Origin of the sequence: Peptococcus simiae (genome assembly GCF_046569735.1) — a bacterium.
GTDB classification, from domain to species: domain Bacteria; phylum Bacillota; class Peptococcia; order Peptococcales; family Peptococcaceae; genus Peptococcus; species Peptococcus simiae_A.
In genome coordinates this window covers 1-41542 of record NZ_JBKICG010000020.1, presented here as the reverse complement: position 1 = coordinate 41542, position 41542 = coordinate 1, and the positions used below count along the sequence as shown (strand labels likewise).

Genomic DNA, 41542 nt, shown 5'->3' with positions numbered 1-41542 from the left:
TAAATTAACGACACTGAAATAGGAAACCCTTGACAAGTTTAGGTAAAGATAGTAAAATTATTATTGCTTGTCGGGGCGTGGCTCAGCTTGGTAGAGTGCTGCATTGGGGTTGCAGAGGTCGCTGGTTCAAATCCAGTCGCTCCGATACATTAACAAAGCAGGTTTGCGGATTTTCCGTGAACCTGCTTTGTTGTGTTTTTTAGATTTCCCTAGCACTTTCCCTAGCACTTGCAGATAAAATGTTATTTAAAATGTTTTTTTGTTGGTCGATTAAATCTTTTGAGATGTCGATATAATAGTCGGCAGTGGTGGAAATGTCTTCGTGGCCCAACAGTTCTTTTACGATGCTGATGTCGAGGCCTTGTTCGACTAGTCGCGTGGCGAAGGTATGACGGAGGGTGTGATTCGTGATGTCTTCCGGTAGGTCTGCACGCTGAAGGATTATTTTAAGGTGTTTTAGGACGTTGGTTTGCATGAGGGGGGTTAGGTTTGAGGTTTGGAATAAAAAGGTGTTTTCTGGCCAGGGCTTACCTGCAAGCAGGTGCATCTCTTTAAGCTTAATTATTTGCCCTTGTAGGACCTTTTTCAGTGATGGGGAGAGGGGTAGGTATCTATCTTCCCAGTTCTTCGTTGTGGGGAGGTTGTAGACTGTGTAGGACCCTTTGCGAGGGAGGGTATGGGATACGTGAATAGCGTCGTGGGTTAGGTCTACATCTTGGACGCTTAGCGCTAAGGCTTCCCCAATTCTCAGGCCGGCACCTAGCATGGTCAGGTAGATAGGGGCGAAGGGGTCTGCGGGGGACAGGGCTGCCAGGAACTTTTCCTGTTCTTGGTGGGACAGGACGCGGGGGCGGGTCTTTTTTCTCTTAGGCAGTTTGCATTTATCTGCGGGATTGCTGGTTATGATGTCAAAATCTACTGCGGATTTTAACGCTTGGTTGATGATGGCGTTTATCTTTTTTATTGTGCTGGGGCTTAACTTTTTTGCCTGGTCATTATAATAAAGCTGTAATTGCATGACATCTAAGTTACCAAGGGTGGTGGTATCGAAGACGGGGAGGATGTAGTATTTTAGGTAGTCCATATAGGAGTCGTAGGTGGATGGCTTTACTTGTCCTTCTTTAAAGCGAATAAGCCAGCAATAGATCCACTCTGCTAGGGTCATCTCTTGCAATTCCACCCTTCTGGGCTTTCCGGATTTTGCAAGGGTCAGGAACATGGATTCTTCATAGGCTTCCATTTTTGCTTTAGCTCGCTTTTTTGTAGAGGCTGAAAAGGTTTTGCGGTGGCGGGCGCCATCTATCAGGTAGCGGCGTTGGGCGATAAAGCTGCCGGCCATCTTGCCGGATTTAGATTTAAAGAAACTGCCTTCTCCTAGGGGGATAAATTCATACATAAAAAGGCTCCTTTCTTTCTTGCTTGAGCACATATGTTCCCTTATGAGGTTAAAAAAAATAAGACTTATATATAAGCTCCACTGTCCAGGTGGGTATGCCGTAGTAGCTAGCGAGTTGGTCGCTTGTATAGTCGGCAAACTCGGGTGGAACTTGGTCAGGCAAGATAAGGGCAGCGGCAAAGATATCAGCTCTACGCTCGGCGTAATCATTCTTGCTGATGTAGGGGTCAATATATAGCTTATTTTGAGTTTTATCCATGAAATAGTGTCCTAGCTCATGGCATAGGATAAAGCGTGTTAAATAGGGATCCAGGCCCTTCTGGAGGACTATTGTATGGACGCGGTGAGTATGAACGTGGAGACCTGTGACGCCGCGGCTTAGGGCTGTAAACAGAATATGAATATCTTTGGCGATGCAAATGGATTCTGCATCGCCAAATTTGTTTTTCAGCTTTCTGGCAAGACTGATAGCTTGCTTAGCTGCGGCGTCGTACATAGGTCACCTACTTATGCTTGCTTGAGATTATTTGTCAAAGTTAACAGTAAAAGTAACTTTTTCACCAATAGTTGAGAAGTTTTCATCATGAGGGGCATCTGCAGTAAAAGTAACGGAATTGATTTCTTCAGCAGGGGAGTCCAAAATAAAATAAATCTGGCCATTTTTCTCAATGTTGCCGATGTAGTCTCCACCGACATCATCGCTCAATAATAAGTCAGCTTGTTTCTGTTCTTTTGTATTTGTCGTAATGGTCCCTTGATTAAGATAGATAGAATTAGTGTTTTCGGATTTGTTTTCAGATTTTAAAGCAAGGGTTATTGCTGTTACTTTATCTTTGCCGCCAAACATTTGTTTAAAATCAGGGCTTGGTTCAAGGGTCATTATTTGAGCATCTGTTAATTCGATGTCAAAAGGACCAGTGGTAATTTTATCGCCAATCCCCTTTTTTTGATGGACGATTTTGGACTTTCCAACTTCGGATTGTTCTGTTTGTCCTGTACGGTCTTTGCGATCTTTCGCTTGTGTTTCATGTTGCACGGATGAAGCCTGTTCAGTGTTTGCTGTAGATGCTTCGTTATCCGTACCATTGCCGCAACCCGTTAAACCGGTAGCCGCAATTGCTAAAAATAGTGCAATAATTTTTCTTCTCATAATAAAGCCTCCTTTTATAAACTTTGTTTTTTCAGATGACTGTATTTTAATGACAGCCCTCAGTTCCTCTGCTATACTTAGGGTAAATTAAAGCGAGGGGGTGGCAAGATGAAAACTGTTCACAATGCCTGTGTTAATTTTTCCAATTTTATAAGACCACGAGCGGTTTTGTTTTACCCCGTTATCGCTATAATACTCTTTTTTTGCCTTCATTATCTTGGCTACCTAGATATTCACTGGTACACATCAAAAAAAGAAGTTTTGTCGCTTGCCTCTATTTCTGGTGTCTTTGCGGGGTTTATGTTGACAGGCTTAGGCCTGCTTTTGACGCTCCCCGAAAACAAATTCACTGTCTATATCCATAAGTCTGGCCATCTGGCATGCGTTATCAAAGTACTATTTGTGGGATTCATTCTTTCAACGCTGTCAACAGTTCTAGGTGTATTTCACGCCTTGCCGTTGGTTCAGGTCATATTATTTGTTGCATCGTGTGCTGAAATGATTCTAGGTGCAAAAAACATCTTTTTAATAACGCGGTATGCAAATAAATCTTTATGACCTCATAGCCGAAACCAAGGCTTCCTTAATAGCCTTAATATTGTTTTGGTTTCTTAAGTATTCATCTTCCAGGTGAATACTTATTTTTTTGCGCAAATACTTCTTTATGCCGTCAATGATTAGCTGCTCCCCTTCGTCATTTTCTGTTACCAATTGAAATTTAGTGAAGTTTGATTCTAGTTCTGCAGGTGAGGAGCTCCCTTTTAACAGTTTTATCAGCTTTTCTGTAAGCTTTATAGATGATTTGACTTGAGCTGATAGTGACACCTTAATTGTTACCTTTCCATCTTGTGATAAAGAAAAGGCATCGCGAAAGTCTACTAAGTCCATTCCGATGGCGGAGGTATCTACAAACTCTAAGTTCACAGACAACACTTCTTTAATTCGATTTATATTTTCGTTAAATTCTTCATCAAGCATGGGGTAAACAGACACATTTACAACTGGCTGAAGGTCAGAGGGTGTCATCTGTTCGAGAAAATCACAAAAATTGCTTTTGAAGTTAGGGGCTTGGCTGTTGCTCAAGACAGTTGCCGTGTCATTGTGGCCATTCATGTAGAAATACGTAAATTTTTCAATAATAAGGTCTGAGCTGTCTATTTCAGTCTCATTCTCCTTCAGCCTCTGTAAAACGCCACTTGTCACATAATTGCTTCGCCCAATAATACCGAATAATTCTTTTTGAGACGTAGAGGACTGAAGGTCATAAAGCTCAACAAAAATATTATTATCGGTTTCGCTAGCGCCCAATCTAACAGAGTAATCCGTTTTACCTTTAGCTTTAGAGATGATGTTATCTATAATCACATGCATCGGATTCCCTAAGGCAGGAAAACTTTGTTCATAAAGGGTAATCTGTGGGTTTAGGTTAACAGAAATTGAATAAAACTCTACGGTTCTTCTTTTGGGCAATTCAGAAGTGGTTGCCATCATTTATCCCCCCTATATTTCTTCGGGGTGTATTTTTCTTTGGCACGTTGCTTGTTGATCTCGATGGCGGTGCGGATGCTTTGCATGAGGACTTCGCGATCTTGCTCATCAAGGGGTTCGCCGTGGAATGAGATGCCGATGTCCATCTGATTTTCCAGGTCTTTCATGAGGGCGTCTATTTCTTTTATGTCTTTGGTGCCGAGTTCATAATAAGGGCGGTGGCGGTCGTTGGTGCGGCCGAGGAGGTAGTCGGTGGATACGTCGAAGATTTCGGCGAGCTTAGTTGCAGATTTCAAGTCCGGTTCATTTCGGCCTTGCTCCCAGAAGCCATAGGCACTTGCAGTTATTCCCATCTTTCGAGCCATATCCGCTTGTGTCAGCCCTGCCTCTCTTCGAAGGCTTTTTAGGCGTTCTTTCATACCAGGCACATTATTCACCCCTTTCCATCATATTACAACACTACGTTGTGAATATAAAGAAACGAAAGCAAAAAACAACAAAAAATACAATTATCGGTTGACGAAACAACAAAATGTTGTTATTATGTATGTGTAAGTACAGATAATAGGTGAAAGGGGGCGAAAAGATGAATCATAGGCTGATACGGTTAAGAACTGAAGCGGGAAAAACACAAGCTGAGGTTGCCGGAGCCATTGGCGTTACTCAGCAAGCTTATCAAATGTACGAAGCTGAGGAACGGATGCCTTCTATACGAACGGCCGGAAAGATATCACGCTATTTTAACACGACAGTAGATGATATTTTTTTACCTCAAAAAACAACGAAATGTTGATTTTTGGGAGGGAGAAACAACTTTATGAATTGCTTTAGAGGTTTTTCCCTTAACCACATCATCTCACAAGAGGGAGGCAAAGGAAATGGACGATGGGTGCCAAAAAGGCGAGGATTGTTGTACGAAAAAGGCTTTGGAGTTGCGTATTACGTTAGCGTCTGATTTCGATATCGATATAGATGCTTGGTTGGAGCGAATTGAAAGCATAGAAAAAGAGCACAGCTGCAACTGTACTCTTTTGGAAATTATTCAGGATGAGCGGGAACGAACTCAACGAATTCAACATCTTTACCGGCCACCACAATAATTTCTTCACCAACAAATCTATAAACAATGTTGGGGTAGATAATAAGGTCTTTGAAGTCTTTTACTGTTTCAGAGGAACTAAGCGCCTTGCCTAAACGGACTTCACTAATGTTTTGAATTTTTCTTACGGTGCCGGAACGAAAATGAATAGTAGCTTGCATACATGCTCACCTCCTTTCCATTTTTATTATAGCAGAAGTAAGAAGTGAGTAATGCAAGAGGGAGGCAAAAGGAATGGACAAGCAGGGCAATAATTATTACCAATCTTGCCGATTGAATGCCGGTTTGACGCAGGCCCAGGCGGCGGAGGCAATGGACGTATCCGTATCTAGCTTAGCCAAGATTGAGACGGATACAAGATTACCATCTGATGAGCTGGTGGACCGGATGGCGGAGACTTACCGGGCCCCAATGCTGGCCTGGTGGCATCTTAAGAACCACTCTATTTTGGGCCATCATCTGCCGGATGTGGTCCCGCCACAGAGTGATTGCGATATGGCTTTACAATCAATCCTCATGGGGGATGATATTGGCCAGGCGAATGAAGTGGTCAAGTGCTTGTTAGCGGACGGGGTCATTGCTCCGGACGAGTATGAAGACCTGGTGAAGTACAACGCAATGATCAAGCGAGTGTCCGACCGGGCAACCAGCATCAATGTCTATATCGATGGACTAGAAAGGGAGGGCTTATGAGCTTATATGTAGTGCCGGATGAGACCGGCCAAGAAGCTGAATGCTCCGGAGGCCCTGATGGAAATGATAGATAAGGAGACGGAACGCTTGATTAAGATGGACGCCTGGGAATATGGCGACTGCAAGATTTGCAAGTGAGGTGAAGCGGATGAAAAAAAAAAGTGGGGATTTCTTAGCGGCTGATGTGCAATGGATTATCGTTGAGACAGACGAAGAGAACCCGACAACAATTGCTCGGATTGAAGAAGGGCCTGAGGGGGCTTTCTATCCGGAAGCTGGCTATCGGGTTCGCGTGAAGTTTAGAGATGAGGACTAATGTTCTGTGTCTTTTGGCGGGCAAGGGTCGTTGCCAAAACTATCTTTTGATCTAATTCGACCTTGTCGACTATGTGTAATTAATTCAGCTTTTTGATTTTTAGCAATATCCTTCGCATAATCGACGGCGGCTTTTTGTGTGTCGAAAAGTTTGGTAGCTCAGCGTTTCCGGCACCTTTGACTTGCCACTTATTGCCTTTAGGCGTTACATGTTGGTTTTTTCCCATAGACTCTCACCTCCTTTCAAGGTGAGTATAACAGAAAGGGAGATGACAAAATGAGTGAAGTATTACAAGAATTACAGGAAATTAAGGCCTTCCTGGCAGAATTAACAGAAGGGCCTAAGCAATATCCGGACTTCTTAACTTGTGAGGAAATGGCTGAGTATCTTGGCATGGGGATTCAATCAGCAAGAGAGCTTGGCAAGTCTCCAGGCTTCCCACGCATTCAATATGGAAGGCGAATTATGTATCCCCGGGATTTAGTCAAGCAAGAAATGGAGAAACGCAGCCGGGCTGAGTACCGGGAGAGGATGGCTAAGCTGAGAATTTAGGGAGGTGCGAAATATGAAGACCATGCCAATTAGAGTATTGGGCCGTATTTTAATGATCACCGCTTTTGTGATGTTTATGGCGGCGCTCATCAGGGTCGACCTGGGGCTTATCAGCCACGTTCAGGCGGGCATCCGGGTGACTGTCTGGCTGACGCTGACGGTCATCAGTGCATTTGTATCTGATGCGGTGGAAATTTAAGGAGGAAATAATGAGTAAAGAAATGGCCCAAGGAATTGTTGACGAGATTACAGAGCGGCTTATGCAGCCGGAGGCTTATAGGGGGATGGGTGAAGAGTTTGCCCTTATAACTACCGCAGTGGATGAGGAAGGCAATGAGGGTGTAAACACGAATGTGCGCTGTGGCCCTTTTTTCCTGATGAATGCAATCAAGTCTTTAACGATATGTTTGTATGAAGATACCCCGGATGCTGTGCTATATTTGCTGGACACACTTATCAAACAGGTGGAAACGCGGGAAGACGAAGAGGAGGTTTAAAAAAAATGAGTAAGGAAATAGCCAAAAAAGTTGCAAACGAAATCGCAGACTGGCTAGGGGAGCCGGGGATTTACGAGGGCATAGAGGAGTGCTTTATCCTGTTAACCGTTGGGACAGATGAGGACGGGGATATGGTTATAAGACACAATGTGAGTTGCGATACCAACTTCGCCATCAACGCCGTAACGTTCTTAATAGGGGTAATAAGTGACAACAATCCGGAAGCGATACCGTTTTTACTAGAGCACGTTACAAAAGATTTTTCCGATGAAAAAAGCGCCCATTGAGCGGCAACTCAAGGGCGCAGAAGAAAAATTATGCAGGTCTAGTATATCACATCTGGGAGGAAAGAAGTAATCATGAGCATAAAAATTAACTCTATCCAGCTTGAAAATGTTAAGCGGGTGAAAGCTGTACAGTTGGAACCCTCTGAAACTGGACTGACAATTATTGGTGGTAACAACCGGCAAGGGAAGACAAGCGTTTTAGATGCTATTGTCTGGGCCCTGGGTGGGAATCGCTACAAGCCAAGCGAACCACACAGGGAGGGGTCGGTAACGGATCCTTATATAAAAATTGCCCTGTCCAATGGCCTGCTGGTTGAGAGAACCGGCAAAAACGGTTCTCTTAAGGTGACTGATCCGGACGGTAATAAGGCCGGCCAACAGCTTTTAGACAGCTTCGTTGCAGAGTTGGCCTTGAATTTGCCTAAATTTATGTCTGCCAGCAATAAAGACAAGGCTGAAACACTGCTAAACATTATAGGTGTTGGCCCGCAGTTGCACGACTTGGATCGCAAGGAACAGGAGCTTTACAACAAGCGGCACAGCATTGGTCAAATTGCTGACCAGAAGAAAAAATGGGCTGCGGAGCAAGTTTACTATGAGGACGCTCCGGAAACCCTCGTCTCGGCGGGAGAACTCATCAAGCAACAGCAAGAAATCCTTTTGCGGAACCAGAAAAACAAGGAACTCCGTGACGAGAAGGTGGCCCTGGAGAACCAAGTTCAGCAGCTACAGCAAGAAACCGCCACCATTGCCCAGCAAATTAACGATTTACAAAAGAGGCATGAGGGCCTACTCGCTGAAACTGAAAGCAAGCTCCTTCAGTTGGAATCCGCAAGTAAAACAGTCGAACAATTACAGGATGAGAGCACCGCTGAACTTGAAGCCTCTATCCGGAATGTTGATGCCATCAACGTTAAGGTACGGGCTAATTTAGATAAGGTCCGCGCTGAAAATGAGGCAGAACAATATGGCAATCAGTACACTGACCTCACTGGAGAGATTGAAGCAGTACGCAAGGACCGGATGGCTCTGCTGGATGGCGCCAACCTGCCACTTGACGGCTTGTCTGTACAGGATGGCGAATTGACTTATAAGGGGGACAAGTGGGATGCCATGAGTGGGGCTGACCAGCTTATTGTGGCTACCGCCATTGTGCGCCAATTAACACCGGACTGTGGCTTTGTCCTGATGGACAAGCTCGAGCAGATGGACCGCCTCACCTTAGAACAATTCGGCAAATGGCTTGAGCAAGAGGGCCTGCAAGTTATTGCAACCCGGGTCTCTACAGGAGAAGAATGCACGATTGTTATTGAAGACGGCTACATTCTTGACCGGCAACAAGCAACCGCTCCTGCAGGCATGCCACCGGGTACAAGGATGCAACCCTCTACAGCTTGGAAGGCAGGTGAATTTTAATGTTTGAAATTACAACCGGCGTCATTAAGCGGGCTCAAAAGGTGGTCATTTACGGACCGGAAGGTATCGGCAAGACGACCCTGGCCAGTCAATTCCCCCACCCCATCTTCATCGATACCGAGGGCGGGTCAGCGCAACTGGATGTGGCCCGGCTCCCCCAACCGAGCAGCTGGCAAATGCTCCTTCAGGAAGTGGACTATATCCGCGAAAACCCCTTATGTGAAACCCTGGTTATCGATACTGCAGACTGGGCGGAAAAGCTTTGTATACAGCAAATCTGCGCCAAGCACCAGGTAGATGGTATTGAGGGCATTGGCTACGGAAAAGGATACACCTACCTGGAGGAAGAGTTTGGGCGGTTCTTAAACCGCTTAAGCGACCTCATTGAGCGTGGCATTAATGTTGTTATTACGGCCCACTCATTTATTCGCAAGTTTGAGCAGCCGGATGAGATGGGTGCTTATGATCGCTGGGAGCTTAAGCTACAGAAGAAGACGGCCCCACTCTTAAAGGAGTGGGCGGATATGCTCCTTTTTTGCAACTATGAAACAATCGTGGTCAATGTGGATAACCAAGGTGCTCGCAAGGGCAAGAATAAAGCCCAGGGTGGCAAGCGGGTTATGTATACCAGCCATACCCCCACCTGGGATGCTAAAAATAGGCATGGATTACCGCCCAAGCTGGATATGGACTATAGCCGGATTGAGCATATCTTTGCGGATACAAGTAGCCTGATGCAGGCGGCCCAAGAACCAGCAAATACCCCCAAAGGGGGAACGACGCCACCGCCTACAACCATACCGCCGCAAGGGCCAGCAGCTGTACCGGAAGCTACAGCTACCCCGCCTACTGACACCGGGCAGGCAGCACACCAGTCGCCGCCCCAGCAGCATGCGCCCGGGATAGAAATTACAGATCCTGAAATTGTTGCTGCTGCAGAAGCGCTATTCCCGCCGGAAATGGACATTAAGCATGAGGGACTACTAGACCTTATGCTTGCCAATAATGTCAGCGAAGATGAAATTCGCAAGGTGGTCAGTGCCAAAGGCTATTATCCAGCAGATACGTCCATCAATATGTATGATGACGGATTTATTGAAGCTGTGCTTATTCAAGCATGGCCGGCAGTATACCAGATGATTGAAGAGACCAGAAAGGCAGGAAAATAATGAGCTACAACAATAACTTAAACACCGGTGCAGACCTGGGCCAGGCATTAGACTGGGAAGGCTATATCGAAAAAGATGATTCTTTTATTTTGCTACCGGAAGGGATTTACACCTTCAAGGTCTTGAGCCTGGAACGGGGTTATTTTAACGGCAGCGAAAAAATGCCCCCCTGCCCCCGGGCTACCGTTCAAATCCAGGTGGTAGATCCTGCAAGCAAAACGCCTGTAGAACTCAATGAAAGCCTTTTGCTCAATACCAAGATGGAGTGGAAGCTATCTCAGTTCTTTTCTTCTATCGGTCAGAAAAAACCGGGTGAACGCATTCAGATGAACTGGTTAATTGTGCCGGGGGCAACCGGTAAGGCTGAAATCCACCAGCGTGAATACACCAATCAGAATGGCGAAAAAAGAACCACAAATGCGGTGAAAAACTTTTTACCGGCTATAGAGCCGACTCAGCAGGGGCCAGTCCAAGGGCAGGCAGCCCCGCCACAAGCTCAGGCCTACCAACAGCCGACCGGTCAAGACCAACAAGCTACAGGACCGGTGCAGCAGCAAATGACCAACTACACCCCGGGCAGTTTTTAAGCGGAGCAAGACTTAAAGGAAAGGAGGATGATTAGCATGGAGTTGCGGCCCTACCAGCAAGAGGCCCATGACGCCATCCTGGATAAGTGGGCAAGCGGTGACCGGCGGGTGCTTCTAGTACTACCGACCGGCACAGGGAAGACCATTGTTTTTTCTAAGGTGGTCGAATCCTGTGTTCGTGCCGGTCGGCGGGTGCTCATATTGGCCCACCGAGGGGAACTACTTAACCAGGCTGCTGACAAGATAAAGGCTTCCACAGGGCTTATGTGCTCTGTGGAAAAGGCTCAAGAAACCAGCCTGGATAGTTTTTACCGGGTTACGGTCGGATCAGTACAAACCCTTATGAGGGAAAGCCGGCTAAAGAAATTTGCACCAAACCACTTTGACACCATCATTATTGACGAGGCCCACCATGCAGTGTCTGACAGCTATCAGAGGATACTTGACTACTTCCCGGAAGCCCAGGTCCTGGGTGTCACAGCGACACCCGACCGGGGTGATATGCGTAACCTGGGCTCAGTATTTGACTCTTTAGCCTATGAATACAGCCTGCCAAAGGCCATTAAGGAGGGCTACCTGGTCCCTATTCAGGCCATGACCATTCCATTGCAGATTGACCTGTCTACAGTGCGCCAACAGGCCGGAGACTTCTCTGCCGGGGACGTGGGGAGCGCCCTGGACCCTTACTTGGAAGGCATTGCAGAGGAAATGGCTAAATATTGCATGGACCGCAAAACGGTGGTATTTCTCCCCCTTATTGCAACCAGTCAAAAATTTTGCAATCTACTGAAAAGCAAAGGCTTTGCTGCTGCTGAAGTGAATGGGGAGAGTGATGACCGGGAGCGGATTTTAACAGCCTTTGACCGGGGTGATTATAACGTCCTCTGCAATTCGATGCTGTTAACAGAGGGCTGGGATTGCCCTAGCGTTGATTGTGTGGTGGTCTTAAGACCAACTAAGGTACGAAGCTTATACAGCCAAATGGTAGGACGGGGGACCCGATTATATCCAGGTAAAGACCATTTGCTCCTCCTGGATTTTTTATGGCACACAGAAAACCACGAGCTGTGCCACCCTGCCCACTTAATAGCTTCTTCTCCGGAAGTGGCTGAAAAGATGACAGAAAATATTGCTGAAGCAGAAGCGCCTGTGGACCTTGAAGCCGCAGAAGAGACAGCTAGCCAGGATGTTGTCGCTGACCGGGAAGCTGCCTTGGCAGAAAAGCTAAAGGAAATGAAAAGGCGCAAGCGCAAGCTAGTAGATCCCATCCAGTTTGAAATGTCTATCCAGGCGGAGGACTTGGCCAACTACGTGCCGTCTTTCGGTTGGGAAGGCAAACCGCCTACGATGAAGCAACTCCAATCCCTGGAGAAGTTCGGGATATTCCCGGACGATGTGGACAGCGCCGGCAAGGCCAGTGTCCTGCTGGACCGGCTACATGCCCGGCGGGAGGCAGGCCTAGCTACACCCAAGCAGATAAGGCTATTGGAAAGTCGAGGCTTTCAGCATGTCGGCACTTGGACGATGGCAGATGCAACTAAGCTTATTGGCCAAATTGCCCAGGCCGGGTGGCGGGTGCCCAGGGACATCAACCCGGCAACCTACCAGCCGCAAGAAGGCTGGGTCAGGCAAGTCGTCAATGGTTAAGGGGTAGGCCATGAGAGAATACAGTACAGACCTATTAGACATACTGCCGCACGTCAATCCATCTTTACTGGATTACCAGGAGTGGGTTAGCGTGGGCATGGCCCTTAACTACGAAGGTTATAGTGCAGATGTATGGGATGAATGGTCTCGTAGAGACCCCTCCCGCTACCACAGTGGAGAGTGTCAAAGAAAATGGAGGACCTTTTACGGTGGAGGAAGCAGTCCGGTAACGGCGGCAACTGTAGTCAAGTTGGCCAAAGATCAGGGCTGGCATCCGACACCGGTAGATGATGGCCCCATTTTAGCCTTAGACTGGGATGCCTATGTCGGGGATAAAGATGACCTGAAAGTAGTAGATACCGCCTGGATTGAGGGTGAGGAGTTACAGGGGCCAAGTGCCTGGCATCCGGCTCAAGAGCTTATCCGGTATCTAGAAGCCCTATTTGATTCTACCGAAACGGTGGGCTATGTGACGGATTCTTGGGAAAAAGACGGTCGCTTTATGCCCACTAAGGGCGTTTGGTCCCGGACTGCCGGTGAATTGATAGAGGCCCTGGCCAGGTGTAATGATGACCTGGGCGCCGTGCTGGGGGATTACAAGCCACAAGTGGGGGCCTGGATTCGCTTTAACCCGCTGGATGGGAAGGGCTGTAAAAATGAAAATGTAACGGACTACCGCTTTGCCTTGGTCGAGTCTGACACGATGGACCTTGAAACACAGAATGCCATTATTAGAAAGCTGGAGCTCCCGGTCGCTTGTTTGGTTTATTCGGGCAAGAAGTCTTTGCACGCAATCGTCAGGATTGAGGCGGAAAATTACACCGAATACCGCAAGCGGGTGAACTATCTATATGACGTGTGCGAAAAAAACGGCCTAAAGATAGACACGCAAAACAGGAACCCCAGCCGGTTAAGTCGGATGCCGGGGGTCATTCGTGGAGACCGGAAGCAGTACTTAATTGACACCAACATCGGCCATAAGTCCTGGAAAGACTGGTACGAGTGGATTGAAAGTGTTAACGACAACTTGCCGGAGCCGGAAAACCTGGCAGACTTTTACCACAACCTGCCTGAATTGGCCCCACCGCTTATTGCCGGGGTCCTCAGACAGGGTCATAAGATGCTGCTGGCCGGGCCATCAAAGGCCGGCAAGTCCTTTGCCCTTATTGAGTTGTGCATCGCCATTGCAGAGGGGATCAAGTGGCTGGAGTGGCAGTGCGCCAAGGGGCGGGTGATGTATGTCAATCTGGAACTAGACAGGGCCTCATGCCTACACCGGTTCCGGGATGTATATGAGGCCATGGGGATAGCGCCAAGCCACTTGGAAGCCATAGATATATGGAACTTACGTGGGAAGTCTGTCCCTATGGACCAGCTGGCCCCTAAGCTAATCAGGCGGGCGCAGAAGAAGGACTATGCAGCGATTATCATTGACCCGATATATAAGATTATCACCGGGGATGAAAACTCCGCTGACCAAATGGCTCACTTTTGCAATCAGTTTGACAAGGTCTGCACAGAGCTGGGCAGTGCCGTCATTTACTGTCACCATCACAGCAAGGGCTACCAGGGGGGCAAGCGGTCAATGGATAGGGCCAGCGGGTCAGGGGTCTTTGCCCGTGACCCGGATGCCCTCCTGGACTTAACTGAGCTGGATGTTGAGGAGGCAACTGTTAAAGCCGTCTTTGGTGATAAGGTCCATGCGACCGCTTGGCGCATCGAGGGGACCCTTAGAGAGTTTGAACGTTTCGCCCCGGTGGACCTCTGGTTCACCTATCCGGTCCACCAAATAGACACGACGGGGGTGCTGAATGAGCTTTCGCCAGAGGGCGGCGGTGGGAGGCCCTCTCACGCCGGCAAGCCCGGGAAGAGTAAAGAGGATAGAAAGAGAGAACGCATAGAGGCCCTGGATACGGCCTATGAGGCCTTGAAATTACAGGATGTTGTCACAATAAAAGACCTGGCCGGCTATATGGGCGTATCAGATAAGACGGTGAAGAGAAGATTAAAAGAAAGCGAAAAGTATTCAATTGAATATGAAAAAGGTGAAGAGGGTTGTGTTAAAAAATTGTAGAATAGAACATATGACCCCTGGACAGACAGGACAAAGTTATTTTTGTCCAGGGTGGACAGTGGACAAAAATAACTTTGTCTAATATTTCCGCTTCTCATTTGAATAAAAAAAGTCTTTTTATTGAACAATTCAACACTCGTTTGAATAGTTGAAATGTGCTGTTATCCGTAATTGTCCAGGGTGGACAAAACGGCTACTACCCAGTAGTAACCGGGGCGGTTTGTCCTCGCGGCCACCGGGGAAAAGAGTCGTGCGTTAGCTTCCGCACGACGACTTTTTCCATCCGGGTGGCAAAGAAATTTTTTGAACAGATAAAAACCAAGTTTAGTAATTTAACGTATGAAAGTAGTGAGGGAAGTGTGTGAAAAAGTATGTAGAGGATGTTTGCAGTTCTTCCTACCGATGCATCCGCCAAGAACGACCCACCAGCAGAAGGAAATCCGCTGCTTAAAAAATAAGCCCATTGTTTATGAATCGCCGAAACTCAAGGCGGCCAGATCTAAGCTGATGGCTCACCTGGGAAAGTATGTGCCGGCAGAAAAATGGAACGGACCTATTCGGCTGCAGGTGAAGTGGTTATTCTCAGGAAAGGGACACGATGATGGGGAGTGGAAGATAACCAGGCCTGATACAGACAACCTGCAGAAGCTGTTGAAGGACTGTATGACGGACCTGGGCTTCTGGGAAGATGATGCTTTGGTTGTCTCTGAGATTGTGGAAAAGTTCTGGTCTAAGCAGCCTGGCATTTTTATCCGGGTGGAACGGCTGGAGTTGGTTGAAGGGGGATTTGCTTTATGAGTTGGACTTGTTTTGTGCATGCTGATAGCCCAAAAATGAGAAAGCTTTTTGAGGCGTTAAAACATGAATATGAAAAGTGTAATTTTTGGCCAATGTATGTTGATGAGCAGGAGTTAATGCATGTTTTACTGGAAGAGCGCAGAGAACTTCAGGAGGCTTATGATGAGTGGAGGGCTACAAAATACGCTTATGAAAGCGACGGCACAGGTACTCCGCTAAAGATAGATAAGGCTACCGATAAACGTAGACGTGAAATGCTTCGTGGCCATACGGCAAAAATTATGCTGGAGGCTATCCAGGTGATTGCTGTATTGGATAAGTGGGAGGAGCGCATATGAAGCCCAAAGGCACCAGGTGGACGCAGGAGGAAGATGTTTATTTGGTCGGCATGCTGGAGCGGGGCGGCCTTACTGTAGATGAGATTGCCGGCGACTTAAAGAGAGAGCCTTCGACGGTGTATTCGAGGGTGGCCACGTTAAAAAAGTTCTGGCGGTATGGCCATTTGCTTGACTTGTGGGATGCAGAAAGTTGAGGCGCCAATGGATGTGAAGATGTATCTTAAGCAGTATCAATTTGCAACAACGGAAGTGGAGGCCTGCTATGAGCAGATCGCCGCTCTGCGTGACGAGGCGACACGGATGAGCGCTGAGCTATCGGATATGCCAAAGGGGGGCAGCGGGCGAGATATTGATGATATTGTGGCGGAGATGGTCGACCTGCGGGCAGAGCTTATTGACCGCATCACACGAGCCAACAAGCTGCGGAAGGAAGTCTGTGATGTCATCTATAGCCTAGAGGACGATAGGCTGATATGGTTGCTACACTTGCGTTACGTTGATGGCTACAAGTGGGAGACCATTGCTCGGCGGATGGGCTACGATTTAAGGTATTTACACAAATTGCATGGAAGGGCACTAAAAGACATTAAAAGACACTATGGACATGTGTTATAGTGTATGTGTGAAAAGTTGGTCAGTTGTCTTACCTCCTTTCCTCCTTTTTAGCGCCCGCAAGGGCGCCTTTTTATTGTTAACCCCTTGATGTTATACGTAATATTATGTATAATGTTTATGAAAGGAGGGCGCCTTATGCCGATGAGCTCTAAGGAGATGATCCGGCTTTTGGAAAAGCATGGCTTCCAAGTAGTCCCAGGTGGGAAGGGAAGTCACCAGAAGTTGCGCCATCCTGACGGGCGGAGCACATTAGTGCCCGTTCACAGCAAGGAGTTGAAGAAGGGGCTTGAAAAAGCCATTCTGAAACAAGCGGGGCTGAAATAGCCCCTCCTTGCTTCCGATTTTAGAGAAAGGGGTTGGGCATATGTTTTTAGTCTATCCGGCTATCTTTTATGCTGCTGAAGAGGGGGGCTATATTGTCGAATTTCCTGACTTGGACGGCATTGTTACCCAAGGAGACAGTGAGGCGCAGGCTTTTGAAATGGCGGAGGATGCCCTAGGCACCTGGCTCTATGAGGCTTATATCGCTGGGGATGGCTATCCTAAGGCTTCAGCGGTAAAGGATGTTAAGCCTGAAGCATTGGAGGGCACTCTGCCTGTGGGTACCTTTGTTACCTTGGTAGGCCTAGATATTGATGCCTATGTGCGAAGCATGGATCATAAAACGGTCCAGCGTACGGTCTCCCTGCCAAGCTACCTCAATGAGATGGCAAAAAGCAGAAACATTAATTGCTCTCAGGTGCTGCAGGAGGCTTTGAAGCAAGAGTTGCAGTGTGTTTAATAAATCTATACTTTAAGACACCTACCCGGGTGTCTTTTTTGATGCAATGAAAGGTGGTGTCTTTGTTGGATAGAAGGTGTCGATTGAAAGCAGGGGCACGTGCCGGAATTAGAGCTGGTGGCGGTCGGCGTGAATGATCGACAGCGGCTCTTTGTGGATGAATACCTAAAGGACCTCAATGCGACGCAGGCGGCTATTCGGGCTGGGTATAGCGAAAAAACAGCCAGGAGTCAGGGCAACCGGCTGCTGACAAAAGTTGACATAAAAAGTGCTATAAAAAAGCGGCAAGAGGCCCTTCAGGATGAAAATATAGCGACCCTAAAGGACATTGCAGAGTTCCTCTCTCTGACCATGAAAGGAGAGATGGAGGAAGAAGTCGTCTTGACCCTTCGTAACCAAGATGGGTCGGACAGAGTTGTCAAGCGGATGAAGCAGGCGAGTGTTCGAGACCGAATTAAGGCGGCTGAGCAGCTGGCTAGACGACTTGAGGCGGCCGGTGTCGGTATAGAAGTTGAAGACCTGTCGGCCATTGAGGGGGATATTTATGGCGATTAAGCGCAGGAAAACCATCCCCTTCCAGTTTGGCGATAAGCATAAGGCCTATATCCGGGCTTGTAGGGACAGTACCTACAACATCGCTGAGGGGGCAGTCAGGGCGGGGAAGACGGTCGATAATGTCTTTGCCTTTGCCTACGCTTTAAAGCGGTCTGAGGACAAGCTCCACCTGGCAAGTGGGTCGACAATGGCAAACGCTAAGTTAAACGTTGGCGATGCCAACGGTTTTGGATTGGAGTACATTTTCCGGGGCCAATGCCGCTGGGGAAAGTACAAGGACAACGAAGCCCTCCTTATCAAGGGTCCGGACACCTCCAACCGGCTCCGCATCGTGGTCTTTGCCGGGGCAGCTAAGGCGGACAGTTACAAGAAAATCCGGGGGAACTCTTACGGGATGTGGATTGCCACTGAAATTAACCTCCATCATGCCAGCTTTATCCATGAAGCCTTTAACCGGACGGCGGCAGCCCACCGCCGGCAATTTTATTGGGACTTGAACCCGGACCATCCCAAGGCCCCCATTTACACAGATTACATAGACAAGTACCGAGACAAGGCCCTGGCCGGAGAGCTTGACGGCTACAATTATGAGCACTTCACCATCGATGACAATGTGACCATCAGCCGGGATAGGATTGCTGAAATAAAGGCCCAGTATGACCCGGATAGTGTTTGGTACCAGCGGGACATTCTGGGCCGCAGGATGATTGCTGAAGGCCTTATTTACCGCACTTTTGCCGATAAGCCGGAGCGGTGGCGGCTAAGTAAGGAGGAGGTCCCCGATTACTTGGAACGGATTACCATCGGGGTAGACGTTGGCGGCAATAAGTCTAAGCACGCCTTTGTGGCTACAGGGGTTGGCCTTGGCTTCAGGCGGGTGTACGCCCTGGCCTCCAGGCAGGTGAGCCCTGAGGGGACGCCGGAAGACTTTACGGCAGCCCTGGTAGACTTTTGCCACTTCGTGCAGACCCGTTATGGCCTGCCGCAGGAGGTCCGCTTTGAGTCGGCTGAGCAGGTACTGAAGCGGGGGGCGGAAAAGGCCCTCTTGGATGACCCGACGCTACATACCATTGCTGTCAAAAATAGCATAAAATCGCCCATCAATGACCGGATCAAGCTGACAGCCAGCTTGATGGCCCAGGGGCGATTTTTTTATACCGATGACGCCCGGTCCCTTGTTGAGGCCTTGACCACTTGTGTATGGGATAGCAAGTATCTGACGCAAAACGTCCGTCTGGATGACGGGACCAGTGATATTGATACTTTGGATGCCTTTGAATATAGCTTTGAAAGATTTGCCAAGGCCCTGCAGATGGCAGGCGAAAGGAGTGATTAAATGCTTTATGATGAAGTGGCCAAGCTTTACCGTGCCCCAGACCTGGAGGATATGGGGGACAATAATTGCCGGCTTTGGCAGGCCATGTACCGGGATGATTACCTGTATGCCTCTCCGGAAATCCACCATCTGAGCCTGCCGGCGGCCATTGCGACAGAGCTAGCCCGGGCAGCTATTATAGAATTTAAGAGTGAGGTAGCAGATGCCGGTGAAGAATTGGCGGCTGATTATGCGCTGGCCCTGGAGCGGTTGCCGGCCATTGTTGAGCAGGCCTGTGCCTTCGGCGGGGTCATGCTGAAGCCATACGTCAATAAGGGCGGGGTGCTGGTTGATTGTGTTGCGCCGGATCTCTTTGTGCCCCTTGGGGTTGCCGGGGATGGGACCATCAATCAGGTGGTCTTTATTGACCGGGCCAACGCCTTTGACGATAAAGGACGGCGGGTCTTTTACACCAGGCTGGAAGTGCACCAGTATGAAAGCAGCGACCGGTATACCATTAAAAATGAGGCCTTCCGGTCAGATAGCCGGGACTCTTTAGGAGACCCCTGCGCCCTAGCAGCTGTAGATGCCTGGGCAGGCATGGCGGAAGAACTGACCCTCTCCGGTGTGGCCAAGCCCTTGTACGCCTACCTGAAGTATCCTCAGGCGAATAACTTGGACCCTACAAGCCCCCTTGGGATGTCCTGCTTTTGCCGGGCAGTGGCCCTCATCCAGGATGCGGATGAGCAGTATAGCCGGATTATCTGGGAGTACACAGGCTCTGAATTGGCTATTGATGCGGATATCACCGCCCTTAAGGCCGGCAAGCAAATGCCGGCCCATGGGGACCGGCTCTTCCGCAACCTGGGGCTAGATGCCCAAGATGGCTTTTACAAGGTCTTTAGCCCGGCCATTCGGGATGAGTCTCTCTTCAAGGGGCTTAACCAAATTCTCCGCCGGATTGAATTCAACTGTGGCCTGTCTTATGGTCTCTTGAGTGATGTCAATGATATGGCTAAGACCGCTACCGAAATGAAGATTGCCAAACAGCGGTTTTACACGACGGTCAGCGCCTTGCAAGGATCCATTCGTGAGGCCCTGGAAGGGGTCATCTATGCCATGGCTATCTTGCGGGAAGAGACCCCGCCGGAAGAGGTCAGCTTTGACTTCGATGATTCCATCCTGATTGACAGTGGCGAGGAGCAACGGATTATGCTCTCAGAGGTGGCGGCAGGACTCCTGAAGCCCGAAGTCTACCTGATGCGGCGGTACGGGGTAACCGAAGACCAGGCCCGGGAAATGATGCCCCTGGCAGAGCCGGCCAATCATGAGTGGGATGGCGAAGAATAATGTTATCCCCGGAAGACATCGGCTATTGGCCGGCAGACATCCAGGCCCTCCTGCTGAACCTGGAGGAGGACATCATCCGCAGCATTGTTGAGCGCCTGGCGAAGGAAGAGATTCTTAAAGAGACGGACATTTACCGCTACTTAACCCTGGCCCCTTACGAAAAGGACTTGGCTGACCTAAACCGGCGGATTGCTGCTCAGTGCCAGAGGACAGCAGATGAGGTCGGTCGAGCCCTAGAAGAGGGGGCCATTAAAAGCTACCGGCATGATGAATGGCTCTATGCCCAAGCCGGGCAGGACCTTCCTTCCTGGGATGACAGCAGGCAGGTCCATAAGGTCCTTAAGGCGGTCCAAAGCCGGAAAAAGGAAGATGTTCTAAACATGTCCGGGACCATTGGCTTTATCACGACAGAGGGCTTTACGGACCTGGATCAGTACTACCGCAAACGGGTGAGTGATGGCATCTTTGCCACCCTTACCGGCAGCTATGACTACCAAACCATGAATAGGCGGATTATCCACGAGATGGCCGCCAGCGGCGTCCGGGTCTATGACTTTGAATCAGGGGCCACCCGGACCATTGACGGTCATGTGCGGACCCTCCTCCGGACCGGGCTTTCCCAAATTAGCCACGAGATCACCAGCTTAAACATGGATACCATGAGCGCCTGCTACGTGGAAGTCTCTGCCCACATAGGCGCCCGGCCCAGCCATGCTGACTGGCAGGGAGGCGTCTACTATTGGGCGGAGAAAGACAAGACCGGAGACGGCAACCAAGCCGGCCTACCGGACTTTATTGAGGTGACAGGGTACGGCAGCGGCCCCGGCCTTTGTGGCTGGAACTGCCGCCACTCCTTTTTCCCTTATTTCCCCGGCCTATCTGAACGGACCTATAGCAAAAAAGACCTGGAGAACATAGACCCCCCACCCTTTGAGTATGAGGGACGGACCTACACGGCCTATGAAGCCAGCCAAAGACAGCGTCAGCTGGAGCGGACCATGCGTAAAACCCGGCGGACCATTATCGGCTACCAGGCAGCCGGCGCCCCGGATGTTAAGGTCGCTGAACAGGTTATCCGCTTGCGCCGGCAAAGAGAGGCCTACAGGAGGTTTTCCCGGGCTGCCGACCTCCGGCCCAAGCTTGAGCGGACAACAGTTGGCGGGTATAATAGAAGTACAAGCAGCAAGGCTGTATGGAGCCATAGGCGGGCGCAGGAGCAGGCAGATCGTATTTATAAAAGTTCGAGCATGCATAGGCGCTTGGCACTGTATTTAAGAGATGAACCCATTCGCCAGCAAATTAAAACCAAGGCTGAATATCAAAAGATACGAGAAATTTATCAGCGTCGGCACATTATGGATGATCCTGAATATAAATCGGGAAAAAGCCCCTTTTTTAATGACTATGATGAGTTGCAAAAAATTATAAAAGATCGCAAAGGTACTGGCGAATTACTTTTTAATGAAAAAACAGGAAAATGGCTAAGTAAGGAGCTCATAGAGGATAATAGAATAAAAGCTTTATCTGGTTTGAGAGACGGAAGCCTTGGGAAAACAAATAAAGCAATCGTGCATTACAGTAAAAAGGGATACCATGCAGTGCCAACGCATAAGGATTTTAGAGACTTAAGAAGAAGGGGAGACAATGACTGAACAGGAGTTTTTTAAGCGAAATCGCGAATTAAATCTTGCCGATAGCGATATCTGGAAGATAGTTACAAAAAATGAAGAGGTTTTCCTTGGCCCTTTCAGTTGCTACACCTCTGCTGCAGATAACGACCCAAACCCCGCTGAAGTATGTCTATACGGAGAAAGCGGAGAGTGGGTTATTCCTCTTGCTGATATACTGTCGATTGAAAAGCACCATGAATAACTTCACAATCATCTACCGTATCCTAAAGACCCTTAACGCTTTTTATGATAAAGAGGCCGCTAACCTTGCCAAGGGTATAGCGGATAAAATCTTATAGCCAACCACCTGAAAGGGTGGTTTTTTCATGCCAAAATCAGCAAGGGGGTGAGGCGGATGGGACATAAGTCAATGTTTCTGAAGCTCTAGGAGGTGATCCATTATCTCCCACGCTGGGTGACGCGAAGCGACCTGGACAAGTCGTTAAAAGGTCTATTTTCTATGCCCAAAACGCTTATGGCAGAAAACTGTGACGGATATCGTCTTACAGGACGCTAACAAGGAGGTAACCAATGCCCGAAGATAAAAACACGCCTGCCGCAGAAGAGCAAGCAGACCAGGCGGCAGAAACAAAAACCGAAGTCCCCGAGGACCAGGCGCAGCAAGACGAAGAGAAGCGCTTTACCCAAGCTGAAGTAGATGCCATTGTGCAAAAGCGCCTTCAGCGAGAAAGGAGCAAGGAGAAAGACCAGCACGCAGACCAAGCTGAAGACGCAGAAACCAAACAGACGTTAGCAAGCTTGCAGGAAGATATGCGGGCCATGCAGGTGGAGAACTACGCCTTAAAGAAGGGCGTCGGCGAAAACCACATCAGCTATGTGGTCAAGCTGGCGAATACTGTAGAAGCAGACACTATCCAGGAAGCTGTTGACCAGGTGCTGAAAGACTTTCCCCATTTTACAGAAAAGCCGCCGGCAGATACCGGTATGAATGCCGTTCGGGCCAGCGTGAGCAAGAGTAAGCCTGAAAAGGCCAAGATGACCCGGGCGGAAATTGCAGCCATTAAGGACCCGGCAGCCCGCCGCAAGGCTATTGCAGAAAACATTGCCCTATATACTGATTAAAGGAGAGATATTATGGCAGCAGAAACAAACTTACAAAGCCGCAACGATTTTACAGCGGCGCAAGTATTAAACATTGACTTTGTAGAACAATTCGGCTTAAAGCTGAATAGCTTAGCAGACCTCTTAGGCTTGGAACGCAAAATGCCCATGGCCGCCGGTTCTGTTATTAAAACCTACAAGAGCACCGTCACCTTAGCCGGCGGTGAAGTGGCCCCGGGTGAGATTATCCCCCTATCTAAGGTTGAGAAAAAGCCGGACAAGAGCTATGAGCTGGCCTGGGACAAACGCCGGAAAGCGGTTCCTGCGGAACTCATTCAGGACGTGGGCTTTGACGCAGCCGTCCAGCAGACAGACGCCAAGTTTGTCCGTGAGATCCAGAAGGGCCTGCGGGACAAGCTCCTGGGCCAATTGAAAACCGGGACCGGCGCTGTGACGGCAACAGGCCTCCAGGCCACCATAGCCCAGGCTTGGGGCGGGGTAACCAAGGCCTTTGAAGAGGATGATGTCACCGTCATCGGCTTTGTATCCACAGATGATATCGCCGACTACCTAGGCACTGCCCAGGTGAGCACCCAGAGTGCCTTTGGGATGTCCTACCTGGAAAACTTCCTCAACTTCAAAGTCGTCTTCGCCCATCCGTCCATTCCCAAGGGGACCCTTTACGCCACAGCAGCCCAGAACCTAGTCCTGGCCTATGCCGCCATGAGTGGGCCCTTAGCTTCTACCTTTGACCTGACTACCGATGAAACAGGCCTCATCGGCATCACCCATGATGTGAACAAGCAGCGGCTGACCTGCGAAACAGTGGCCATGTACGGCATTGTCCTCTTTGCGGAAAACTTGAATGGGGTTGTCAAAGGGACCATTAAGGCTGCAGGCGTATAAGGAGGGGCCTATGCTGATCTATGTAACAAGTGACTTCAATGATTTTGAAAGAGGTGTACCGGTAGAAGCCGGTGCGCTTTTAGATTATGCAGACGAGAAGCGGGCCCTGGAAATTATCCAGGCCGGCTTTGCCCGGGAAATCACCATAGAAAAGGTGGAAAAGAAAAGCTCGGCAGCTAAAAAGAAAGATGATGACAAGTGATTACCCTTGCGGACTTCTTCGTTAAGTACCCGGAGCTTGATATCTCTGACGGGGAGTTTATCCAGTTTAAACGGGATGCCCTGGCTAGCCTAGATGCGGCTTGTTTTCACCGGCTACCGTCAGAAGATGACCCTTATTTTGGCCGTTTTCAAGCAACCCTGTGTGAATTGATTGCCCTACTTAAAAGGGCCGCAGATGAAAAAGCAGCGGCACCTGAGGTTGACGCAGAGACAATTGGCAGTTATTCCGTTAAGTACCACCGGTCGGACGAGTACAGCGCAGACCAGGTGAAAATCCAGGCGAGACAAATCATTAAAAGCCGCCTGGGCGATACAGGGCTGCTATACAGGGGGCGGCTATGATTCGGCCAGCCCTCTTGGTCCATACAGTGACCCGACAGCCTTATGTCGCCGATGATTTTATAGGAGACACCTGGGGGCCGGCTGAGGTTATCCGAGGGGTGAGGGTTGAACCGGCACAGCAAATACAGGTTTCCGGCCGGGCAGCCGGCGCCCCTGACCTGGCTTACAAGGCTCTATTATTTGCAGCACCTGATGCGGCGGACTGGCAGGCAAAAGATAAGGTCATCTTTAACGGAACAGAGATGACCGTGCAGGCAGTGAATGACTTCTATGCTTCCGGCGCAACCCCTCATCACGTGGAGGTCCAACTCATATGATTCGCTTTAATGTGACGATAGACTGTGATGACCTTGGTAAGGACTTGCTGCAAAAGCTTAGTTTGAATGGCGAGGCCCAACAGGTTCTTGATGCCCAAATCATGAAAGACTCCTCCCGAAAGGTCCCCTTGGATATGGGGGCCTTGCAGGGGTCCGTCCATGCCCACTCCAGCCCCGGCCGCATTGTTTGGCAGACGCCTTATGCAAAACGCTGGTACTATGAGCCGGCCCGGTTTGCAGGAGCCCCTGAACGGGGGAACCATTGGTTTGAAAGGGCCAAGGCTGAACGGTGCGAGGCCTGGGTTCAGGCAGTTGAAAGGATTTTGAAAGGATGACACATTTAGAAGTTTATCAGGGCATTAACCAGGCTCTAAAGACCCTGGACTTATATGCACCAACTAGGCTAGGTGGGCCGGATGTAGGGGCCCAGTCTATCGGCATCATCCCACTGCCGCGGCCTCCGGGACCCCGGTATAGGGATGGCGGTCGGATGGCGGGGCTGGCCTTTGACGTGCAATGCAAAAGCCCTTCACAGGCAGAAGCACTTGAGGCTTGTGAAAAAATTGCAGATGCCTTAGATAGCCAGCCTGGCCTTATTGGATGCAATACGCTGGAAATTTATGTAGAGCCCCACTTGGCTTATAGGACAGATCATGAATTTGTGTATAGCCTAATCTTTTACGCAGAATTTTTGAAAGGATGATTGATATGGCAAAGAATTTCCTACTTCAACATAACTTTGGCTTTGATATTAATAAAAAAGTAGACGCTGAAGATACCGGTAATGACTGGCTCAAGCTGGGTAGCGGGATCAAGGGCATGGAGATTGATAATAACGAGGAGTCGGAAGAGTTTTACTACTACGATGGGGGCGGCAATGCGGAGTCTGCTGTTACCGGTCAGCAAAAAAGCTTTGAGTTCGAGTGCGACAGAGACTACAATGACCCGGCCCAGAACTATATCTTCAACACCCTGGCCCACACCATTGGCCCTGAACGGGATGTTGCTATCCGGGTGACCTATCCGGATGGGACCAAGCTTATCGGTCCGGGGACGGTAACAGACATTAAAGAGCCCTCCGGTGAGGCCAATAAACGGGGGGAATGCGGCTTTACCTTGAAGTTTGCCGGTAAGCCGAAAATTACCGCTGGCAGCGCCGTGGGTGTATAAGGAGGGAATAAATAGACATGAAGACCCTTGAGATAAAAAAGAGTAGCCTTGAGTTTGAGATTGCCGGGACTTGTTACACCGTAGACTTAGCAGATGACAAAATAAAAGCCTACCTGGAGTTTCTGGAGGAGATTACTGCAGATGGTCAGGCCTTAGCCAACCGACAAGATGCTGCCGTTATGGAGGAAGGTCGGGATTTAATTATGAAGGCCTTTGACCTCTTCTTTGGCCAGGGCTGCGGTAAATCCCTTTATGACCTTTGTGGCCAATCTTCCTATGTAGCCTTAGACCTCTTGGCCCAAGTGGTCAGTGAGCTGACAGAGCACATCGGGGATACGGCATCTGCCCGGTTTAATAAATACTTAGGCAAATAGCTGTGTTTACGCTGACAGAACGACAGGCCGGCCCTGTTGTGACCGTCGCCTATAAGACCTATGACATCAGTATAGACACTTCCTTTGACACCATCTTAAGGTGTATGGAGGTCGCAGAAGATCCTTATTTTACCGCCTTGGACCGGCTCATTATGACCTACTATCTTTTAGTCCCTTCCTATGCTCAGTATGCCGGCGTTTTTGACTTAGAGGACATAGCGGCGGTCATTGCCTTGGCCTACCGGGCCATAGGCGGGGAGCAGGAGGGGGAGGCAGACGCAGAAGAAATCGTTCACTTTACTTATGATGCAGAGCGGATTTTTGCTTCATTTATGAAAGACTATGGTATCAACTTGGTAAAAGCCCAGGGGCAACTCTCCTGGGCTCATTTTATGGCCTTATTTAATGGCTTATCGGATGATACGCCGATTATGCGGGCCATCCACTATAGGACCTGTCCAGTGCCAAAAGGGCAAGACCAGGCTGAAGAGCGCAAGCGGATCTTGAAGTTAAAGCGACATTACGAACTGCCGGCCCAGCGTAAGGCAAGAGAGGCGGCTGCAGTAGAGGCCTTGTATGACTTGCGGGCGCTGGCTGAATAAAAAAGAAAGGAGGCATACATATGGCATCTGACGGGAGAGTGGTTATCGATTCCGTGCTTAACTCCGATGGGGTTAAGGCGGGGATAGCAGAAATAAAAAGCCAGCTGCAGAGTGTCAAACAAGCCGGCGGAAATATGAGCCGGGGGCTTGCCAATGCAGCGGCTGCAGGCCTTACGGTCTTAGGTACCGCAGCGACAGCCTTCGGGGCCTACAGCATCAAGGCGGGGATTGATTTTGAAAGCGCCTTTGCCGGGGTGGTAAAAACCGTGGATGCTACGGATGCAGAGTTGTCCACATTGCGAACAGGCATTATCAACATGAGTAAGGAGATGCCCCAGAGTGCCACTGAAATTGCGGCAGTTGCTGAAGCCGCCGGTCAGCTTGGCATCTCAACCCCCCACATTCTTGACTTTACCAAGACCATGGTCATGCTTGGCGAATCAACAAATATGTCCAGCGACCAGGCGGCTGTATCCCTAGCCCGGCTAGCTAATATTACCGGGATGAGTGAAGAAAACTACAGCCGACTGGGCTCATCGATTGTGGCCCTCGGGAATAACATGGCCACTACAGAGTCGGAGATTGTTGACATGAGCCTGCGCTTAGCCGGTACAGGTAAGCAGGTGGGCTTAACGGAAGCAGAAATCCTGGGCCTTTCAGCGGCCATGTCATCTGTGGGGATTAACGCTGAAGCCGGTGGGTCGGCCATGAGCCGGACCATGCAAAAGATTAACACCGCTGTGCTTTCCGGCAGTGACAAGGTCCAGGGCTTTGCCAAGGTAGCCGGGATGAGTGCAGAGGAGTTCACCGCAGCTTGGAAAGAACGCCCCGCTCAGGCAATTAATGCCTTTGTAAAGGGCCTGGATAAGGTCAAAAAAAGCGGCGGTGACGTATCTAGCACTCTGAAAGAGTTGGGTTTAAACTCCTTACAGGAAGTGGACACCCTTATGCGGCTTGCTGGGGCGTCCGAGGAGCTCACCAAGGCTTTGGATATATCTCAAAAGGCCTGGGAGGAAAACCAGGCCCTACAGAAAGAGTTCGGAGCTCGACTAAAAACCGTGCAGGCCCAACTGGATATCCTAAAGAACAAGTTTACGGCCCTGGCCATTGCTATGTTCGATAGCTTGCGCCCTGCCTTTATGGCCGGGATTAAGGCCCTTCAACTCTTGGTTGCGGCCATTGGTCACTTGCCGGCCCCCTTGTTGGCTGCTCTAACAGCCGTTATGGCCTTGGTGGGCTCTGTCCCCGCCCTGGTCACTGCTCTCAGAGCCCTAGGCCTGACAGCCATGACCAACGCCCAGGCCATGGTTGTCTTAAGGGGCGTCCTCATGGGGGTTGGCCAGGCTTTGCTGGGCTTTTTAGTATCCCCAATCGGGATAGCTGTAGTTGCCTTGGCCAGCCTGGCAAAGGGGGTATCCTTTCTGCACACCCACTGGCAAAACCTATCTGCTGTCTTGGCATCTGTGGGTAGGTATTTCCCAAGCATAGGGGCCGGTGTCCAGCAACTAACCGGTGTTTTTAGCGGCCTGGGGAATGTGGTTGCGGTATTAAAGGAAAAGTTTGCTAATATTTTGGGGCCAATTGGGCCTGCTTTTCAAGCTGCCTTACAAAGCGCAGGGGAGTTTGGAGCGGCCCTAAAAGCTCTGTTCGCTGGGATTATGTCGCCAGAAGCGATTAATGCTGATGCCCTTGTTGATGGGGTTGTACAAAGCTTTAATAAGCTGGTTCCCGCCCTGGGCAATTTACGAGGGACGCTCATCACAGCAGGGTCTCAGTTGATTGCTACCTTAGGTGAGGCCATCTCTAATGCGGGCCCACAGATAGCGGCGACGGCCAGCAACTTGATTACCCAGCTGACGACTGCCATTTCAACAGCGGCCCCTGCCCTATTGGGCGCTGCCACTACGATACTAACCGGTCTAGCCCAAGGGATTACAGCTGCAGCGCCGCAAATGACCAGCACTGCAATGACAATCATTAGCGGCCTGGGTCAAGGCTTGGCCACAGCGGCCCCCGCCCTTATTGGTGCTGCTACCACCTTAATTGTCGGCTTGCTCCAGGGGCTTACGACTGCAGCCCCCATGCTCATTACAGGAGCCACAACAGTTATCACGAGCCTAATCCAAGGGATAACTACAGCGATTCCCACCTTGGTGTCGGCAGCGACGACGATTATTCAGGCCCTGGTTAATGGACTGACCACCGCCTTGCCGATGCTCATCCCCTTGGCCATTAGTGCGATAACCACCCTGTTAGAGGCCTTAATCAGTGCCGCACCCCAGCTCATAGAAGCAGGGGTTCAGCTACTTACTGCCCTTATTGACGGTCTGGTCCAGGCCTTACCTCAGATCATTGATGCAGCCATTCAGTTGGTTCAAGCCCTGTTACAAGCCATCATTTCTAACGCCCCTCAGCTTTTAGCTGCTGGGGTTCAATTGATTACCGCCCTGATTAGCGGCGTCCTGTCTCTAACTGGGGCCTTAGTCGGTGCGGCAGGATCGCTTATTGCTGCGGCCCTGGGTACTATTTTGGGATTCTTAGGGCAGATGCTCTCTGCCGGGGTCCAGCTCATTGGCCAGCTGATTAGCGGGATTGCTTCCCGGGCCAGTCAGGTAGCTGCCAAGGTACGGTCTGCGGTCCAGGGGGCTGTTACAGCAGCAAAGAGCTTTGTCGGAAGGTTTTTGGGGATCGGTCGGGATATGATCCAAGGGCTAATTAATGGGATTATGAGCATGGCCAGTGCCGTAGCTGAAGCAGCTGCTAGTGTTGTTAAGGGCGCAATTACCGCTGCCATGTCCATGCTAAAGAGCCACTCGCCATCCAGGGTATTTATGGACCTCGGCCGTTGGACTGGCGAAGGCTTTATTATAGGTATTGATGGTCAGAAAAAGAAGGTCGCCAAGGCCGGGGGCAATATGGCGGGGGCCATGATTGACGCCACTGCTAAGGTCCTGGGCATTGCCAGCCCTTCCAAGGTGGGGCTAGGCATGGGGGCTAACGTTGGTCAAGCCATGGCAACAGGGATGGCTTCTGTTGAGCAAAAGGTTGCCGAGGATATCGCCCGTAGCACCGTGAAAATTACAGACAAGGTGTTGGCTCAGCAGGCGAAAAACAATAGGCGAATTGCCAATGAAGTAGCCCGCATCGGGAACCAGGTAAAAAAGATTACCGAGGATATCGGTAAGAAAACTATTTCAGCTCAAGAGAAGTACCATAAGGCCATGACGAAGTCCCGCGAAGACCTGGCTAAAGAAGAACAACGGATTACGGACGCCTACGAAAGGGAATTCCAGACCCGGGCAGACAAGTTAGCCGGCTGGGTAAAAACCTTTGATGAGGTGCCGAAGCGGGCGGAAGTCACTGGCACAGAGCTGTTAAAGAATTTAAAGGCCCAGAATGCTGCCTTTGAAGACTGGCAAAACGATATGGCCACCCTTACAGAGAGAGGCATCGAAGAGGGCCTCTTAAAGGAATTGCAAGAAGCCGGGCCAAAGGCCGCAGGCGAGATAAAGGCCTTGGTTTCAATGACCAAGGAGGCCTGGGCGACCTACCAAAAGGAATGGGTCAAAAAACAGGACCTAGCTAAGGTCCAGTCCTTCATTGACACTACGGATGCCCGCAAGAAAATGGCAACTGACCTGGCTGCGGCCCGGCAAAAGGCCCAAGAAGAGATGGATGGCCACACCATGGAATACATCAAGGCCCTTGATACAGTCCAGCGCGAGGCGGTCAAGAAATTAGCCGACTTATCGGCAAAAGGGGTGGACCTGGGCGCCGACTTTGTCAATGAAGTCATTAACGGCATCCGGACCCGGGTGCCTGAATTTGAAAAGACGACAGAGGGCCTAGCTGCAGCCATGAAGCGGTTAGACATTAACGACTTTAAGCCCCCCACTGCCGCAGCTTTGACGGCTTCTATTGAAGAAGCCAAGACCAAGGAGCCGGAATTCAAGACCATTGGCCAGCGGATGATGCAGGGCCTGGTCAAGGGTGTCCAAGATGGTAAGAGCAGCCTGGTAAACGCCATGACCCGGGCTGTCCAGGGGGCTATATCCGCAGCAAAAGATGAGCTAGGTATCGCCAGCCCCTCTAAGGTAATGCAAAGAGAGGTTGGCCGATGGATCCCTGCAGGCATGGCAGAGGGGATGCTGCAGGGCAGTAGTGGTGTAAGAGCGGCCGCTGAGCGAATGGCGGCGCAGGCCATGACAGGTCTTGGGCATTTGCCCGGCCCAGCTATACGGCCGGCCTTTTCCGGCGCTTATGGGGGCAGTGTGGATAAGAGCCGCCACTACAATAGCCAGGTGACGGTTGAAAACATCAATACCAGTGAGACCGCCAAGAGCATCGCTAAACTAGATGAAGAGATGGCTTGGCTGCAACGGCAAAGAGAAAGGGGGCTGGGTAGACGATGAGGCCAAGAAATGATGATGCTTATTTCATTTACAAGGGTCGGTCTTCACGAGAGTTTGGCTTACGAATTCTCAATGATATGTCCCTGCAGGTCCCTGAATATGACATAGAGTTCGTGGAAATCCCCGGTCGGGATGGAGACCTGGCCCTGGATAATAAACGGTATAAGTCAGTAGACCGGTCCTTCCGCTGCCACCTTATCCCGCCTAAGGGCCAAACCCTAGACCAGGCAGTAGTGGCCATCGCTGCCTGGCTATCTCTGCAGCCGGGCTACCACAAATTGCAGTGGTCCGGGGAGCCGGGGTACTTCTGGCAGGCCATTTACGTACAGGGCATCAATATCGTAGAGAGCCTTCGCCAATTCGGGGCCGTGGAACTGACCTTCCGTTGCCAGCCGGGAAAGTATTTAGCTATTGGAGAGCAGTGGGTGAACCTGCCGCCCGGTGAAAAAATCACCCTGCATAATCCTGGCAATCTACCGGCTTACCCCTTGTGGAAGGCCCCCGCGGAAAATGGTCAAGCGGAGCGGCGCATCTCCATTACCATTAACCGCACAGAGGGGATAACCTTCGTAGATGCCCAAGGGGACATTAGCTATGATGCTGGCAGCCATATCTTCAGCGGGAAGGCAGATGAGGTCATCTACCGACGCCTACCTTTTTTGCCGGCTGCAAGTGCCGTTGAGCTTACGGCCAGGGGAGGGCCTGTTTATATGCAGCCCAGATGGAGGGTTTTAGGATGATTCCACTTTTGTATGGTGAGGACTACTTTTACGACAACCCCGAGGCAGAGCATTTTATCACCTTCTTGGGGGAAGCAACCACTTGCCAGGTGAGCGAGAAACGCAACGACACCTTTACCATGGAAATGACCTACCCCTTGTCCGGGCAGGCCGCCCAGGAAATTATCCCCGGGCGTGTCATTGAAGCGCCGCCAGATGGGTATACGACCCGGCAACCCTTTCGGATTGTACGGACTAAGCGAACCATAAGCACAGGTCAACTGGAGGTTTACGCCGAGCACATCAGCTATGACCTCTTAGGCTGCCCCTTAAAACCCAAGGTTGACTTCACAGCCACCGGCGCTAGGGACGCCATGATTAAAATGGATAACGCCACCCTGGGGGCAAATGATTTTACCTTCCGCTCGTCAATTAACGGGACCAGGACCTTCCGTTGGCGGATAGGGGAGGTAAATAATGCCCGGGAGGCCTTAGCCGGCGTCAGGGGGAGTATCTTAGACCATTATCATGGCGAATACCTTTTTGATGGCTCTAGAATCAGTCTCTTGGCTAATAGGGGAAAGGATCGGGCTGTGGCCTTTATCTATGGCGTTAACCTACTGGATACTGAAATAGAGGTGGACTATAGCAACTATGCAACCAGCATCTACCCCTTTAGCGGCTCGGAAGATGGGGAAGGTGTTGTTACCCTGCCTGAATACTATATCGACTCTCCTCATTACACAGGGGGAATGCGGCAGATCATCAAGGTGGTCGATTTCAGCAGTGATGAAATCAGGTCAGTAGAGGCCCTGCGCAACAGGGCTAACCGGTATATCCGGGATAATAACGTTGGCCAGCCGGCCATCCGGGCCACAGTATCCGGAGCAGACCTAAAAAGGGTCTTGAACTTTTCATCAGCCGACAGCTTTCGCCTACAGCTATGTGACACAGTCCGGGTTATCATCCCTCACCAAGACATTGACCTTCAGGCGAAGATCACAGGCCTTACCTATGACGCCTTAAAGGAAGAAGTCATTAGCGTTGACCTCGGCGAGCCTGCCCCGACCTTGCGTCAAACCTTGCAAAGCTCAGTAGACGCTTTAAGCGACCGGGTAGGGACCCTGTCCGGGACCGCAGCAGGCCTGGTGGATAATACAATTAGCGCTAAGGTAAAGGATGAAGGTACCGGGAAGAATTACAGACTGATTCCGGTGATAAGAAATGGTGTATTAACCTGGGAAAAAGAAGAAATAAAATAAAGGAGGTCTTTACCTATGGCCTTAGATACTTTCCGCCGTATTGATATTATTCTAGATACGGCGAACGATAGAGTAGATTGGCAGACTCCGCTTAACGCTAACACCGGCGAATACAACAGTCGCAATCTGCGTGTTCAACTTACCAACGGTGGTGTTGTCGAACCGCAGAAGGCGGACCTATATTTTGGCTTCAGACATGTCGAGACCGGCAATAATGGCGTCTACCCTATGAAGCGGGTCGACGCAAATCAAGGGATTTACGAGGTGTATTACCCTAGTGAGATGCTAACTACAGCCGGGTCTGTCATATGTGCCATTAAAATTGTCGAGGATTCGAATGGTCGGCACATCAACAAGACGGCCAATTTCACGGTTGATGTTAAGAAATCCGCCATTGATGACAATATGGAAGTTGCTGAGAACAGCCTCAGAGTCTTCGACAAGATGTTACTCGATGTCCAGGTGAACGGACGCAAAATTATCGTGGTAGAAGATACCGTGAAAGAAATCTTGCGAGAGTATAAAGACCTACAGACTTGGCTGAAAAACAACGTTGTTAAGCAGTCTCAGATTGCGGAATTAACTAAGCAAAATAAGGAGATTGCTTTTAATGCCGGAAAGATCGACCATTTATCTAAAACTGCTCCTCTACTAGACATATTTAAAAATTTATACGTTATGGCTGAACGCATCGAATCTGATGAAGATGATAAGAGTATAAATTTAAACAAATATATCGGAACTAAAATTTCTCCGTCGACTCTGAATAATGAAAATAAGGCATGGAGTAAAAAAACTCTATTCAAAATTCAAGGATCTGGTATTTTATTAGGAATATCTTCTACTATGAACCATCGTATTGATGTTGAATATAGTGATGAATACAATTACGACCGAGGATTCGATTATACTGGGACGTGGTCTTATGACGGAAACAGAACAAAAACAAAAAGCATTTATCCAGACGAACGACATTATAATATAAATATAAAAGCCGATGGAAAAACAATAATGAAAGCATTGGGTGATAATAAAAATAACACGTCTCCTGAGATTCGTTTTCAAAGTTTATATGGCTTTAATGTTATATCATCGTATGCAAAGAACCAACAAAATTTGATATATGCAAATATGCATAGCTATCCCTTTCCGTCAAAAGGGAAAGTGTTCGTTACCGGTAATGCCGAAAAATATAAATTACCAAAAGAATATACCATTGGTATAGAGTTCGAAAAAGAACTCGTTGTCGATATAGACGTAAGCGTGTATCCCACTATTGATTTAACCTCGAACCCGTGGGTCGAAGATCTCTCTGGTTATAATCAAAAGAAGTATCATCGAACAACATATACAAAAGCCACTATGGTTCAAACCTATCGTATAGATGGTTTATACGCTATCATATTTCCCAAATGAATAATGGAGGGAGAGAAATGATTGAGGAAAAATTCAATGGTGCCATAATAACTGCGGACGGCGAAATATCAGACGATAATCATACCCCACCAGAACCAACTCCGGAAGAGGTCCTGGAAGCTAAGATAGCTGAGATCACTCGTAAGCTCGATACCCAATCTTCTATATTAATGCAGATTGGTATGGCTACCACGCCCCCTCCGGATATTCCAGACACCCCGGCCGACCCTAAAGACTTACCAATGTCCACAGGCCCTCAGCCGGATGCAGAAACGCTTAAAAACTTAATGGGCGGAATGACGCCGCCTGAAATTCCATGACAAAGCGCCTGGCATTTGCTATCAGGTGCTTTTTTGTTGCCCTGAAAGGAGGTGACAGTATGCGTTTTGCAGTTATGCTAGCTTTTGCCATTATGGACGGTCTTTTGAAGTGGACTGATATCACTGAAGCGTGGAAACCCGCCGTAAAATATTGCTTAGATGCTTACGGCGTAGGCGTCGATGGGAAACCGGTCATGAAAGAAGAAAAACCGGCTGAGTAACGGCAAGCTTGCAAGAGTCATAAGCAGGTGGTATACTAAGAGCAAGGAAAATATGTAACATGAAACACCAAAAACCCCACCAACTGCCATTGGTGGGGTTTTGACCTTAACGGGACTTCCATCGGCTGATGACTAGCAGCATGATCACCAGCAAGTTAAGGTCGAGCTGCAGGAAAATGTGTAACATGAAGATCACCTCCCCTCCGCCGATAAGCGGCTGGGGACGGAAGTCCTTGCAAAATAGTATACCATACCGCCTACCCAGGCGGTATTTTTTATGGAAAGAAGGTGCCCATGGATTTTGAAGCAGTCAGGCGGATTTGCACCTTAATCATTAGCTGTTGTAGTGGAGTTATCGCCGGGCTTTTTGGCGTGGCTTCAGCAGGCCTTATGCAGGTGCTTATCGCCTTAATGGTCATCGATTACGCCGGAGGCATAGCCGTAGCCGCCTATGGCGCCAGTCCCAAGTCGCCGGATGGCCGGCTTTGTTCAGCGGCCGGGTTAAAGGGCCTGGTCCGTAAGGGCGGGATTATCGCCGTTATCCTGGTGGCCCGGCTCCTGGACCTGGCCTTAGGCAAGCCCATCGTGACCGACGTATCGATCATGTTTTTTATTATCAACGAGAGCCTATCTATCTTGGAAAATGCGGGCCTTTTAGGTTTACCCATACCCAGAGCCCTAAAGAAGACACTAACGGCCTTAAATAAGGAAATGGATAAAAAAGGAGACTAACTATGGACATTACAGAAATCCTCATGGCAGCTACGGCCCTTATCCTGGCCCTTGCCGCCTTTACAATTAACCATACAGCCAAAACAGACGCCAAGCGGGCAGAGGCCCTTAAGTGGGTCGGTATTGCCGTTAATGCAGTAGAGCAGGTATCGGCTACCGCCACCGGCCGGCAGAAGAAGTCCCAGGTTAAAGCCTGGCTGGCCAAGCAAGGCCTCATCTACGACGAAGCCAAGCTGGACATGGCCATTGAAGCTGAAGTCAACAAGATGAAAAAGACCCTTGGAAAAAAGGAGTAAGGGCCATGGACCAAACAAGCTTTATTGCCGGCATTGCCCCGGGGGCGGTTCAAGGCTGGGAGCAGGAAGGCATCCTACCGTCTTTGTCCATCGCCCAGGCCATCCTTGAAAGCGGCTGGGGGACGAGCGTTTTGGCAGTCCAGGCGAATAACCTCTTTGGCATCAAGGCAAGCGATGACTGGCAGGGCAAGACCCTGACCGTCCCAACCAAGGAGTGGGTAAACGGCCGGTACATCACCATCCATGCCACCTTCCGGGCTTATGATAGCTGGGCCGACAGCGTGGCCGACCATGCCCGCTTTTTTACATCTACTGACTGGCGTAAAAATCTTTACGCCGCCGTCATCGGCGAGAGCGGCTATATCAAAGCCTGTCGGGCCATCCAGGTGGCGGGTTATGCCACCGCTCCGGATTATGCAACTAAGCTCATTAACTTAATCGAGCAATACGACTTAACGCGATATGATAAGCAAGGGAGTGAGACCATGACAAAAGGCGTGGGTAAAGGCAGTAATTACCAGTACATTACCCAGTACGACAGCCCTAACCACTGGGGCCAGCGGTCCAAGACAGAGGCCATTGTCATCCATTGGTGGGATGACCCGGCTAAGAAGCCGTCTTTTGACGGTGTGGTGTCCTGGCTTTGTGATGTTCGGTCGAGGGCGTCGGCTCATTATGTGGTGGAGGCCGGTAAGGTGGCTTGTATTGTAGACCCCCACCTAATGGCCTGGCATGTGGCTGAACCGACTTACGTAAACCAGACAACCATTGGCGTTGAGTGCAATCCCAGGGCCTGGGATAGCGACCACGAAACCGTCGCAGAATTAGTAGCCGACCTGTGGCATGAGTGGGGCAAGTTGCCCGTCAAGCGGCATAGGGATTATATGTCCACTCAGTGTCCCGGTAACTACGATTTAGACCGATTGATTGCCAGAGCCGAAGAAATCTATGCAGGCCAAGGCAAGACAAGAAAGGATGAAGTGGAATTGAGACCGGAAGTCGCAGAATGGATCACTAGCCTATATGACCAAGCCCACAAGGATACCCCCGCAGATTGGGGCAAAGACGCCTGGCAAGAGGCCACAGAAAAAGACATCGTAGACGGCCAGCGGCCCAATGCTATGATGACCCGCCTGGAATATGCCGCCAGTGAGCTGAGAAGACTAGAAAAGTAGGCATGAGATAAGCCCCTGCATGAGCGGGGGCTTATTTTTATTGGGCATAATTATAACTCGTTTAACGGACCAAGATGGGGCGAAAAAGCGAACCATAGGGCATAGGTCTATAGAAAATAATAAAAAAGATAGGGAAAACCATTGACATAGTGATATCACTATGATATTATATAAGTGTAGCAGGGAGCTACAATAAGCGGGCAAGAGCAGAAAGGAGAATAAGATGGAAGGTATGACGAATGAACAATTCCAAGCAGTCTTGAAAATGATTATCCAAATCATTGAAAGTAGCGAAAGCAAAGAAGAAGCTATTGAAAAAATAAAAGACCTACTGAAATAACAGTAGGTCAAACACAGAAAACACAGGCGGGCTTGCCACCGCCTTGTGTTTATTAAGTATATCAAACATGGCAAGAGAAAGGCAAGCGAATGTCTAAAAGAAAAGCAGTCTATAATCCTGAAGCTGATAAAAAATGGGCCAGGGCTAATAAGGACCATAAGCGGTACTTAAATTATCGTTCTACTGCTAGGACCTTCATCCGAGAGTTAGCAACGGAAGAAGACTTAGAGGAACTCGAAAACCTTATAACCCTCAGAAGACAGGTATTCCCAACGCAATTAGGTAAAGATAATAAGCCCGTTGAATAAAAATAAAGCCGCCTAAAATAGGCGGTTTTTCTATGAAAAAGGTTTTACATAGTGCAAGCACCATGCTATAATATAACCATGAGAGGAGGTGATGGCCTTGGATGAAAAGATAATAACCGCCCTTGTTGCTGTAACGGCGATAACAAACCTGGTAACATCAATTATCGACCTAATCAAAGCAACAAAAGGCGGCCAAGACAAAGGGGGCAAATAAGCCCCCACCCCTTCGGGGGTACCTTAAGTATATCATCCAAGGAAAAATAATGGAAATATTATTTTGGACCCTTATCTGTATCGCCAGTATTGCAGCACTCATTATCCGCATTTACTTATGGAAGAGGTGATTTTGTATGGCCGATAGAAAGGCTGTTTATAGCCCTAAAGCAGATAAAAAATGGGCGCAAAACAATAGGGAACATAGGAATTACCTATCCAGCAGAACTGCCGCCAGGTCCTTTATTCGCAAGCGGGCAACAGCAGAAGACCTAGCAGAGCTAAAAGACCTTATAGCCTTGCGTGAAAGCGTCTATCCACAAGAGCTGAGCAGGGACAACAAGCCTGTTAAATAAAATAAGCCTCCCTGTACTTATACTATACTGTAGCCCTTAAGCCATGTAAAACACTTCATGTTTTCCCTAGCACTTCCCTAGCACGTAACACGCATCATATGAAGCGATACAGGTACAAAAAGGCTTAATGGTGAATATTGAAGCAGCTACAAAAGGCTCTATAAAGCCATTTGTCTATCGTATAAAGTTACATGGAGATTATCGCCTCTAATTTGGGGTTGCAGAGGTCGCTGGTTCAAATCCAGTCGCTCCGATACGTTAACAAAGCAGGTTTGCGGATTTTCCGTGAACCTGCTTTGTTGTGTTTCTGGCGTTTGTACAGTTCAGTGTACAGTGGTTACGATAGGATGGCGGATATTTTTTCCAGTTGGGCATCGAGGAGGTCGGTGGAGATGTCGATGTAGTAGTCGGCGGTGGTGGAGATATCTTCATGGCCTAGGAGTTCTTTTACGATGCTAATATCTGTCCCTTGTTCGACTAGGCGGGTGGCGAAGGTATGGCGGAGGGTGTGATTGGTAATATCTTCGGGGAGGCCGGCTTTCTTCAGGAGTCGCTTAAGGTGCTTCAGGACGTTGGTTTGGCAGTAGGGGGTTAGGTTTGAGGTTTGGAAGATGAAGGTGTTATCTGTCCAGGACTTGCCCGTGATGAGGTAAAGTCCATATCATTGTGTAAAAGTAAAAAGGTCATATCAGTCCTTTTGCGGTACAATGTTTTTAACCCAAAAAAACATACCAAGAGGACTCATATGACCCAAGTACATTATCAGATGAGCTGAGTAAAAATATTCTGACGACCGTCTTTAATCAACTCATGGAACAGGAGCGGGATGAATATATTGGTGTTGGCAACTACGAGCGTAATCATGAACGCACAAGTCATCGTAATGGCTATTATGAACGGGAGTATACTACACGAATTGGTCATTTGACCCTCCGTGTGCCTAGAACACGAGATGGCCAGTTCTCAACGGATATTTTTGACCGCTATCAGCGTAATGAAAAAGCCCTCCTTACTTCTATCTTAGAAATGTATGTCCAAGGGGTTTCCACACTAAGGTAAGTAAGATTGTAGAGGAGCTATGTGGAAAGAAGATTTCTAAATCCTTTGTTTCTAACCTTACCAAAGAACTTGATGGAATGGTTCATGAATGGCAACATGCCCAGCTAACAGAAAAAGCCTAGCCCTACCTGATGGTAGATGTTCTTTATATTAAAGTACGAGAAAATGACCGGGTCCTGTCAAAGAGTTGTCATATTGCAGTTGGTATTAGCCAAGAAAGTGACCGTGAAGTCCTAGGTTTTCTCATACAAGAGAGTGAAAGTGAACAGACTTGGTCCCACTTTTTTGATGACTTATAAAGGAGCGAGGGCTTCACGGCATGACATGCCTTATTCAGATGCCCACAAAAGCCTGGTAAAAGCCATTGGAAAGTCTTTCACAGGTGTTTCTTAGCAACGGTGCCAAGTCCATTTTTTTACCTAACATCTTCCGATACCTTCCTAAAAAAGGCTCTCAAGCCTTTCGCGAGAAGGTAAAAGCAATCTTTCGTATTAGCTCGGTAGATGAAGCGAGAAGGTTAAAGACCAAGTCATTGCAGAATATGAGAATCAAGCAGGCTATAAGAAGGCTTGTGATATCTTGGATGAAAGATTTGAAGATGCATTTTAATATGCTGTAGTTGGTCAAACCCACCCAAGACTCCGTAGCACAAAGCTACTGGAGCGATTGAATGAAGAAATAAGGCGTCGGGAGAAAGTAGTCCGTATTTTCCCCAATACAGCCTCAGCGAATCGCTTAATCGGCGCACGAAAGCGACCAATGGCTTTCATCACCTAGAGCTTATATTAGTTTTTAGAGGTCGAATGTTGTACAGGCGTATTTTACACAAGATTATGGACTTGACTCCAGGGTCCGAGGCTCAAAAGAGGCCTATCATATATGTTTTAAACGAACGTTTTTAGAGCAAGAAATGCTTTTATACCCACAAATAGGTGATCGTGAGTCAGGGGAAATGGCTCTTAAGGGAGCCGGTTATTAATTTTACCCAGGCTATAGTAGATGATACCGTTAAGGCCAATGCTGACTTTCAGTACCGGGCAGGGCTAAGCCCTAAGATTATTCGCCGGGAGGCCGGGAACTGTTGCGACTGGTGTAAGGCGGTTGTAGGGGTCTATGAATATCCGGATGTGCCCCAGGATGTGTACAGGCGGCACAGGTATTGCAGGTGCACGGTAGATTATTTTCCGGGTGATGGCAAAAAGCAGGATGTTTGGTCTAAGAAATGGACTGATGTCAATAAAGATGCTAAGATACAGGAAAGAAAAGAGATTAAACAAACCCCGAATGCAGCATTAAATTTACAGACGCTAAAGAAGTTGGAAGAGAAAAACTGGACTCCAGCATTTAAAGCAAGGGCTATACGATTTTATAGGGAAACCAGTCAGGCTGGGGTTGAATTCTCAGACCATGCTGTAAGCAGGGCAATGGATAGAGCAGTAAACAAAAAAGGGTTTACTACGGAGGATATTATAAAATTAGCAAAATCCAAGCCATTGTATATACAAAATGAAGACGGAAGGCTTGTGCATTCTAATGGTATCATCCATTTACTAAGAAATCCTAAGACAGGTGATATAGTATCTGTTTCAGATAGAAAGATGCCCAGAAGGGATTGGGTGAAGATAGATGGGAAAACTAGAAACGATAATAAAAATGATGAAGTTGGCAATCAATGATATAGGAAAACCAGAACATGAGATATCTTCAAAAATAGAAGATTTCATTAATGATAATTTTTGGGAAATAGAAAAAGAGCACCCTTTAATTGCCAGGTATTTAAACGATGATGTTGTTGATATCTGTGAACAAACAGAACCTGGACTTGAGGGTACGAATTTCAGAAAAGAAATTGAAGAGGCTTACAACGAAATTTTGCGCATGATGTCATAAAGCACACCTAACGTTTGTTAGATGTGCTTTTTTAT

The 41542-nt window shown here is 48.9% G+C and carries 56 protein-coding genes, 1 tRNA gene and 1 pseudogene; 49 read left to right on the top strand and 9 right to left on the bottom strand.

What is annotated here, in order from left to right; translation table 11 throughout:
• Window positions 1–71: 71 nt before the first annotated feature.
• Window positions 72–145, top strand: a tRNA-Pro gene (locus tag ACLGL1_RS08285).
• A 54-nt stretch (window positions 146–199) separates the two neighbouring features.
• Here ACLGL1_RS08285 and ACLGL1_RS08280 read toward each other — a convergent pair.
• The 3 genes from ACLGL1_RS08280 to ACLGL1_RS08270 are packed head-to-tail and all read right to left on the bottom strand — an operon-like array spanning window position 200 to window position 2546.
• Window positions 200–1396 (bottom strand): tyrosine-type recombinase/integrase, encoded by a 1197-nt coding sequence (locus tag ACLGL1_RS08280; protein WP_411008215.1) that lies wholly within the window; start codon window positions 1394–1396, stop codon window positions 200–202.
• 49 nt (window positions 1397–1445) lie between these two features.
• On the bottom strand, window positions 1446–1892 hold the full coding sequence (locus tag ACLGL1_RS08275) for an ImmA/IrrE family metallo-endopeptidase (protein WP_411008214.1): 447 nt from the start codon (window positions 1890–1892) through the stop codon (window positions 1446–1448).
• A gap of 27 nt (window positions 1893–1919) precedes the next feature.
• The gene (locus ACLGL1_RS08270; protein ID WP_411008213.1) at window positions 1920–2546 is read right to left on the bottom strand and encodes a hypothetical protein; all 627 of its coding nucleotides are present in this window, start codon (window positions 2544–2546) and stop codon (window positions 1920–1922) included.
• A gap of 108 nt (window positions 2547–2654) precedes the next feature.
• On the opposite strand from ACLGL1_RS08270, the gene ACLGL1_RS08265 reads away from it, so the two are divergent.
• Window positions 2655–3104, top strand: coding sequence for a hypothetical protein (locus ACLGL1_RS08265; RefSeq protein WP_411008212.1), 450 nt, complete (start codon window positions 2655–2657; stop codon window positions 3102–3104).
• On the opposite strand, the gene ACLGL1_RS08260 is transcribed toward ACLGL1_RS08265, so the two are convergent.
• Together ACLGL1_RS08260 and ACLGL1_RS08255 are read right to left on the bottom strand one after the other, a co-directional pair.
• Window positions 3099–4037, bottom strand: a complete 939-nt coding sequence (locus tag ACLGL1_RS08260; RefSeq protein ID WP_411008211.1) for a hypothetical protein — start codon at window positions 4035–4037, stop codon at window positions 3099–3101. The two genes, ACLGL1_RS08265 and ACLGL1_RS08260, sit on opposite strands and share 6 nt — an antisense overlap.
• On the bottom strand, window positions 4034–4453 hold the full coding sequence (locus ACLGL1_RS08255; protein WP_411008218.1) for a helix-turn-helix domain-containing protein: 420 nt from the start codon (window positions 4451–4453) through the stop codon (window positions 4034–4036). The genes ACLGL1_RS08260 and ACLGL1_RS08255 overlap by 4 nt, the downstream gene beginning before the upstream one ends.
• Window positions 4454–4620: 167 nt before the next feature.
• Between ACLGL1_RS08255 and ACLGL1_RS08250 the strand changes: the two genes are divergently transcribed.
• Window positions 4621–4827, top strand: coding sequence for a helix-turn-helix transcriptional regulator (locus ACLGL1_RS08250; protein WP_411008210.1), 207 nt, complete (start codon window positions 4621–4623; stop codon window positions 4825–4827).
• Window positions 4828–5072: 245 nt separating this feature from the next.
• Here ACLGL1_RS08250 and ACLGL1_RS08245 read toward each other — a convergent pair whose 3' ends face one another.
• The gene (locus ACLGL1_RS08245) at window positions 5073–5294 is read right to left on the bottom strand and encodes a hypothetical protein (protein ID WP_411008209.1); all 222 of its coding nucleotides are present in this window, start codon (window positions 5292–5294) and stop codon (window positions 5073–5075) included.
• Window positions 5295–5367: 73 nt separating this feature from the next.
• Between ACLGL1_RS08245 and ACLGL1_RS08240 the strand changes: the two genes are divergently transcribed.
• Both ACLGL1_RS08240 and ACLGL1_RS08235 read left to right on the top strand, forming a co-directional pair.
• Complete coding sequence (locus ACLGL1_RS08240; protein WP_411008208.1) at window positions 5368–5826, top strand: helix-turn-helix domain-containing protein; 459 nt, start codon at window positions 5368–5370, stop codon at window positions 5824–5826.
• Window positions 5827–5938: 112 nt separating this feature from the next.
• The gene (locus ACLGL1_RS08235) at window positions 5939–6142 is read left to right on the top strand and encodes a hypothetical protein (protein ID WP_411008207.1); all 204 of its coding nucleotides are present in this window, start codon (window positions 5939–5941) and stop codon (window positions 6140–6142) included.
• On the opposite strand, the gene ACLGL1_RS08230 is transcribed toward ACLGL1_RS08235, so the two are convergent.
• Entirely contained in the window at window positions 6139–6249 is a 111-nt protein-coding gene (locus tag ACLGL1_RS08230; RefSeq protein WP_411008217.1) for a DUF2188 domain-containing protein, read from the bottom strand. The two genes, ACLGL1_RS08235 and ACLGL1_RS08230, sit on opposite strands and share 4 nt — an antisense overlap.
• Window positions 6222–6368: a hypothetical protein gene (locus tag ACLGL1_RS08225; protein WP_411008206.1), complete on the bottom strand. Its 147-nt coding sequence runs from the start codon at window positions 6366–6368 to the stop codon at window positions 6222–6224. The genes ACLGL1_RS08230 and ACLGL1_RS08225 overlap by 28 nt, the downstream gene beginning before the upstream one ends.
• A 50-nt stretch (window positions 6369–6418) precedes the next feature.
• Between ACLGL1_RS08225 and ACLGL1_RS08220 the strand changes: the two genes are divergently transcribed.
• The 41 genes from ACLGL1_RS08220 (at window position 6419) to ACLGL1_RS08020 (ending at window position 38558) form a co-directional block, all read left to right on the top strand.
• Complete coding sequence (locus tag ACLGL1_RS08220) at window positions 6419–6694, top strand: hypothetical protein (RefSeq protein WP_411008205.1); 276 nt, start codon at window positions 6419–6421, stop codon at window positions 6692–6694.
• 13 nt (window positions 6695–6707) lie between these two features.
• Complete coding sequence (locus ACLGL1_RS08215; protein WP_411008204.1) at window positions 6708–6893, top strand: hypothetical protein; 186 nt, start codon at window positions 6708–6710, stop codon at window positions 6891–6893.
• Between the two features lie 10 nt (window positions 6894–6903).
• Window positions 6904–7191, top strand: a complete 288-nt coding sequence (locus ACLGL1_RS08210) for a hypothetical protein (RefSeq protein ID WP_408978023.1) — start codon at window positions 6904–6906, stop codon at window positions 7189–7191.
• 5 nt (window positions 7192–7196) lie between these two features.
• Window positions 7197–7478 carry a hypothetical protein gene (locus tag ACLGL1_RS08205; RefSeq protein ID WP_408978022.1) on the top strand — a complete coding sequence of 94 codons (282 nt, stop codon included), beginning with the start codon at window positions 7197–7199 and terminating at the stop codon, window positions 7476–7478.
• Between the two features lie 72 nt (window positions 7479–7550).
• Window positions 7551–8894: an AAA family ATPase gene (locus tag ACLGL1_RS08200; RefSeq protein ID WP_408978021.1), complete on the top strand. Its 1344-nt coding sequence runs from the start codon at window positions 7551–7553 to the stop codon at window positions 8892–8894.
• The gene (locus ACLGL1_RS08195; protein ID WP_408978020.1) at window positions 8894–10063 is read left to right on the top strand and encodes an ATP-binding protein; all 1170 of its coding nucleotides are present in this window, start codon (window positions 8894–8896) and stop codon (window positions 10061–10063) included. Before ACLGL1_RS08200 ends, ACLGL1_RS08195 begins: the two co-directional genes overlap by 1 nt.
• Window positions 10063–10650 carry a DUF669 domain-containing protein gene (locus tag ACLGL1_RS08190; RefSeq protein WP_408978019.1) on the top strand — a complete coding sequence of 196 codons (588 nt, stop codon included), beginning with the start codon at window positions 10063–10065 and terminating at the stop codon, window positions 10648–10650. The genes ACLGL1_RS08195 and ACLGL1_RS08190 overlap by 1 nt, the downstream gene beginning before the upstream one ends.
• Window positions 10651–10686: 36 nt before the next feature.
• Window positions 10687–12297, top strand: coding sequence for a DEAD/DEAH box helicase (locus ACLGL1_RS08185; RefSeq protein WP_408978018.1), 1611 nt, complete (start codon window positions 10687–10689; stop codon window positions 12295–12297).
• A 10-nt stretch (window positions 12298–12307) separates the two neighbouring features.
• Window positions 12308–14371 (top strand): AAA family ATPase, encoded by a 2064-nt coding sequence (locus tag ACLGL1_RS08180; RefSeq protein WP_408978017.1) that lies wholly within the window; start codon window positions 12308–12310, stop codon window positions 14369–14371.
• Between the two features lie 339 nt (window positions 14372–14710).
• Window positions 14711–15169 (top strand): RusA family crossover junction endodeoxyribonuclease, encoded by a 459-nt coding sequence (locus ACLGL1_RS08175; protein WP_408978016.1) that lies wholly within the window; start codon window positions 14711–14713, stop codon window positions 15167–15169.
• A complete protein-coding gene (locus ACLGL1_RS08170) occupies window positions 15166–15507 on the top strand; it encodes a hypothetical protein (protein WP_408978015.1) in 342 nt (113 codons plus the stop codon). Before ACLGL1_RS08175 ends, ACLGL1_RS08170 begins: the two co-directional genes overlap by 4 nt.
• A complete protein-coding gene (locus tag ACLGL1_RS08165) occupies window positions 15504–15701 on the top strand; it encodes a hypothetical protein (RefSeq protein ID WP_408978014.1) in 198 nt (65 codons plus the stop codon). The genes ACLGL1_RS08170 and ACLGL1_RS08165 overlap by 4 nt, the downstream gene beginning before the upstream one ends.
• A 7-nt stretch (window positions 15702–15708) precedes the next feature.
• Complete coding sequence (locus tag ACLGL1_RS08160; RefSeq protein ID WP_408978013.1) at window positions 15709–16122, top strand: hypothetical protein; 414 nt, start codon at window positions 15709–15711, stop codon at window positions 16120–16122.
• 135 nt (window positions 16123–16257) lie between these two features.
• Window positions 16258–16446 carry a type II toxin-antitoxin system HicA family toxin gene (locus ACLGL1_RS08155; protein WP_408978012.1) on the top strand — a complete coding sequence of 63 codons (189 nt, stop codon included), beginning with the start codon at window positions 16258–16260 and terminating at the stop codon, window positions 16444–16446.
• A gap of 40 nt (window positions 16447–16486) precedes the next feature.
• On the top strand, window positions 16487–16903 hold the full coding sequence (locus ACLGL1_RS08150) for a type II toxin-antitoxin system HicB family antitoxin (RefSeq protein ID WP_408978011.1): 417 nt from the start codon (window positions 16487–16489) through the stop codon (window positions 16901–16903).
• Between the two features lie 99 nt (window positions 16904–17002).
• Window positions 17003–17458 (top strand): terminase small subunit, encoded by a 456-nt coding sequence (locus ACLGL1_RS08145; RefSeq protein ID WP_411008203.1) that lies wholly within the window; start codon window positions 17003–17005, stop codon window positions 17456–17458.
• Window positions 17448–18794 carry a terminase large subunit domain-containing protein gene (locus ACLGL1_RS08140; protein WP_411008202.1) on the top strand — a complete coding sequence of 449 codons (1347 nt, stop codon included), beginning with the start codon at window positions 17448–17450 and terminating at the stop codon, window positions 18792–18794. Before ACLGL1_RS08145 ends, ACLGL1_RS08140 begins: the two co-directional genes overlap by 11 nt.
• Window positions 18795–20123 carry a phage capsid protein gene (locus tag ACLGL1_RS08135; protein WP_411008201.1) on the top strand — a complete coding sequence of 443 codons (1329 nt, stop codon included), beginning with the start codon at window positions 18795–18797 and terminating at the stop codon, window positions 20121–20123.
• A complete protein-coding gene (locus tag ACLGL1_RS08130) occupies window positions 20123–21775 on the top strand; it encodes a phage minor capsid protein (RefSeq protein WP_411008200.1) in 1653 nt (550 codons plus the stop codon). Before ACLGL1_RS08135 ends, ACLGL1_RS08130 begins: the two co-directional genes overlap by 1 nt.
• Window positions 21768–21995, top strand: a complete 228-nt coding sequence (locus ACLGL1_RS08125; RefSeq protein WP_411008199.1) for a hypothetical protein — start codon at window positions 21768–21770, stop codon at window positions 21993–21995. The genes ACLGL1_RS08130 and ACLGL1_RS08125 overlap by 8 nt, the downstream gene beginning before the upstream one ends.
• 329 nt (window positions 21996–22324) lie before the next feature.
• Window positions 22325–22876, top strand: coding sequence for a hypothetical protein (locus tag ACLGL1_RS08120; RefSeq protein WP_411008198.1), 552 nt, complete (start codon window positions 22325–22327; stop codon window positions 22874–22876).
• A 12-nt stretch (window positions 22877–22888) separates the two neighbouring features.
• Window positions 22889–23761, top strand: coding sequence for a hypothetical protein (locus ACLGL1_RS08115; RefSeq protein WP_411008197.1), 873 nt, complete (start codon window positions 22889–22891; stop codon window positions 23759–23761).
• A 10-nt stretch (window positions 23762–23771) separates the two neighbouring features.
• Complete coding sequence (locus ACLGL1_RS08110) at window positions 23772–23963, top strand: hypothetical protein (protein ID WP_411008196.1); 192 nt, start codon at window positions 23772–23774, stop codon at window positions 23961–23963.
• Window positions 23960–24325 (top strand): hypothetical protein, encoded by a 366-nt coding sequence (locus ACLGL1_RS08105; protein ID WP_411008195.1) that lies wholly within the window; start codon window positions 23960–23962, stop codon window positions 24323–24325. The genes ACLGL1_RS08110 and ACLGL1_RS08105 overlap by 4 nt, the downstream gene beginning before the upstream one ends.
• Entirely contained in the window at window positions 24322–24642 is a 321-nt protein-coding gene (locus ACLGL1_RS08100; RefSeq protein ID WP_411008194.1) for a putative minor capsid protein, read from the top strand. The genes ACLGL1_RS08105 and ACLGL1_RS08100 overlap by 4 nt, the downstream gene beginning before the upstream one ends.
• On the top strand, window positions 24639–24977 hold the full coding sequence (locus tag ACLGL1_RS08095; RefSeq protein WP_411008193.1) for a minor capsid protein: 339 nt from the start codon (window positions 24639–24641) through the stop codon (window positions 24975–24977). The genes ACLGL1_RS08100 and ACLGL1_RS08095 overlap by 4 nt, the downstream gene beginning before the upstream one ends.
• Window positions 24978–25132: 155 nt before the next feature.
• Complete coding sequence (locus ACLGL1_RS08090; protein WP_411008192.1) at window positions 25133–25345, top strand: hypothetical protein; 213 nt, start codon at window positions 25133–25135, stop codon at window positions 25343–25345.
• Between the two features lie 5 nt (window positions 25346–25350).
• On the top strand, window positions 25351–25812 hold the full coding sequence (locus ACLGL1_RS08085; protein ID WP_411008191.1) for a phage tail tube protein: 462 nt from the start codon (window positions 25351–25353) through the stop codon (window positions 25810–25812).
• Window positions 25813–25829: 17 nt separating this feature from the next.
• The gene (locus tag ACLGL1_RS08080) at window positions 25830–26186 is read left to right on the top strand and encodes a hypothetical protein (RefSeq protein WP_411008190.1); all 357 of its coding nucleotides are present in this window, start codon (window positions 25830–25832) and stop codon (window positions 26184–26186) included.
• A gap of 2 nt (window positions 26187–26188) precedes the next feature.
• Window positions 26189–26788, top strand: coding sequence for a Gp15 family bacteriophage protein (locus ACLGL1_RS08075; RefSeq protein ID WP_411008189.1), 600 nt, complete (start codon window positions 26189–26191; stop codon window positions 26786–26788).
• Between the two features lie 20 nt (window positions 26789–26808).
• Window positions 26809–31200, top strand: coding sequence for a phage tail tape measure protein (locus ACLGL1_RS08070; protein WP_411008188.1), 4392 nt, complete (start codon window positions 26809–26811; stop codon window positions 31198–31200).
• Window positions 31197–31940 (top strand): hypothetical protein, encoded by a 744-nt coding sequence (locus tag ACLGL1_RS08065; RefSeq protein ID WP_411008187.1) that lies wholly within the window; start codon window positions 31197–31199, stop codon window positions 31938–31940. Before ACLGL1_RS08070 ends, ACLGL1_RS08065 begins: the two co-directional genes overlap by 4 nt.
• On the top strand, window positions 31937–33181 hold the full coding sequence (locus tag ACLGL1_RS08060; RefSeq protein ID WP_411008186.1) for a phage tail spike protein: 1245 nt from the start codon (window positions 31937–31939) through the stop codon (window positions 33179–33181). The genes ACLGL1_RS08065 and ACLGL1_RS08060 overlap by 4 nt, the downstream gene beginning before the upstream one ends.
• A gap of 15 nt (window positions 33182–33196) precedes the next feature.
• Complete coding sequence (locus ACLGL1_RS08055) at window positions 33197–34597, top strand: BppU family phage baseplate upper protein (RefSeq protein ID WP_411008185.1); 1401 nt, start codon at window positions 33197–33199, stop codon at window positions 34595–34597.
• A gap of 17 nt (window positions 34598–34614) precedes the next feature.
• The gene (locus ACLGL1_RS08050) at window positions 34615–34917 is read left to right on the top strand and encodes a hypothetical protein (RefSeq protein WP_411008184.1); all 303 of its coding nucleotides are present in this window, start codon (window positions 34615–34617) and stop codon (window positions 34915–34917) included.
• Window positions 34918–34976: 59 nt separating this feature from the next.
• Entirely contained in the window at window positions 34977–35138 is a 162-nt protein-coding gene (locus tag ACLGL1_RS08045; protein WP_411008183.1) for a hypothetical protein, read from the top strand.
• A gap of 294 nt (window positions 35139–35432) precedes the next feature.
• Window positions 35433–35870 (top strand): holin family protein, encoded by a 438-nt coding sequence (locus tag ACLGL1_RS08040; protein WP_411008182.1) that lies wholly within the window; start codon window positions 35433–35435, stop codon window positions 35868–35870.
• A 2-nt stretch (window positions 35871–35872) separates the two neighbouring features.
• Window positions 35873–36166: a phage holin, LLH family gene (locus ACLGL1_RS08035; RefSeq protein WP_411008181.1), complete on the top strand. Its 294-nt coding sequence runs from the start codon at window positions 35873–35875 to the stop codon at window positions 36164–36166.
• 5 nt (window positions 36167–36171) lie between these two features.
• The gene (locus tag ACLGL1_RS08030) at window positions 36172–37341 is read left to right on the top strand and encodes a glucosaminidase domain-containing protein (protein ID WP_411008180.1); all 1170 of its coding nucleotides are present in this window, start codon (window positions 36172–36174) and stop codon (window positions 37339–37341) included.
• A 429-nt stretch (window positions 37342–37770) separates the two neighbouring features.
• Entirely contained in the window at window positions 37771–37989 is a 219-nt protein-coding gene (locus tag ACLGL1_RS08025) for a hypothetical protein (RefSeq protein ID WP_411008179.1), read from the top strand.
• A gap of 350 nt (window positions 37990–38339) precedes the next feature.
• Window positions 38340–38558, top strand: a complete 219-nt coding sequence (locus ACLGL1_RS08020) for a hypothetical protein (RefSeq protein ID WP_411008178.1) — start codon at window positions 38340–38342, stop codon at window positions 38556–38558.
• 337 nt (window positions 38559–38895) lie between these two features.
• Here the strand turns inward: ACLGL1_RS08020 and ACLGL1_RS08015 are convergent, their stop codons facing one another.
• Entirely contained in the window at window positions 38896–39171 is a 276-nt protein-coding gene (locus tag ACLGL1_RS08015) for a tyrosine-type recombinase/integrase (RefSeq protein WP_411008216.1), read from the bottom strand.
• A gap of 143 nt (window positions 39172–39314) precedes the next feature.
• Between ACLGL1_RS08015 and ACLGL1_RS08010 the strand changes: the two are divergent.
• From ACLGL1_RS08010 to ACLGL1_RS08000, 3 genes and pseudogenes are all read left to right on the top strand, one after another.
• A pseudogene (locus ACLGL1_RS08010) lies at window positions 39315–40413 on the top strand (IS256 family transposase); the annotation flags it as partial.
• 142 nt (window positions 40414–40555) lie between these two features.
• Window positions 40556–41293, top strand: coding sequence for a hypothetical protein (locus ACLGL1_RS08005; RefSeq protein ID WP_411008177.1), 738 nt, complete (start codon window positions 40556–40558; stop codon window positions 41291–41293).
• Window positions 41244–41507, top strand: a complete 264-nt coding sequence (locus ACLGL1_RS08000) for a hypothetical protein (RefSeq protein WP_411008176.1) — start codon at window positions 41244–41246, stop codon at window positions 41505–41507. Before ACLGL1_RS08005 ends, ACLGL1_RS08000 begins: the two co-directional genes overlap by 50 nt.
• Window positions 41508–41542: the final 35 nt, after the last annotated feature.

Bases quoted from the DNA above. Each gene is read 5' to 3' on its own strand.
- ACLGL1_RS08195 (WP_408978020.1), top strand. From the start codon at position 8,894: ATGTTTGAAATTACAACCGGCGTCATTAAGCGGGCTCAAAAGGTGGTC.
- ACLGL1_RS08280 (WP_411008215.1), bottom strand. From the start codon at position 1,396: ATGTATGAATTTATCCCCCTAGGAGAAGGCAGTTTCTTTAAATCTAAA.
- ACLGL1_RS08095 (WP_411008193.1), top strand. From the start codon at position 24,639: ATGATTCGCTTTAATGTGACGATAGACTGTGATGACCTTGGTAAGGAC.
- ACLGL1_RS08030 (WP_411008180.1), top strand. From the start codon at position 36,172: ATGGACCAAACAAGCTTTATTGCCGGCATTGCCCCGGGGGCGGTTCAA.
- ACLGL1_RS08275 (WP_411008214.1), bottom strand. From the start codon at position 1,892: ATGTACGACGCCGCAGCTAAGCAAGCTATCAGTCTTGCCAGAAAGCTG.
- ACLGL1_RS08175 (WP_408978016.1), top strand. From the start codon at position 14,711: ATGAAAGTAGTGAGGGAAGTGTGTGAAAAAGTATGTAGAGGATGTTTG.
- ACLGL1_RS08000 (WP_411008176.1), top strand. From the start codon at position 41,244: ATGGGAAAACTAGAAACGATAATAAAAATGATGAAGTTGGCAATCAAT.
- ACLGL1_RS08170 (WP_408978015.1), top strand. From the start codon at position 15,166: ATGAGTTGGACTTGTTTTGTGCATGCTGATAGCCCAAAAATGAGAAAG.
- ACLGL1_RS08130 (WP_411008200.1), top strand. From the start codon at position 20,123: ATGTTATCCCCGGAAGACATCGGCTATTGGCCGGCAGACATCCAGGCC.
- ACLGL1_RS08185 (WP_408978018.1), top strand. From the start codon at position 10,687: ATGGAGTTGCGGCCCTACCAGCAAGAGGCCCATGACGCCATCCTGGAT.
- ACLGL1_RS08120 (WP_411008198.1), top strand. From the start codon at position 22,325: ATGCCCGAAGATAAAAACACGCCTGCCGCAGAAGAGCAAGCAGACCAG.
- ACLGL1_RS08060 (WP_411008186.1), top strand. From the start codon at position 31,937: ATGATTCCACTTTTGTATGGTGAGGACTACTTTTACGACAACCCCGAG.
- ACLGL1_RS08025 (WP_411008179.1), top strand. From the start codon at position 37,771: ATGTCTAAAAGAAAAGCAGTCTATAATCCTGAAGCTGATAAAAAATGG.
- ACLGL1_RS08270 (WP_411008213.1), bottom strand. From the start codon at position 2,546: ATGAGAAGAAAAATTATTGCACTATTTTTAGCAATTGCGGCTACCGGT.
- ACLGL1_RS08115 (WP_411008197.1), top strand. From the start codon at position 22,889: ATGGCAGCAGAAACAAACTTACAAAGCCGCAACGATTTTACAGCGGCG.
- ACLGL1_RS08160 (WP_408978013.1), top strand. From the start codon at position 15,709: ATGGATGTGAAGATGTATCTTAAGCAGTATCAATTTGCAACAACGGAA.
- ACLGL1_RS08205 (WP_408978022.1), top strand. From the start codon at position 7,197: ATGAGTAAGGAAATAGCCAAAAAAGTTGCAAACGAAATCGCAGACTGG.
- ACLGL1_RS08165 (WP_408978014.1), top strand. From the start codon at position 15,504: ATGAAGCCCAAAGGCACCAGGTGGACGCAGGAGGAAGATGTTTATTTG.
- ACLGL1_RS08250 (WP_411008210.1), top strand. From the start codon at position 4,621: ATGAATCATAGGCTGATACGGTTAAGAACTGAAGCGGGAAAAACACAA.
- ACLGL1_RS08080 (WP_411008190.1), top strand. From the start codon at position 25,830: ATGAAGACCCTTGAGATAAAAAAGAGTAGCCTTGAGTTTGAGATTGCC.
- ACLGL1_RS08135 (WP_411008201.1), top strand. From the start codon at position 18,795: ATGCTTTATGATGAAGTGGCCAAGCTTTACCGTGCCCCAGACCTGGAG.
- ACLGL1_RS08035 (WP_411008181.1), top strand. From the start codon at position 35,873: ATGGACATTACAGAAATCCTCATGGCAGCTACGGCCCTTATCCTGGCC.
- ACLGL1_RS08045 (WP_411008183.1), top strand. From the start codon at position 34,977: ATGCGTTTTGCAGTTATGCTAGCTTTTGCCATTATGGACGGTCTTTTG.
- ACLGL1_RS08090 (WP_411008192.1), top strand. From the start codon at position 25,133: ATGGCGGGGCTGGCCTTTGACGTGCAATGCAAAAGCCCTTCACAGGCA.
- ACLGL1_RS08235 (WP_411008207.1), top strand. From the start codon at position 5,939: ATGGCGACTGCAAGATTTGCAAGTGAGGTGAAGCGGATGAAAAAAAAA.
- ACLGL1_RS08085 (WP_411008191.1), top strand. From the start codon at position 25,351: ATGGCAAAGAATTTCCTACTTCAACATAACTTTGGCTTTGATATTAAT.
- ACLGL1_RS08200 (WP_408978021.1), top strand. From the start codon at position 7,551: ATGAGCATAAAAATTAACTCTATCCAGCTTGAAAATGTTAAGCGGGTG.
- ACLGL1_RS08040 (WP_411008182.1), top strand. From the start codon at position 35,433: ATGGATTTTGAAGCAGTCAGGCGGATTTGCACCTTAATCATTAGCTGT.
- ACLGL1_RS08125 (WP_411008199.1), top strand. From the start codon at position 21,768: ATGACTGAACAGGAGTTTTTTAAGCGAAATCGCGAATTAAATCTTGCC.
- ACLGL1_RS08190 (WP_408978019.1), top strand. From the start codon at position 10,063: ATGAGCTACAACAATAACTTAAACACCGGTGCAGACCTGGGCCAGGCA.
- ACLGL1_RS08225 (WP_411008206.1), bottom strand. From the start codon at position 6,368: ATGGGAAAAAACCAACATGTAACGCCTAAAGGCAATAAGTGGCAAGTC.
- ACLGL1_RS08155 (WP_408978012.1), top strand. From the start codon at position 16,258: ATGCCGATGAGCTCTAAGGAGATGATCCGGCTTTTGGAAAAGCATGGC.
- ACLGL1_RS08020 (WP_411008178.1), top strand. From the start codon at position 38,340: ATGGCCGATAGAAAGGCTGTTTATAGCCCTAAAGCAGATAAAAAATGG.
- ACLGL1_RS08065 (WP_411008187.1), top strand. From the start codon at position 31,197: ATGAGGCCAAGAAATGATGATGCTTATTTCATTTACAAGGGTCGGTCT.
- ACLGL1_RS08220 (WP_411008205.1), top strand. From the start codon at position 6,419: ATGAGTGAAGTATTACAAGAATTACAGGAAATTAAGGCCTTCCTGGCA.
- ACLGL1_RS08240 (WP_411008208.1), top strand. From the start codon at position 5,368: ATGGACAAGCAGGGCAATAATTATTACCAATCTTGCCGATTGAATGCC.
- ACLGL1_RS08210 (WP_408978023.1), top strand. From the start codon at position 6,904: ATGAGTAAAGAAATGGCCCAAGGAATTGTTGACGAGATTACAGAGCGG.
- ACLGL1_RS08070 (WP_411008188.1), top strand. From the start codon at position 26,809: ATGGCATCTGACGGGAGAGTGGTTATCGATTCCGTGCTTAACTCCGAT.
- ACLGL1_RS08150 (WP_408978011.1), top strand. From the start codon at position 16,487: ATGTTTTTAGTCTATCCGGCTATCTTTTATGCTGCTGAAGAGGGGGGC.
- ACLGL1_RS08055 (WP_411008185.1), top strand. From the start codon at position 33,197: ATGGCCTTAGATACTTTCCGCCGTATTGATATTATTCTAGATACGGCG.
- ACLGL1_RS08215 (WP_411008204.1), top strand. From the start codon at position 6,708: ATGAAGACCATGCCAATTAGAGTATTGGGCCGTATTTTAATGATCACC.
- ACLGL1_RS08260 (WP_411008211.1), bottom strand. From the start codon at position 4,037: ATGATGGCAACCACTTCTGAATTGCCCAAAAGAAGAACCGTAGAGTTT.
- ACLGL1_RS08140 (WP_411008202.1), top strand. From the start codon at position 17,448: ATGGCGATTAAGCGCAGGAAAACCATCCCCTTCCAGTTTGGCGATAAG.
- ACLGL1_RS08265 (WP_411008212.1), top strand. From the start codon at position 2,655: ATGAAAACTGTTCACAATGCCTGTGTTAATTTTTCCAATTTTATAAGA.
- ACLGL1_RS08245 (WP_411008209.1), bottom strand. From the start codon at position 5,294: ATGCAAGCTACTATTCATTTTCGTTCCGGCACCGTAAGAAAAATTCAA.
- ACLGL1_RS08050 (WP_411008184.1), top strand. From the start codon at position 34,615: ATGATTGAGGAAAAATTCAATGGTGCCATAATAACTGCGGACGGCGAA.
- ACLGL1_RS08100 (WP_411008194.1), top strand. From the start codon at position 24,322: ATGATTCGGCCAGCCCTCTTGGTCCATACAGTGACCCGACAGCCTTAT.
- ACLGL1_RS08180 (WP_408978017.1), top strand. From the start codon at position 12,308: ATGAGAGAATACAGTACAGACCTATTAGACATACTGCCGCACGTCAAT.
- ACLGL1_RS08110 (WP_411008196.1), top strand. From the start codon at position 23,772: ATGCTGATCTATGTAACAAGTGACTTCAATGATTTTGAAAGAGGTGTA.
- ACLGL1_RS08255 (WP_411008218.1), bottom strand. From the start codon at position 4,453: ATGAAAGAACGCCTAAAAAGCCTTCGAAGAGAGGCAGGGCTGACACAA.